Here is a 46,899-nt window from a genome sequence, read left to right on the forward strand (position 1 = left end):
CCTGAAAATATTGAGCAGGCTACCGTCATGGTGGAAGAATCTGTTGAGTTATACAATAAACGGCGGCCGCATATGGCTCTAAAATACAAAACGCCCGATGAAGTCCATCGGGCGTTTTTAACCTGAAATAGTGTCAACCTATATCAGGACAAGACACCGGGGTTTCTTTACGTCTCCCGTCTCACATCTTTCATCTCACATTCAGGCAAACGGATTCGCCTGGCGTGACCGCAACATGCTGTTTTTCAGCACTTCTTTGCGCTCGGTGTTGTCCATAGCCATCCAGCCACGAATCTCATCGGCAGTGCGAAAGCAGCCCACACAGACATCGTCATCGTCCAGCGCGCAGATGGAAATACAGGGCGAATTGATGGGTTTTTCGTCGTTACTCATGATGTGTGTTCTGGCCGGGACTGGGGGAAGTTTTTAATGGCCGGGTACTTTAACTGTATGTCCGCGCGAAGGGAACAGTTGAGAAATTCCACCAGCAACGCCAGGGTAAAACCCCAAATGGTGTACTCCTGATACTGATAGCACGGTAATGAATAGTCTTTCCCGTTGATATCAAAGTTGGCGCGGGTCAGGTTGTTGGTATCCAGCAGGTATTCCAGAGGCACTCGAAAGATCGCATCCAGCTCTGCCAGCTCAGGAGTTAGCTCAGCGTCTGCAGCAATACGCCCCACAAAGGGCGTCACCCTTACACCCAGACGGGTATCTCGCGGCGGCAGAGTAGCAAACAGCTCCACCTCTCCCGGCGGCAAGCCAATCTCTTCGTGACTCTCTCGCAGGGCGGTGTGCAGCAAACTGCTGTCTTGCGGCTCCCACATACCACCGGGCAAGGCCACCTCACCGGCATGATCATTCAGGTGCCCCGCCCGGCGGGTGAGCACCAGATGGGGCCGGGGCTCCATCGTCAATGCCAGCAAAACAGCCGCCTCGCGTTCACCGCGCTGTACGGGTAGAGGCTCCTGCAGAGGCAGGGGTTTGAGATTATCGGCAATGGTTGTCAGCATCGAATCCAATTCCGCGCAACGTGCTTTGATATACTTCGGCACAACTCATCGTATCTTTATGACGGCAGCACAACTATGAACTACTGCAGTAATTGTGGACAACCGGTCAGCCTGGCAATTCCCGAAGACGACGACCGCGAGCGCCATATTTGCAGGCACTGCGACACCATTCACTACCAGAACCCGCGCATTATTACCGGCTGCCTGCCGATTTATGACGACGGACACGAGCCACGAGTATTGCTGTGCAAACGAGCCATCGAGCCCCGCTACGGTAAGTGGACCCTGCCCGCCGGCTTTATGGAGAACGGCGAAACCGCCGAACAGGGCGCCGCCCGGGAGTGCTGGGAAGAAGCCCGCGCCAAAGTATCTATTGGTGATCTGTACAACATGACCAGCATTCCCAACGTTAACCAGGTGCACCTGTTCTTTATGGCAACGCTGGATAAGCCGGAGTTCGCCAGCGGCCCGGAAAGCCTGGAAGTGGAATTACTTAAAGAGGCCGACATTCCCTGGGACGAAATTTCTTTTACTGCAGTAAAAGTCACCTTGCAGAATTATTTTCGCGATCGAGCCAACGGCCAGTTCCCACTGCGCTCCGGCTGGGCCGGCCCCAACGAATGGGGCGAGTGGCATTGGAACAAACACTGACGAAACACCCCATGCACCAACAAACCATGACCCAGCAAACCATGACCCAGCAAACCATTAGTGCCCAACAATTCCAGCAACAGTTTAATTCAGCAAACGACACCCTGATCGACGTACGCGCCGCGGCGGAATATCGAGAAATACACCTGGTGGACGCCACCAATCTGCCGCTGGATCAGATTACCGGCGAACAAGCCGCTACGCACAACAGCGAACGCTGCTACCTGATCTGCAAGGCTGGTAAACGAGCCGCCATGGCGGCAGAGAAAATTGCCGCCAGCTACCCCGGGGAACTGATTGTGGTAGAGGGTGGCACAGACGCCTGCGTTGAGCTGGGCATGGATTGCCAGAGGGACAAAGGGGTTATGTCCCTTGAACGACAAGTACGCATTGCAGCGGGGGCGCTGGTGTTACTTGGCGTTGTACTCAGCCTGACAGTGCACAGTGGCTTTATCGCCCTGTCCGCCTTTGTGGGCGCCGGTTTGGTGTTTGCGGGAATTACCGATACCTGTGGTATGGGGTTGCTGCTGACCAAGATGCCCTGGAATCGTTAGCTAACGCTTCTTTTGCTGGCTTTGCGCAACATCTCTATAGCCGCCAACAGCTGGGCATGAATGTCCGAATTAGTGAGCGTATTGTTAGCAACGTCAAAATTATCCTGAAACTTCGGCACTGAAATCGCCGCCACCACTTCCGCGCGAAAGTGCGGTGCCGACGTTTCCGCATGGGCCAGCACATTTTTCGCCCCACCGGGCCCCGGAGACGTGGCTAACAACAGGGTGGGCTTATCCTGAAACACTTTGCGATCTCCCCGCGACGCCCAGTCAAACAGGTTCTTGAAAGCCGCCGTGTATGAGCCGTTGTGTTCTGCATGAGAAATCACCAGCGCATCCGCCTCTGCAATTTTGTCGAGAAAATCCCGCGCCAGCTGTGGGTGCCCCAATTCGGCCTCCCGTTCCGGGCTAAACAGTGGCAGCTCGTAGTCGTGGATATCCAATACTTCTACGGTAGCGCCCTCTATAAGATTGGCCGCATAAGTCGCCAGCACCCTGTTAATAGAGTGTTTGCTGTTGCTGGATGAAAACGCTAAGACCTTCATTACACTATCCTTCTTCTGCACTTAAATTACGTTCGGCGGGCAAGTCACTCAAATACTCCACAAACTCTACTTCAAAACCGTCAGGATCAACATAGTATATATTCTTGCGAAATGGCTCATCGGCACCATCTTTATCCACATCGAAGCCCGCATTTCTCATACGTTCAATCAACGCATCCAGATCATTGGTTTCAAAAGCAAAGTGCGCCAGCCCTACTTGATGCCCCTGCAGATTGCGGTTTTCCCCTTCACCAAACTCATTCAGCGCCAAATACTGATAATCATCGCCAAAATGCACCCACTTGCGCGGCTTGCCGTACCACTCACCACCGCCCTGAGTGCGTACCTGCCAGTGAGGAAACGCCGCCTTGTAAAACGCCATGGATTTTTCCAGGTTTTTAATCACTAAATTGATGTGCTCAATACGAATCATTGCTATGCCCTCTGTGATCATCGGTAAAGTGCGGCCACTATAAAACCTAAACTTAACTTGAGGTAAAGAGCTTTTTTGACTATTGTTTTGATTAAGAATTTTTATAACGAGACAACACCAATGAGCGATAGCAACTGGACAGTGGGCAAGGTGGCCAGGCGCTGCGGCGTAAAAGTCAGCGCCCTGCACTTTTACGAATCCAAAGGGCTGATACACAGCTACCGCAACAGCGGTAACCAACGCCGTTACAAAGCCGACGTCATACGCCGGGTGTCATTGATCAAAGCGGCCCAGAAAGTAGGTTTTACTCTGGAAGAAGTCAAACAAACCTTCGCCAAACTGCCCGACAACCGCACCCCCACCGCCAGCGATTGGAAAAAACTGTCTACCGCCTGGCGAGAAGACCTGAACAACCGCATTGCCTACCTGGAACGACTGAGGGATTTAATTACCGGCTGTATCGGCTGCGGTTGCTTGTCGATGAAGAACTGCCCGATTTATAACGAAGGGGATAGGTTAGGAAATGAGGGGAATGGGGCCGTGATTTTAGAGAAAAATAGTAAGTAAAAGCTCAGTTAGAGACAGGTGAAAACTCTACGGCACTCAACTCGCTTATGATCCCGGCATCTGATACTTCACGTATAGCTTTTTTTAGTAGCTTCTTGAGATTTGGCTTCAGATAAGGGATAACTTTTTCTATAGGCAAACTTTTAAGTTCTAGAAAAATAGCCAACGCGAAAATATTTTCAGCTTCAGATAGATAACCACTGCGATTATATTGCCATCCTTGCGAATCAACATCCGTATACTGCTGAAAATTAAACGCCGAATTTGCCATAAAAATACCAAACCCCAGAAATGTTGCCGCCATATCAGTAGCGAATTCCCAATTCTCCCAACCCCCAGGTGGCGGCTCTTGTGCAGTTGCTGTTAGATAATGCGCCAGCTCATGGGCGTAAGTAGCAACTAGCTGCGTAGGGTTGCTGACAATTGCAGGGTTATAGGTAATGACTACCTCTTCACTTTCATCAGCTTGAAATGTACCAAGTGGACCCGAATCAACGTCCTGGATAACAAGAGTTGGAGCAACTTTTGGATCCACATCTTCTTCTTGAGCTTGTAGCTTACACGGCCATTCGTCCATGCCTGCATAGTGCTTAACTACTTTAAACGTTTCTCTCGCAGCACCTTCTTCACTATCCACTTTAGATGGAAAATACTCTTTAGTGGGCAATACGAGCTTTGTACCCTCAAAAAAAGCCTGCCCACCAAAATTTTTCAGAAGCCAATTATAAGTGGCAACTTGGAACTCGGTATCATCAGTTGAAAGCAAAGGTTTTGATTTAAAGAGATTCAACATCATTTTTGTTTTAATTTCTTAAGCTACTACCCGGACACTCTGTGTAGTGACCTTGGTATGGCTTGATGTGACCGCTGCCAGCAAGGAAGCTGGCAACGAGCCTACATGGATGTATACACGGCGTGTCACAACAAGCCATACCAAGGTCACGAATACTGGAATAGAACACTATTGCAGAGGAAGCAGATATTCAAGGAAGAAAGCGCAACATCCTTGTTGCATAGGAGGTAAGCTGCAAAATTCAGGAGGTTGCCGCGTCGCTACGCTCCTCTCAATGACGGACTAATGAATCAAATCGTCCCATTCACAATCGGCTGGAACGCCGTTAGCGAATCCATCAACGCGGCATTACCCAAACCATTAGTAGGGAACAGGTTGGCAAAGTTGCCCTGCTCGCCGTGCAACGCCATGTAATTCAGAATTACTGTTTCCACCAACAGGTTGACGTTGTTGGCAGCTGGTGTGGCAGCGGTTTCTACTGAGGCGTCATTGCGCATAAAACCAATTTGCTGATGACGGGCTTGCTCTTCTGGAGTGGCACCTAGTAACTGCGGGCGGCCATTGGGGTTGTACACCATAAAGAACGAAGACGCGGTAGACTGGTTATCGCCGGTCCACTCCCCTTTACCACGACCATCCACAGAATTATCGATACGGCCATTACTGGCCACTGAACCGTCGCTCATTACGTACATCATTAGCGGCGTATTAGTGCGCGCAGCGTATTCCAGGCAGGCACCCATACAGCGGCCAGCGCGCAAATCGCGAATTTCACCCGTGGCGCGTTCGCCGGTGTGGTAATCGTAACCACCCATGGTAATGGTACCGGCGCCAGAAAAACCGTCGATAACCATTTTCATCACCGAGGCGGTTTTGCGGAATTCGCTTGAGCCGTCAAATTCAGCGGTAGAGAAAATACCGCCATTGTCACTGACAATTATCGGGCTGGGGGCGTTGCGGTCGTCGGGGTTCAATGTGTTCGGGTCACCAAAGCGCTCCGCCAGGTCGGCACTGCTCAGGTAGCCGCATTCGATCAGGTCTTTAATAACCGCATCGTTGGTCAGGCGGGTATCCACGGTACCCAGCTTGGCGTTACTGAGGCGATACACAGATTCCATTACTGCCACCGCATCAGACTGATTGAGCAAGCCAACCAGATCGCCAATATCTACCATACCGGTCACATCCGTGGGGCGATCTACTTTGGTGGGGCGAATGGTGGGGTCAATCATGGCCATGGGCGCCATGGAATTACCGCCGGAATCGCTGCTGCGAGAGCCAATCAAACTGAGGATGGAACCCTCAGCACCAGCCCGAGCGATGCCGTACATGGGGTTGTGGGGGTTATTGCCAGTGTCGTTTTCCGAGCGAGCGGGAATAATGGCGCCATTGATATTGGCCGCCGTCCCCGGCGACAGCTTTTCCAAAATACCGCGCAAGAAAGCACTGTCACTGTGAAACGCCAAACCGAGAGTGGTGTCAGTGTGGTCGCCATTACTGGTGCCGGATTCCGAAGAACCGGCGCCATTCACTTCCGCGACGCCGGGAATCATATCGCCGGGCAGGCCCAGTTTGTCGTAGCCGGCGGTGCTGAGAAAATCCATCTGGCCGCCCTGGCCACCGATCAATACGTTGGAACCGGCAATATTCACACCGCCCGCCAAATCAAAACAGATAAAAGGAATTTTGCCCGCACCCAAACCGGATGAACATCCGGCAGCGGACATGGCATCGATCAAATCCTGGGACAAGGCATGAGCCTTGCGGGGACTGGCAAACATACTCAATACCGAGCCGCCCAGCACTGTGCCGGCACCGGCGCAAAAGCCCTGGGCAAGAAAGTCACGGCGGGTTACCGGCCGCGAGTGGTCGGCGTGGTACAGGGGCTCGTCAAGGCCGAGGGCGCGGGGGGCTTGTTTTTTAATAATCATGTTTCCGTTCCACTCTCTTTATTGAATCAACATGGTGGCGCTGGCCAGTACCGCCGCACAGGTGGCTTTTACCACAGTGTCAGTACCAGTAGCCGGGTTGGCAGTCATGGTAGCAATCAGACTGTTGAGTTCTGTGCGCATGGCACCATCCGCAGGCTGGCTGGCCAAATTAGTGCCAACAATATTGTTTAACAATGGGGTGATAATCAGGTCACGCTCGCCTTGAGTATCCAGGGCTGTCGCCGCCGCTTCACCGAAGTTAAAGCCATTGAAATAGGTACCGCGCAGAGTCGTGTCTTCTACCAGTGCGTTGCAGTACTCAATAGCCAATTGCGTAACACCCATCTGGTGAGCGGACAGGAAGCCATTGATGCTCTCCACCGTAGGCAACTGCTGGCGCACGGTATTAAAGGTGTTTTGTACATCCGTCTGAGTGGCACTGACACCAGTGGCCGCTGCCATGGTGGCGTTGATCTCATCGAAGGTACGCAGGCCAATATCCGATTGTGCATCCAGGTCTGCCGGGTTCGCCGGGGTAGGTACGGCTGCTTCGGTAAACACATTGGTGTTGCTGCCCAAACGCTCAAAACTGAGGAAGAACTCATCGGCTTCCGGACCTTTTTCCAAGGCGATAATGGTGCCGCGATCGGACATCACCTGGCCGCTGGCCGTGTAATCGGTGCTATTGAGGGTAATGTCCATATTCTGGTACGCCTGCCCTACCGGTGCCTCGCGACCATTGATGCCGATGCGCATGCCCTGCACCGGAATATTATCCGGCGTAGCACTGCCATCCAGGCTGATAAAGTACGGCGCATTAAACAGGTAGCTGTAGCTGTCGAACTGGCTTACCTCCACCACAATGTAGGCATCAGGCACTGACACCAAATCACTGACACTGAACAGCAGCAGGTATTTGGCACCGACACCGGCATCAAAGTTGTCCTGAATCTGTTCGTCGGTAAGTACACGGTTGTGGACAGCCACCAGGCGGAATACCCCTTGCCACAAGCGCTGGTTGGAGGTTTCGTTGCCCAGCACAAAGGCAAAAGTATCGTCCCAGTCACTGAGGTTACCGCCGCCGGCACCATCGGCATCGCCGGTGTACTGTCCATTCACATAAATGCGACGGCCATTGACCGGATCGTAATTTACCACCACGTGTTGCAAGGTAGCCTGCAGGCGCTCGTCCGCATCGGCGGTAGACAAAGCGGGTTCGCCGTTGCCGTCAGTCGTGCTGCTGCGGTTAAGGAAGTTGTAATTGTAGAGGGTCTGCCCCAAGGTGAAGTTGCGAATATTGTTGCCACCGGAGTAGCTGACAATGCCCGCCGGGCCATCTTGGGTGACATTACCCGGCGCTACCCAGGCTTCAATACTGTATTCACCGGTACCGGAAGCGCCCGCAATCAGGTTGTGCAACTTGGCACTCGCTGCCGTCGTAGCCTGAGCCTTGCCGTCGTTAATGCGAATACCAAAACCGCCGACCCATTCCACGTTGCCACTGATGGTTAAATCCATGGCCGGGTCGACACCGCTGGTATCAAAGGCGGTAAAGCCGTTGCCGGTTTTGAATTCGTACTTGGCGATGGCATTGCTCTCGTGGCGGCCGCCAGTGTTGGCCAGAACACCATCAAACAGAGTCAGTGCTTTACTGATCACCAGGTCGGAATCCACGGTGGTAAGGGGGATACCATCAGCAAACGCCTGGATGGCATTTTCCATGGTGGTGGCGTTGTTGGAGCAGTCGTCCCAGCAGTTGTGGAATTCGTCACGCAGTCGAACTACCAAACGCGAGCGGGCCGGGTCGTCCAGGTCAATTTTGCTCTGTGCCGCCGCATAGGCCACATCAATGTCGGCAGCGGCAAAATACGGCTGCTGAGGTGTGCCGGCATCGTCGCTGTGACAGTTGGCGCAATACTGAGTGAGTACGCTGTGAACCCCAGAGAAGCCGCTGCTGTCGGCCGGGAAGGTTTTGCTGTCGCCTACATCTTTAATGGTTGGCGCGGTCAGAGAAACCACCGTGCCACTGCCACCAATACTGTCGTTGGCCCAGTCGGTGATGTAGCCCTGAATAATATCCGCACAGGCCTGATCACTGGCCAACCAGCAATTGTGGCCACCGGCCACCTGGGTCACCAACATGGAGTTACCCGGATTATTCAAATCCACCACAGCATTGACGGCGTTATAGGCGGTGTTGATGTCGTCAGTACGGACAAATGCGGGAGATTGCAAATCGTCACCGTGGCACTGGCCGCAACGGTTGTCTGCCACCAGGTTATCCCACACATGAATTCGAAAACTCTGCACGTCTGCGGTTTGCGGTGCCGGGCCGTTGTACACAACATTGCCGGTATTGCCGCCACCACCGGGATTGGGGTTGGGTAAGGCTGTTGTGGGGGAACCACTGCCGCCGCTACAGGCAGTGAGAGCCAGTAGCAAGCTGGGCAGTGCGATTAGCTTCAGCGCTTTGAATACAGGTCGCACGTCGCACGTCTGACGTCGCACGCTAAAACCAAGCTGCCCGTTTTGAGTTTTTGAATAACCTGTAAGTACAGAGTCACGCATTTCCAAGGTACTGAAAAAGATCTTTGTGGCACGTACTGCTTTTAGCGTGCGACGTGCGACGTCAGACGTGCGACCAAGTTTTTTAATAATCACGTCTTACTCCCCCTTACAGTACAACGCCACTTCCGCCCACACCCGTTTGAGGTTGTGACCGTTGGCAATAAATGAGTTGGTTATGGTGGTCACCTGGCCGCGGTCGTTGCTGTCGCCAGGTTCGCGCAGGCACACCGCGCGGAACACTTTGGTCACCTGATATTCCGCAAAGGCGCGGCTGTGGGCCAGTTCCATACCCAGAGACTTGGCGCCGTTACCACTGCCAGTCAAGGTGCTGTCCCAACCCAACAGGCTGTTAACGCCGGCGCGCCAGTAGTTGTCCCAGCCGTCGTCAGGGGTTACATAACCAAAGGGAAAGTTGGTGCTGTTGATGTGGTGCTTGGCAGTCACGCGGGTGCCGGTTGTTGGGTCGGTCTGACCCACATCGTTGTACACCATTTGGCCGTTAATGCCCGTCGGGTCGTTGTCCGCGTCATAGTTAAAGTTGTAATAGGCAAACGCCTGAGCCAGCGGATCCATTCCACTGTGGCAACCGACGCAGTTGTTAAGAAACAGGCGGCTGTCGCCACCGGGGCTGCGAGACACATCCTGACGAATACGGTCTGGCGAACGGCTGGTGTCCTGCAGTTGTTCGAGGTCTCGACCCAGATGGTTGAGCAGAGTAAAACGCAACATCGCCCGGTTGGTGCCGGCAATAAAGAACGCCTGAGCACCGGCGCGGGTGGTCATTACCCCGGCGGTAGCATCGCTGGGCAAACCGTTTACCGACGACTGGGTGCGTTGCACCAGTTCTGCCTGCAAATCCACACCCTGGTTTTCCAGAGCTTCATAGTGGTTGTTATTGCCGTTGGCGTAGGCGGGTAAGCCCAGCGCCGGGTCACCGATGTAAATGATGTCACCGTAGAGCACCTGACGGAAATCCAGTTCGTCCCGCACCAGACCAATGACGGTAGCGGTGTAGTCGTTGAGGGCGACAAACTGGCTTTGATCCCGATTGGTCCAACTGGCGGCAAAATTTTTCAGAGTAACCCGGTAAAATTCCGGGTTATTCGTCGCCATCAGAGCCGCGTCGATATCGTTGGCGGGGTTGGCATCCGCCAGTAATGCCTCCATATTACCGAGCACCAGTTCAGATGGTGGCACACCGGCAATACGGTCGTGAATGCGCTTGGCTTGTTCCCGCGGCCCTGCAAAAGCTGTGGTAGCCGCAAGGGCCATACTCAGAGAAAAACTGAGCAGGCTGACTGTGAGGAGTGGCTTTTTATTCATGTGCCTCGCCTTATGGTTATATCGTCGGCTGGGTTAATTCGGATTATTCGTTGTTGTTGATTGGCATACTATGTCTGCCCACTGTTGCGAACAGCGCAGGATTACCCCCCAACTTGAGACACCCTTCTCAGTTCTGCATAAAAGCCGGATCGTCGGCCATTCATCCCCATCAGCAACCATTAAACCGTGACAGAGCGCACGGCATTAATGCCAGTGGCGACGAAAAATAGCCGCACATAAAAATAAAACCAGAAACATAAAACTGTTGTACCCCATCGAGGAGCCAATCGACGTGACAAGCCACTCCCTGCTCAACACTTGCCCTTTTTTCATAAAAGGTAAAAAAGGGTTCGCAGCAGCCAGCATTCTATTATTGGCGGCCTGTGGTGGCGGTGGTGAAGGCGGCTCTGGCGGCGGCATTGGCAGCGGTCAAAGCCCCGACCCGGTGGTAGTGGATATCCCTATTTTTTTCGTGCAGCGTCCCTTGCCGGTAGACGATAACGGCAACAGAGAAGCTGATGATGTACTCGACCCGGCGGCATTTCGCCCTGGAGCCGAGCTGGTAATGCGCGACCGTGCTTCTCCCAGTGCCGCGGATACAATTATCACGGCAAGCGTGTTTGCCGAAGACGAACTCTATGACGTCAAGGATTTGGAACCTTCCTTCGACGGAGAAAAATTACTATTTTCCATGCGCGCGCCGGAAATCCCCAACGCCGATGACGACGAGCAACCCACCTGGAATATCTGGGAATACGACCGTGTTAACGATGTTCTGCGGCGCATTATCACTTCCGACACCAACGCTCGCGCTGGCCAGGATGTAGCGCCCCACTATCTGGCGGACGGCCGCATTGTGTTTTCCTCCACTCGCCAGCGCCAGGCCCGCTCTATTTTGCTGGACGAGGGCAAACCCCAGTACTCTGGCCTCACGGAAGATCGCGATACCGAAGCCTTTGTACTCCATGTGATGGAAGACGACGGCAGCAATATTCGCCAGATTACCTACAACCAGAGCCACGACCTGGATCCCACCGTACTGAGCACCGGTGAAGTGATGTTCAGCCGCTGGGACAACAGCGCTGGCAATAACAGCATCAGCCTGTACCAGATCAATCCGGATGGTCGCCAGCTGGATTTTATGTACGGTTATCACAGCCAGGACACCGGCACCAACAACAGCGAAGGCCGCTTTCTGCACCCCCGTGAACTGCCGGACAACCGGGTTCTGGTATCCCTGCGCCCCACGCAAAGCGATCGCCTGGGCGGCGATATGGTGGCGGTAAACATCGCCGATTTTACCGAAATTGACCAGTCGGAAATGTCCAACCCCAGCGCGCCCAACAGCGGTGATGGCCAACAATCACTGGCCTTTGCCACAGTCAATACCGACGGCACGCCCTCCCCTCACGGCCACTTCAGTTCCGTGTTTCCACTGCACGATGGCAGCAACCGCCTGCTGGTGAGTTGGGCTCAGTGCCGCCTGATTGACCCTGCGGACGGCACCACCATCATTCCCTGCACCGCCGCCAACCTGGCGCTGGCCAATGTGCAAGAGGCGCCGCCCCTGTACGGAATCTGGAGCTACAACCTGACCGACCAATCCCAGCAGCCCATCATCAATGGGGTTGAGGACACTATGTTCACCGAAGTTGTGGCCATGCAGCCGCGCACCCTGCCCGCCAATATCGAAGACGGTGTGCCCGGTGTGACCCTGGATAACGACCTGCTCAGTGAAAACGTCGGCGTGCTGCATATTCGCAGCGTCTACGACCTGGATGGCACCGACACTACTGCTAATGGCATCGCCGCTACCTCAGACCCATTGCAGGCGGACTTTGCCGCTCGCGACGCGCGTTTTTTGCGGGTGGTAAAAGCGGTGCCCATGCCGGACGAAGACGTGCTGGATTTTGACAACACCGCCTTTGGCCGCAGCCAAAACCAACTGATGAGGGAAGTATTGGGTTACACACCCATCCAACCGGACGGCTCCGTCAAAGTAAAAATTCCCGCCAACGTGCCTTTTATGATTTCCGTACTGGACGCCGATGGTCGCCGCATCAGCAACCAACCCATTGGTGGCCGCCACAACAACTGGTTGCAACTGCGCCCCGGTGAAGAACGGGAATGCAGCGGCTGCCACAGCGCCACCAGCGAGCTGCCCCACGGCCGCCCCAACGGTGAGGCGCCAAGCATTAACGACGGCGCTATGGTCACCGGTGTCGCCTTCCCCAACACCACCTCCACCCTGTTTCCCGACGCCGGTGAAACCATGGCGGAAACCCTGAGCCGCATCAACGGTGTCAGTGAACTGACCGTGGATTTGATTTTCAGCGATGTGTGGAGTGACCCCACCATCAGCACTCCCGATCCAGACATTCAGTACGAGTATGCGGATTTGGCCACGCCCCATCCCACCTCACTGGCCTGCCAGACCAACTGGACCAGCAATTGTCGCATCGTGGTGAACTACCCGATACACCTGCAACCCTTGTGGGATCGCGACCGCCAGGTTTTTGATACCGACGGCATTACCCTGCTGCAAGACAATACCTGCACCAGCTGCCACAACATTGTTGACGACAACAATATGCCCATGGAGCCTCTGGGGCAGCTTAATTTGGCAGGCACACCATCCACTGATGAGCCGGATCACCTGACGTCCTACCGCGAATTACTGTTCCCGGATAACGAACAGTTTCTTGACCCGGATACCAACACCCTGCAAGACGTGATGGTTCAGCGAACCGACGCCAACGGCAACCTGCTGTTTTTGCTGGATGCTGACGGCAATCAAGTTCTCGATGCCAATGGCGACCCAATTCCCATTCTCGACCCGGTAACCGTACCCGCCAGCATGTCGGTAAATGGCGCCTTGGCGAGCCCACGATTCTTCTCCCGCTTCGCCACTGGTGGCAGCCACGAAGGCTACCTGGACGACGCAGAACTCAAGTTACTGTCGGAATGGATCGATATTGGTGGACAGTATTACAACAACCCGTTTGATGTACCGCAGAACTAGAAAAAAATAATGATAATAAAAATGGCCAATACCATTTGGCACGCAGTACAAGGCTTTTTTGCAAAACCAGTCTCCCCCGCAGCTGGTTGGGTGCCCGCAATGGCAAACGCAGAGTCCCCCTCCTCCTCGCGTTTGCGTTGGGCACCTTTCCGGCTGCAACTTATTACGTCGCACGTCGCACGTCGCACGTCGCACGCTAAAACCAAGCACCCTGTAGGTCGGCCTTCAGGCCGACAAGAACGGTGCTACGTAGTAAACACTCTTGTCGTGCTAAAGCCCGACCTACAACGCTCCGAACCAAAGCGTGCGACGTCAGACGTGCGACGTGCGACCTTCTGCCAAGTACTGCTAACCATCAGCTTACTGACTATTCTGCCAGGCACCGCAACCGCCGACGAACCACTTATAGCCACCGTCGCCGACCCTTACCTGGAAATGCACTCCGGCCCCGGCCGCGGCTACCCGATCTTCCATGTGGTGGAAAAAGGCGAAACGGTGGAAATTCTGAAAAGCCGCACCGACTGGTTCAAAGTGCGGGTTCATCAGGACATTGAAGGCCGCGAGCGCATCGGTTGGGTGCACCGCAGCCAGATGGGACGCACCCTGTCGCCCAATGGAGAGCTTCTGGGGCTGCAATACGCGGATTTTGAGGACTTTAAAAACAGCCGCTGGGAAATGGGCATTGCCGCTGGCGACTTTGAAGGAGCGTCATCATTAAACGGCCACCTGGGCTACCGCCTCACGGAAAACCTCACCACCGAATTGCGTTTGACCCACGCCATCGGCAGTTTTTCCGACAACACTCTGGCCAGTATCAATATCCAGAACCAGCCATTCCCACAATGGCGGGTATCCCCCTATTTCAGCTTGGGCGCCGGTGTGATTCGCACCCAACCCAACGCCACCTTGGTGCAGGTGGAAGACCGCACCGACAGCGCTCTTAACGTGGGCATTGGCGCCCGCGCCTACATCACCCGGAACATGGTATTGCGAGCGGAATATCGCAGCCACGTCATCCTTACCAGCCGCGACCAAAACGAGGAGGTAAAAGAATGGACACTCGGAATCAGTATCTTTTATTAAAAACAGCCGCAGCGTTTTTCTGCCTGGCCATGTTGCCTATGGCGGCAGACGCCCAAGAGCAAAACGATGACCGTGGTCTCGACCAGATTGTGCTGCCAGACCTGGAGCGGCGCACCATTAAAGAATCCGACATCGACAGCGAAAACTTCGAAATCGGTGGCTTTGCCGGCTTTATGAATGTGGAAGATTTTGGCACCAACCCGGTGTACGGCATTCGCGCCGCCTACCACGCGACCGAGGACTTTTTCCTGGAAGCCACCTTAGGCACCACCGAACTGGGCACCACCAGCTTTGAAGACCTGAGCGGCAATGTGCAGATCCTGCCAGATGGTCAGCGCGACCTCACCTATTACAACCTGTCGGTGGGCTACAACCTGTTCCCCGGTGAAGTTTTCCTGGGCAAAGGCCACGCTTTTAACACCAATCTGTATTTGATCGCGGGCGCAGGCAACACCGACTTTGCCGACAGCAGCCATTTCACCTACAGCCTGGGCGTGGGCTACCGTTTCTACGCCACCGACTGGCTGAGCGTGCATCTGGATATGCGTGACCACGTGTTTAACAGCGATCTGTTGGGGGAAGACAAAACCCTAAACAATCTGGAATTCACTTTGGGATTGACAGCATTTTTCTAATAAATGTCATCTCCGCAACAGCGAGCATGACAAAAGAAAGGAGAAAAATAATGGATAAGTTAGCCAAAATTTTTATCAGCGCCATTATCGGCCTGGGTGTTATTGCTACCACGGTAAATGCCGCCGACCAATCTACAGACAAGGCACCGGACTTCACCCTAAAAAGCAACAGCGGCGATAACATGCGTCTGGCAGAACAGCGTGGCAACGTGGTAATGCTGAACTTCTGGGCGTCCTGGTGTGGCCCCTGCAAACAGGAAATGCCGCTGCTGGATGAGCTGCACAAACGCTACTCTCGCGCCGGCTTTACCATTATCGGCGTCAATGTGGAGCGCGACCCGGAAGACGCCAAGCGAGTTTTGCGTGATATCCCGGTGAGCTTCCCGGTGCTGTTCGACACCGAAAGTAGCGTCAGCAAAGCCTACGACGTCAGCGCCATGCCCACTACCGTGATGATCGACCGGGACGGCAAAATTCGCCATCTGCACAAAGGCTTTAAACCCGGTTACGAAAACGAATACCGCAAACAGATCAAACAGTTAATTCGCGAATAACGGAGGCGGTTATGACAAACCTGAAACGCACCGCAATTGCCCTGGCCACTCTCCTCACATTGGGTGGCTGCAGCAGCATCGAACCCTGGGTAAAACCCTATGAGCGCCAATACCTGGCCTCAGACATCATGCAATTTGACCGCGATCCGGTAGCGTCCGGCTACCTGCACCACGTGTTCCAGTCCCGCGAAGGCGCGCGCGGTGCGGAAGGCGGTTCGGGAGGTGGTTGTGGGTGTAATTGATTGGACGTCGCACGTCGCACGTCGCACGTCGCACGCTAAAACCACCATTCTTTGTAGGTCGGGCTTTAGCCCGTCAAGACTGTTAATGCATGGCAAATTATTTGACGGCCTAAAGGCCGACCTACAACGCACCGAACAAAAGCGTGCGACGTGCGACGTACGACGTGCGACCATCCAAACAGTGCTGTGCAGTTTGCTACTCGCTCTGCTCTCGTTCAGTGCCACCGCCGCTACGCTACCCGAAGACCGCCTCGATATTATGTACCACGCCTACAAAGGTGGTGGTGCCACCATTGATGGGCCGTCGGTACTGGTGCGCAAAAAGTTTGCCGACAAAATTTCCGTGCGCGGCAATTACTACACCGACTTTGTCAGCAGTGCCTCCATTGATGTGATCGCCACCGCCAGCGCCTACGAAGAAGAACGCACAGAATTCAGTGGCGGCATTGACTACCTGCACAATAAAACCACCATGAGCCTGAACGTGACGTCCAGTAGCGAAAATGACTACGACGCACAAACCGTGGGCTTTTCCATCAGCCAGGATTTCTTTGGTGACCTCACAACCCTGGCACTGGGCTATTCCGTGGGTAGCGATACGGTGCGTCGACGGGATGATGATGTTTTTGAAGAAGAAGTGGATCGGCAACAATTCAGCATCACGTTGACACAAATTATTACCCCCAAACTGGTGGCCAGCTTAGGTGTGGAAAGTATTGTCGATGAAGGTTTTTTAAATAACCCCTATCGCCAGTACCGTTTTTTGGACGCCACGGAAACACGCGGTTTTTCCTACGCACTGGAACAATATCCCGGCACCCGCAACAGCGACGCAGTGGCACTGCGCGGCCTTTATTACTTGCCTTGGCACGCTTCGGTAAAAGGCGAGTATCGTCGCTTTGCCGACAGCTGGGGCATTGAAGCGGACTCCGTAGAATTTGGCTACACCCACCCCTGGAAACACGGCCTGACTTTTGAAGCCAAACTGCGTCACTACAAACAGGATCAGGCGGATTTTTACAGCGATCTTTTTGCCTTCCAGGGCTCACAAAACTTTTTGGCACGCGACAAGGAACTGAGCACCTTTACGTCCAATACCATTGGCATTGGCGTCAGCTACGAACTGCCCAACAAACTCTGGGGGTTGGCAGAAAAGAGTACCGTTAACCTGTTCTGGGATCGCATCGCTTTCGACTACGACAACTTCCGTGACGTCACCGCTACCGGATTCAACCCCGGCGAAGAACCTCTGTACAGCTTTGATGCGGATGTGATTCGGTTGTTTTTGTCGGTTTGGTATTAAAAACCTGGCTACGAGCATCGCGCTGCGGGCTACGAGCAGATCGAGGTTATTGTCATCCTGAGCGCAGCGAAGGATCTCATCGGTTAAATTCGCAAAAAGATCCTTCGCTGCGCTCAGGATGACAATTACGCTGGGCCTGCCCGTAGCCAGCAGCTCGCAGCCCGAAGCTGATCAAATCGAATCCGCAGGCGGAGCCTGCCGCGGCTGGCTCCCCGGAAACACCAATTCCCCACTGGTAAAAGTACTGCCAAAAGTCTCGCTGGCGGAAGCCACCTGACGCAGGGCAGACAACAGCTGTTGTTCAGTCAGTGGCGACAGCGGGTGGATAAAGGCCGCATAGATAGTGCCATCTTCACCCAGCGCATAGCGGGCATCCAATACGGAGTGGAAGTTGGCCGCCATGGCCTGCACCACCATTTGCGGTTCTACGTTAGAGATATGGGCAATGGGGCTGACAATGCGCATACGATCCGCATTGGCGTCACTAACCACCAGCATATCCACCTCATCAAACACAAACTCGGCGGCGTTGCCGCTGCTTTTTACATTTTCACCGTAGTGTTCAATCAGACCATTGAGCTGCTGCTGGCTCATGCTTTGCGGAGTACTTTCTTCCGCAGCGTATGCAAACCCAGTTGCCAATATCAACGCCAGCCAAGCCCATAATCGATTATTCATGGTGTGCTCCTTTTTGCTATCCAGATTGTTATCTGGCTTTATGACAGCAATTATTGTTTTTTGACTCACACACTCTTTTAAACCGTAAAAGCCAGCACCTTGCTGATATGCGCCAACGGCAGCCCAGACTGCTGCTGCAAGTCGTTGAACACCTCTTGAACCCGATTCAGATCTCGTTTCGAGGTGGCACTAAAGCGATCGATCAAACCGTGGTTGACCAACGCTGCCGACACATCACCGGTGAGCATAAAGGTGTCTTTGCCCATATTGCGCAAAAAGCCGGGGCCACTGTTGCCACCAAGCCGTGAACCGCGTTTTTTCAATTCCAACCAAAGGCCAACCACATCATTACCAGGCCAGTCCGCCAACCAATTGCCAACGCCGCCGTGCTGACGCTGCAGTTCCAGAACAAAAGTGGCATTGTCTCGTACAGTTTTTATCTTCTGGAAGTTGCGCACAATGCGCTCGTCTTTGGCCAGTTGTTCCAGTTTTTCGTCGGCATAGTGGGCAATCACCAGCGGGTTAAAGCCATCGAAAGCCGCCTCAAAGCCCGGCCATTTGTTGTTGATCACCCGCCACACAAAACCGGCGCGAAACACGCAGCGGGTCATCATCGACAGATAGCGATCATCGGCTATCTCACGGAGTTCTGTATCGGCCAGTACCTGGGGCATTTGATCCAGCAGCTGCTGTTCGCCCCCGAGCTTTTTTACCGCGGCACAGTAGAGAGTTTCAAATTGGGTCATGGCCAATTGCGTCTCATCAATAAAAGAAAAGCTACTCTAACGGCAGGGCCAACCAAGCGGCAAATTCTGTTATTCTTGGCGCCTTGTTTTTAAGCACGGAACGTACCAAGGAATCTCCATGAAACTGCTGCCCGCTGCCCTACTCTCCTTTTCTGCCCTGCTGATCACTGCCTGTAGCGACCCCGCTGCCAACAATCCGGAACTGGCGTCGAAAAACGTCAACCAGCTACTGGACAAGCAGTACGACATTCGCCTGCAAATGAGCCCTATCGGCCTCACCGCTCAGGGTAAAACCGAGCGCTATCACGAATGGGACGATATCTCCGGCAAAGGGGAGGAGCGCCAACAGGCTTTGCGTTTGCAGCACCTCAACGAGCTTAACGCCGTCGAAACTGGCAACCTCAACAAGCAGACTCGCCTCAGCCTGCAGCTGGCAAAAGACGGTTTGCAACAGGAAATCGACAGCTATCGCTGGCGCCATCACGACTACCCGCTGTCACAAATGGGTGGTATTCACACTACTGTAGCCGATGTACTGATCAACCAGCATAAGATTGCCAACGCAGCAGACGCTGAAGCCTACATCTCCCGCCTGGGACGCACGCAAACTCTGTTCGACCAGATGGTTCAGCAGTTGCGTACCCGCCAGGCAAAAGGGGTGATGCCACCGGCTTTTGTGTTGCAACAGGTAGTGGATGCCAGCCTGAATGTGATTACCGGCGCGCCCTTTGACGATGGCCCCGACAGCCCGCTATTGGCCGATTTTCGCAACAAGGTAAACGCCCTGGATATCGATACCGCCAGCAAGGAAGACCTGATTGAACGTGCCAGCAATACCCTGAAAAACGTCACTTTCCGGGCCTACTCCAAACTGATCGCTTTTGTCAGTGCCATGCAACGCAGTGCTGACGAACGCGCCGGTATCTGGAAGCTGCCAGAGGGGGATGCCTATTACGCCCACCTGCTGAAGCTGTACACCACCACAGATATGAGTGCCGACGAAATTCATGAATTGGGGCTCGCGGAAGTAAAACGCATCCACAGTGAAATGGATAAAATCCGCCAGCAAGTGGGCTTTGAAGGGGATCTACAAGCCTTTTTCGAATTCTTCCGCACCGACCCGCAGTTCTTCTACCCCAACACAGATGTGGGCCGTGCGGGATTTCTCAAGCGCAGCGAAGACGCCATTGCGGCCATGAAGGAGCGCCTGCCGGAACAGTTCGGTATTCTGCCCAAAGCCGATCTGGTGGTAAAAGCCGTAGAGCCCTATCGTGAAGCCAGTGCCGGTATCGCCTTCTATGAACGCCCAGCGCTGGATGGCTCGCGCCCCGGCATCTACTACACCAATCTGTACGACATGAACGCCATGCCCAACTACCAGATTGATGCCACTGCCTTTCACGAAGCCGTGCCAGGCCATCATATGCAGATCGCTATCGCCCAAGAACTGACCGACCTCCCCGAATTCCGCAAATTTGGCGGCAATACCGCTTATGTCGAGGGTTGGGCTCTGTACACCGAGTTGCTGGCCAAAGAGATGGGTTTTTATCAGGATCCGTATTCAGATTTTGGCCGCCTCACCCTGGAACTGATGCGCGCCATCCGCCTAGTGGTAGATACCGGCATGCACAGCAAGCAATGGACCCGCGAGCAAGCCATTCAGTGGTTTCTGGACAATGGCCCCAACCCGAAGGAAGAAGTGGTCAAGGAGATCGAGCGCTATATGGTGATCCCCGGCCAGGCCACTTCCTACAAAATCGGCATGCTGAAAATTCTCGAACTGCGGGAAAACGCCAAGGCTGAGCTGGGAGACAAATTTGATATCCGCAGCTTCCACGATCTGATACTGGGCAACGGCCCGCTGCCGCTGACCGTGTTGGAACAGCAAGTTAATGAGTGGGTGGCGGAGCAGAAGGGGTAAATAAAGGCTACGGGCTGCACGCTACTGGCTACGGGCAGTCTGATGCTCGAGCTGCCCGCAGCCAGAAGCTCGAAGCTGTATTAAATCGCGTCTTTACCGGTTTCGCCGGTACGGATACGAATCACTTCATCCAGTGAGGAAATAAAGATTTTGCCGTCGCCAATTTTGCCGGTAGCGGCGGCTTTGGTGATGGCTTCCACCACTTGATCCACCAGATCCACATCCACTGCGATTTCCAGCTTCACCTTGGGCAGAAAGTCCACCACATACTCGGCACCACGATACAGTTCGGTATGCCCCTTTTGGCGACCAAAGCCCTTCACCTCGGTGACCGTGATGCCCTGTATTCCGATGTCTCCCAAAGACTCGCGCACATCGTCCAGTTTAAACGGCTTGATAATCGCGGTAATCAGTTTCACGGCTCTGTCCCTTGTTGGTAAGGCGTATGATGGAGGCGTAAACAATACCTCCGGCCAAGCGGTGTTACAATGGCACTCCCAGACTTTTTTGAATACTGACAGTGTTTGGATAAGCCATATGCAACCCAACGAGCTTTTTGAGCAGTTTAGCCGTCAGCTGAACAACAACCTCGGCCCCGGTGCCCGCGCCATTGGCGACGAACTGCAACAGCATATACGCACCGCCATGAATACCGCCATCGGCAAGCTCGACCTGGTCAGCCGGGAAGAATTCGACGCCCAGCAGGCGGTATTGCAGCGTACCCGTCAGCGCCTGGAAGAACTGGAAAAACAGGTGGCGGAACTGGAGTCACAGCTTAAATAGGGTAACGATATAAAGGAAAACAACCACTTCAAGGAGGAAGCATGTCACTGGCCATCGTCCACACCCGCGCCCGAACCGGTATTCAGGCACCATCCGTCAGCGTAGAAGTTCACCTTTCCAACGGCCTGCCCAGCCTCAACATCGTTGGCCTGCCGGAAACCGCCGTGCGAGAGAGCAAAGACCGGGTGCGCAGTGCCATCCTCAACGCCCATTTTGAATTCCCCGCCCGACGCATCACCATCAACCTGGCGCCTGCTGACTTGCCCAAAGAAGGCGGCCGCTTCGACCTGGCCATCGCCTTGGGCATACTCGCAGCCTCTGGCCAAGTGCCCGCGGATGCGTTGAAAGACTGTGAATTCTTAGGGGAATTGTCGCTATCCGGAGACTTGCGCCCCGTCACCGGCGTACTGCCCGCCAGCCTGGCCTGTGGCAGCGCCGGACGCCCGCTGATTCTACCAGCAGAAAATGCCGCTGAAGCAGCACTCAGCTCCTCCACAGATGTACTGCCTGCCAATCACCTGCTGGCAGTCTGTGCACACCTACACGGCAACCAACGGTTAACCCAAGCCCCTGCCACCACTGCTAGCAATCACACAGAAGCTGGACTCGATCTCAACGAAGTTATCGGCCAGCAACAAGCCAAACGGGCGCTGGAAATTGCTGCCGCAGGAGCACACAACCTGCTTTTTGCCGGGCCACCAGGCACCGGCAAAACCATGCTGGCCAGCCGCCTTCCCGGCATTCTGCCGCCTCTGAGCGAACAGGAAGCCCTGCAAACCGCTGCGATCTATTCTGTGGCCGGCCAAGGCATTCCCGACAACTTCTTCCGGCGCCCGTTTCGCTCTCCTCACCACACCGCCTCGGCAGTAGCGCTAGTGGGCGGGGGCAGCCAGCCACGTCCGGGGGAAATATCCCTAGCCCATCACGGCGTGCTGTTTCTGGATGAACTCCCCGAGTTCCCGCGCAAGGCACTGGAAGTCATGCGCGAACCCTTGGAACGAGGTGAAATTATGATTGCCCGCGCTAACCGCCAGGTGGCCTACCCGAGCCTGTTCCAGCTTGTAGCGGCTATGAATTTATGTCCTTGCGGCCATTTGGGAGACGACCGCTGCCAGTGCACCCCAGATCAAATCCGCCGCTACAAAGGCAAGATATCCGGGCCATTGCTGGATCGCATCGACTTACAAGTGCAAGTCAATGCACTGCCTCAGGGGCAACTGACCCAAGCCAAACCCAGCGGTGAAAGTAGCGCCACCATTCGACAGCGAGTAATTGCCGCCAGAAGCCTGCAGCTACAGCGCAACGGCAAGGCCAACGCTCAACTCAGCAATAAAGAGCTAAACAACTGCTGCCAACTGAATCAGCGGCAAAGGGATTGGCTGGATAGTGCTATCGAGCGCCTGAACCTCTCTGCCCGCGCCTATCACCGCATTTTAAAAGTGGCGCGCACCATTGCGGATTTGGAGGAGTCAAAAGAACTTAGTGACGCTCATTTGGCTGAGGCAGTGGGCTATCGCCTCAATACAGATTCAAGACTCTCTTAATAAAACCAAATATTCCTTGTTGCGCACTACGCAACAAATACATAAACTGGACGATGTATATGATTAAGAGCTTCAAACACAAAGGATTGGAAAAATTTTTTACCACTGGCAGCACCGCAGGCATTCAGCCAGCCCACGCCACCAAAATCAGCGACCGTTTGGCTTTCCTGAATGCTGCCACTTGCATCGAAGATATGAATAAACCCGGTTATCGCCTGCACCCACTCAAGGGCAACTTGAAACAACACTGGGCAATCACCGTATCGGGTAACTGGCGTATTACCTTTCGGTTTGAAAACGGAGATGCTTACGTAGTCAACTACGAGGATTATCACTGATGGCCTTCCAACAACATAAACCACCGCACCCTGGCGCATTGATTTACCGCACTTATATCGAACCGTTTACCGATATCACTGCCAACAAAATAGCCGATCAGCTCGGGGTTGCCCGCAGCACCTTTAGCCGTCTGTTAAATGGCAAAGCGGGCATTTCCCCTGAAATGGCGGTTCGCCTTTCTGTGGTGCTAGGCGGCTCCGCAGAAAGTTGGCTGACGTTGCAGGAAAGCTATGATTTGTGGAAAGCCAGACAAACAGTTGATACCGATAAGTTAACTGCTATCGATTTTAATCGAGTAGCCTAAATCAAAATTTCAAAACAAAAGCTGGATCAATCAATGGCTAAGAAAATGAGCATAGAAGGACAAGCCATTCTGGACGAGGTCAACACAATCAAATCTGGAAAGTTAGCCCCTGCCAGGAAATGGGCACCAGAGCAGATTTTGGTTATCAGAGTTCGAAAGTCACTGAAAAAATGCTAGTCGGAGCTTTGGAAGAAATTGCAGCTTAGTTTGTAATTCACCCAAACAACGCCTTCAAATCATCCAGAGATTTCTTACCCTTCTCACGATTTCTATCCGGGTCGTTATCCCCAAAGCCCTCCCGCTCGATATCCGCCTGGGGTAATTCGTCGAGGAAGCGGCTAGGAGTGGTCTCGATAATTTCACCGTACTGCTTACGCTTACCCGCCAGAGTCATGGTCAGGGTTTGCCGGGCGCGGGTGATGGCTACGTAGGCCAGGCGGCGTTCTTCTTCGATGTTGTCTTCGTCGATGCTGGTGCGGTGGGGCAGTAAATCTTCTTCCATACCGATGACAAACACGTGGGGAAATTCCAGCCCCTTGGAGGCATGCATGGTCATCAGTTGCACTTTGTCGTCAGCGTCCTCCTCTTCCTGACGATCGAGCATATCTCGCAGAATCAGTTTGCTGATGGCACTTTCCAGGGGGTTGGCGGATTCTTCTTCACGCTCCACCGCATTGGCCAGTTGCTCTACCAGAAACAGCACATTCTTGTAGCGGTTTTCCGCCACCTTGGCGTTGCTGGTGTTGTGGTGCAGCCAGCCTTCGTAATCGATATCGTCGATCATCTCCTTCACGGCCGCCACCGGGTCGTTGCTCTCGGCGTTGCGCTGTACGCTATCCAACCAGTGTTTAAAGCGCTGCAACCGCTCCAGGCTCTGAGCGGGCAGGCGCTCTTTCAGACCCAACTCGTCGATGGCATCGTGCATGGAGATATGACGTTCATTGGCATACTCCCCCAGTTTTTCCAGGGTAGAGGCGCCAATCTGGCGACGCGGCGTGTTGATAATGCGTAGAAAAGCATTGTCGTCGTCCGGGTTCACCAGCAGCCGCAGGTAGGCCATGATGTCTTTGATTTCGGTGCGGGCAAAAAACGAGGTACCGCCACTTAGGTGATAGGGAATGCCGGCCGCCTGCAGCTTTAATTCCAGAATACGCGACTGGAAATTGCCCCGGTAAAGCACGGCAAAGTCCTTGAAATGGCATTTGCGATGAATGCGCTGGGAAAGAATTTCGTTGGCCACCCGCTCGCATTCTGTTTCCTCATTGCCACAGCGAATCAGGCGCATGGGTTCGCCAAAGCCCAGCTCACTCCACAGGGTTTTTTCGTACACGTGGGGGTTGTTGGCTATCAGGCAGTTGGCGGCTTTGAGTATGCGTGCGGTGGAGCGGTAATTCTGTTCCAGTTTGATCAACTTCAGCGTGGGGTAATCCTCCCCCAGTTTTACCAGGTTTTCCGGGCGAGCACCGCGCCAAGCATAGATGGACTGATCGTCGTCCCCCACCACGGTAAGGCCACCGCGATCCCCCACCAGCTGTTGCACCAGCTCGTACTGAGCCATATTGGTGTCCTGGTATTCGTCCACCAGTAAATAGCGAATTTGCCGCTGCCACTTTTGCAGGATGTCCGGATGGTCGCGAAACAGCTGTGCGGGAATCAGAATCAGATCGTCAAAATCCACCGAGTTGTAAGCCCGCAACGCCTGAGTGTAACGCTGGTAAAGCATGGCCAGGGTTTGCTCACCGGAGCTCTGGGCTTTTGACATGGCCATTTGTGGGCACAGCAGATTGTTCTTCCAATCGGAAATCTGGTGCTGAACCAAATCCACATGATCACCATCCAGTTGCGATTCACGCAGCATCAAATCTTTGAGAAGTGCTTTGGTGTCTTCCTGATCGAGAATGGAAAAGCCATTTTTAAAGCCGAGAGTGCGGATTTCCCGGCGGATAATATTCAGCCCCAGATTGTGGAAAGTAGACACAGTCAGGCCGTGACTGGCCTTGCCCTGTACCAGCTTGCCCACCCGCTCTTTCATCTCCCGCGCCGCTTTATTGGTAAAGGTCACTGCAGCGATATGGCGGGCGCTGTAGTTACACTGCTCAATCAGGTAGGCGATCTTGCGGGTAATCACACTGGTTTTGCCGGAACCTGCCCCCGCCAGCACCAGCAGCGGGCCGTCGATGTAGTGCACGGCTTTGTGTTGTTGGGGGTTAAGTTGATTCACCAGGGGGCGTTCTCAGCGAAAAAGCAGGGGGCATTCTACATAAGGCGCAAGATATAATCCCGCTTATGAGTGACCGCTTTGAACTGCACCTGGATATTACCGACACCAGCGACCCGGTATCGCTGCTGGCCGGTGCCTGCGACCTCTCCAAACAGCGTATCAAACAGGTGATGCAGAAAGGCGCCGTATGGTTGACTCGCGGCAAGCAGACCAAGCGCCTGCGGCGGCACAGCAAACCGTTGCAGCCGGGGCAGCAGTTGCATATGTACTACGATGCCAAGGTGCTGGAACAGCAGCCTCCACAGCCCCTGCTGATTGTAGATGAAGGTGACTACAGCTTATGGCACAAGCCTCGCGGGGTACTGTCTCAGGGTTCAAAATGGAGTGACCATTGCACCATCAACCGCCTGGTGGAGCAGCAACTGCAACACCAACGTCCGGCGCAGATTATTCACCGCCTGGATCGTGCTGCCAGCGGCCTGATACTGATTGGCCACAGCCGCACCGCAACCGCCGCACTGGCAAAACTGTTTGAACAGCGCCAGCTGAACAAGCGCTACCGGGTGGTTGTCAGCGGCCAGTTTGCCGCGAATGAACAAACTATCTCAGATCCCATCGATGGCCGCCACGCCACCAGCCATGTACACCACCTGGCGTATAACCCAAGCAATGATCGTTCTCTGCTGGAAGTGAAAATAGAAACCGGCCGCAAGCACCAGATTCGCCGCCATCTGGCAGGCATCGGCTTTCCGGTGGTGGGAGATCGATTATATGGCGAGGGAGAGCCAGAACAGGATTTGCAGCTGACCGCTGCGCAGCTGGCCTTTACCTGCCCACTGAGCGGCGAGCCGCGCCACTATCAGCTACCAAAAGAGTTTCTACCGCATTTTTGATGGCTTTTACCTGAATCCGTGATTTCAGAGTGGATGCAGAGCGTAAAATATTGGTTTCACAGTGGAATTGAAAAATCTTAGCTTCACCCGTCGGTTAAGTGGGTATTTTTCAAACCGCTGTGGAATCAAGAGTTTGCGCTATGCGCTGCTCTGGAGTCACGGATTCAGGTTTTACCCATCTTTACAGTAGCACCACCCAACTTTACGTTGACCTTCTCCATAATGGCAACCATCAAACAGCAACACCCCCCTCGTTACTGTTTTGACTACCCCCTTGATAGAACACTTTTTAGTGTATTTTTTAGCCCCGCTCCCCCAGCGGGGCTTTTTTTTGGCTGTTCTATTTACCCGGCAGTATCAGTTACTCGACAGTGTCAGACATTCCCTGAACCGCGCCGGGATCTATTGCGACTCTGCCGATTTTTATTCTGGCCGTCGCCCTTGCGGTTATTACCGCCACCTTGGCTGCGGCGCTGGCCACGGGGCTGTGGCGCCGGTTTGGCGGCCAGCTCCTCTGGAGTTTCCTGACGGTAACCGGGCAATGCTTCGCTGGGAATCTTGCGCTTCAGCAGGCGCTCAATCCCTTTCAGCAATTTGTTTTCTTCCGCAGACACCAGAGAGATCGCCTGGCCTTCGGCACCGGCACGGCCAGTGCGACCAATGCGGTGAACGTAGTCCTCCGCCACATTGGGCAGTTCAAAATTGACCACGTGGGGCAGTTTGTCGATATCGATACCACGGGCAGCGATATCCGTGGCCACCAGTGTACGCACCTTGCTTTCCTTAAAACCCGCCAATGCCGCCGTGCGGGCGTTCTGGCTTTTGTTACCGTGGATGGCCGCTGCCGTAATACCATCGCTTTCCAGTTGCTTGGCCAGACGGTTGGCGCCGTGTTTGGTGCGGGTAAACACCAATACCTGTGACCAGTTGCCCTCGCCAATCAGCTGCGACAACAGCGCCCGCTTTTGCTTTTGCGCCACCGGGTAAACCAGCTGACTTACAGTTTCCGCGGCGGTATTGCGCCGCGCCACTTCCACTTCGGCGGGGTTGTTTAAAATGCCGTCTGCCAGCTGTTTGATTTCCCGGGAGTAGGTGGCGGAAAACAGCAGGTTCTGGCGTTTGCCCGGCAGCAATTTCAGCACCCGGCGAATATCGTGGATAAAACCCATGTCCAGCATGCGATCCGCTTCGTCCAGCACCAGTATCTCTACCCCGGATAAATCCAGCGTCTTCTGTCCAGCGTGATCCAGCAAGCGCCCCGGTGTGGCCACCAGAATATCCACACCCCGGCGCAGGCGTTGAATCTGCGGATTGATGTTTACACCGCCAAAAATCACCTGGCTGCGCAACGGCAACTCGGCACCGTAATTTTCCACACTCTCGCCCACTTGGGCGGCCAGCTCTCTGGTGGGGGTCAATACCAACGCACGGGGCTTCGCCCCCTTTACCGGCTGGCCAGTGGTACTTAGGCGCTGCAGCAGTGGCAAGGTAAAGCCGGCGGTTTTACCGGTGCCGGTTTGAGCGCCGGCAAGCACATCCCTGCCTTGCAATATCACCGGAATGGCCTGGGCCTGAATGGCGGTGGGTGTGGTGTAACCTTGGGCAGAAATCGCTTTCAGCAGCTCGGCCCGCAGGCCCAGTTGGTCGAAGGTCATAAGAATTCCTGGGGAACAGGTACCAGCTCACTAACAGCCGGCCGAGATAGTCTGATACAACGTAACAAGCAAGCGCCGACCGGAGGCGCCCTGAAGGCCGCGCACGATACAGGGTAGCGGCCGCAATTGATAGCAAAACATCCTTTCTATTCAGAATCTGCCACACAGGATACACTGGCGAAAAAGCCACCGGACACCATTATGTACCTGCATTTTGACCAGCTTTCCCCCAGCCAGCGTTACTTCACCATGACCCAGAGCATCCTGCCCCGCCCAATTGCCTGGGTGCTTTCTGACAATGGCGATGGCAGCCACAACCTAGCGCCCTTCTCCTACTTTAATGCCGTGTGTTCCGACCCGCCGCTGATCATGCTTTCCATTGGCCACAAGCCCGACGGCAGCCGTAAAGACACGTTGGTGAATATTCGCGAGCGGGAGCACTTTGTGGTGCATATCCCTCACAGCAAGCAAGCTGCGCAGGTGACCGAAAGTTCACGCACCTTGGAACACGGTGTTTCCGAGTTGGATAGCCTGGATATGGCCCTCACTGAGTTTGAGGGCTTTAACCTGCCACGCCTGGCGGAATGCCGTCTGGCCTTTGCCTGCCAGCGCTACCAGATTCAGGAATTGGGAAACGGCCCACAATTTTTGGTGCTGGGAGAAATCAAACAGCTTTACGCCAGCGACGACGTGGCTACAGTCAACGACAGTGGCCGACTGACGCTGGACGCCAACGCCATCGACCCGCTTGCCCGCCTGGGCAGTTCCGAATACGGCACACTGGGTAAGGTTATCGATGTGCCACGCCCCAAGTAGGAAGCACTTATGAACGAGTGGATAGACCTGGTAAAAATTGTCCCCGCCATCGTGTTCCCCGGCGCCGCGCTTATACAGCTGCTGGCACTCATCAAACAGCGCAGCGCCTCGGGGGTTAGCACCACCACCTGGTGGCTGTTTGCCCTGGCTAATATCTGCCTGTACCTCTACACCGGTAAATTTACCGAGCTGGCCGCAATCATTACCTTTCTGGGAACCGCTACCCTCAACGTCGCCGTTGCTATTACTGCCCATCACTTTAATCGACAAAAGTAACAGCCAAAAAAAAGCCCCACTGGGGGAGCGGGGCGAATGCTTGTCTTTAACAAGTAAGCTATCAAGGGGGTAGTCAAAACAGTAACGAGGGGGGTGTTGCTGTTTGATGGTTGCCATTATGGAGAAGGTCAACGTAAAGTTGGGTGGTGCAATTGAAAAGCTGTGTAAAGTTGGCAGGCTGTCTCTATCTTGTGTTACTGAATTGAATAAGGGATTTATTATGAAAAAGCTGTATTTATTGCCTATTGCCTGGGTATTTTCAGCGTTCAGTCTTGCGGATAGCAACCAAGCGCAGACAGAGGCAGCGCTTGCCTGGCTAGCGGTTGTAGATTCGGGGAAGTACGAGGAAAGTTGGCATCAGACCGCACCGTTTTTTCAATCAAAAGTATCATCCGAGCAATGGAAGAAAGCGGTAGATAACGTTCGCACACCTCTCGGCAAAAGTGTTTCACGAGAAATTATCAGCGCAACTGCTCACACCTCTCTACCCAATGCACCCAAAGGCGAATATGTCGTAGTAAAAATTGCTGCACGGTTTGAGAACAAAGAAACCGCCACAGAAACAATTACCGTCACCAAAACCCAAAGTGGCGACTGGCGCGTAGTTGGCTATTTTATAAAGTAGCCAAAACTAGCCAATCCGCTCCACCACATGCTCGGCAAAGCCGTAGCCACCTTCCGCATACAGGTTAAACGAAATACAACCCAGCTTGGTGAGTTCTTCCATATCGTCCGGGAAGCGAGCAATGGCAGCCAGTTGACCGCCGTAGCCCATGGATTTCAGCAATTGGCTGGCATCGTAATTTTCCGGGTGGTCTGGCAGGCAGAGCATGATTATTTTCAAATTCCCCAGGTCGATACATTCCCAAAAAGCTCGGTCGGTGGCGTCGCCGCAGGCAGCTCGATAACCAAGTTCTTTGAGCACTGGCAGGCGTTCCTGGGCAGAATCCACACCCAGTATCTGGTCACCATAAATTTCTTTCAGGTGATCATAGGCACCGCGCCCTACCCGGCCCATACCCATCACCAGCATGGTGGCATTACCCAGCTCCACTGGTTGCTCGAACGGAAGGCGTTTTTCTCGTTCAAACAGGTGTTCGCGATACCGTCTATAGAGTTTGTGAGAACGAGCGTTAAAGGGCACCGCGACAAAAAATGACAGCGCCATGGCGAGGGCAATAATTATCACCCAGTCGCTACTGATTACCCCATTATCTGCCGCCAGGAAAGCCACAAAAAGGCCAAATTCGCTGTGATTGTGAAGAGACAGAGACGCAAAAAACGATGTTCGCGCGCGCAGCCGGGTGGCTACAAAGCTCAAGTAATAAAGCACCGGCTTGGCCGCCGCCAATAAGGCAAGTGCTACGGCCAGCAAGCACATCTCCATAGAGGGCAGACCATTAAGGCCAATACTGACAAAGAAGCCCACCAGAAACAGCTCTTTGAGGTTCAGCAGAATTTTGCGCAATTCGCTGGTTTTGCTGCAACCACCCAGCAGCACACCAAAAATCAACGCGCCCAGATCGCCTTTGATATTGAAGTACTCAAATAAACCGTAGCCGCCAAAGGCCAGGCCGATACCGAACAGGGTAAGCAACTCCCCATGTCCGCAAAGAGCGAACAGGCGATGCAGTACGGGCCGTAGGGGAATCAGTAACAGCAACAGTAACGCCGGCCATTCGGGCAATTTGCCGGTGCTCAGGGCGAGGAATACCACCGCCACCAAATCCTGAACAATCAGAATGCCAATGGCGATTTTGGCATGCAGGGATGCCCCTTCACCGCGTTCATCAAATACCTTGACCGCGAACACCGTGCTGGAAAACGACAACGCAAACGCCACTGTCCACAGGGCGCCACCCTCCAGGGCCGACAGTGCCGGCACCAGCGCCAACAACAACATCAGCGCCAGTGCAAACAGCGGAATCACCACCACCATCACCCCGGCAGCCACACCCCACACCTGCACCGCCGCCAAGTCCCTCAGGTTCAGCTTCAAGCCAATGGTGAACAGCAACAATGTCACTCCGGCATTGGCAATCTGCTCAATCAGCGGGCCTGGTTCAATGGGCATCTGACTGATGGCAAAACCCGCCACCAGGTAGCCGAGCATTGGCGGGTAACCCAGTTGGCGAATCAGCAAACCGGCGGCCAGCGCCAGGATAATAATAATGGGGTCGATCATGGGTCGGCCTTAGTTTTCGTTATCTTTATTTATCGGCATGAGAGGGTAAGTTATTTAAAAATTAATACTGTCATCCTGAGCCGCGAAGCGGCGTGAGGATCTCAGAGTTTGAAAGTTGTGAGATCCTCACGGCCACTGCGTGGCCTCAGGATGACAAATCGGATTTAACACTGCCACGCTTTTAACCTGCGCGTACACCTCCATGCCAATTTTAAGCTCAAGGTCGTCGGCAGACTTCCGGGTGATATGAGAAAGCAACGGCGTGTCGCCAACAGCCAGTTTTACCACAACTTGGGATTCGCCCAGTGGTTGCAACGCCAGCACCTGTGCTCGCAGGCAGTTCAACACACTGGTGCGTTGTGGTGTTTGCAGGGCAATACTTACATCCCGGGCCTGAATACGCAGGCGTACACGTTGGCGGCCACCCAGTAGCCCGGCGACGTTCAGCTGGCCACCGGCAAAAGCCAGTTGGGACAATTGATATTCTATATCCTGGGACTCAACGTGGGCATCAATCACCACTTCCGCATCCGCACTTCGCGCTAACGGCAGATCGATCCGTGCCAGCAATTCGCTGGTGGCTCCGCTGGCAATTATACGGCCGCTATCCATGAGCAAAAGATGATCCGCCAGCCGAGCCACTTCGTCGGTGGAGTGACTGACGTAGAGAATGGGAATATTCAGCTCCCCAGGCAAACGCTCAAGGTAGGGCAAAATCTCTCGCTTGCTGGCACCATCCAGTGCCGTCAGGGGCTCGTCCATCAGCAGTAGTTGCGGGCTGGTAAGCAGAGCGCGGGCAATGGCAACTCGTTGGCGTTCACCGCCAGACAAATCTGCCACACTGCGAGTCAATAGCGGCTCTACCCCTAACAGCTCAACGGACTCATCAAACCGGACGCGCTGTTTATCCACAGAAGTACGGCGCAAACCAAATTCCAGATTACCCTGCACAGTCAGGTGCGGTAACAAACTCGGTTCTTGAAACACATAACCCAGCAGGCGCTTGTGGGTGTGCAGGCAAAAACCCGGCTTTTGCCAGTGGCTACCCGCTATCTGGCAATGGCCTTCGGCCTGTGGTTCCAGCCCGGCAACAGCACGTAACAAGGTGGTTTTGCCGCAACCGGAAGGGCCGAATAGTGCGCTGACTCCGTGGCTCGGAGCAACAAACTCCGCATCCAGCGCAAACTGGCCTTTACGCACAGCCAATTTGATATCCAGCGTCATTTCACCACTCCCACAGAGAGCGGTGAACGGCGGTTCACTGCGTACACCAGTGTCAGCACCAACAGGGAAAACAGCAACAAACCTGCCGCCAACCAGTGAGCTTGGGCGTATTCAAGTGCCTCCACCCGATCGTAAATGGCAATGGAAAGTACCTGGGTTTTGCCGGGGATATTGCCACCAATCATCAGCACCACGCCGAACTCCCCCAGAGTGTGGGCAAAGCCCAGCACAGCGGCAGCAATCACCCCAGGCCGCGCCATGGGCATGACCACAGACCAGAAACTGTCCCAGGGAGAAGCACGCAAAGTAGCCGCCACTTCCAATGGGCGCTGACCAATAGCAGTAAAGGCGTTTTGCAAGGGTTGCACCACAAACGGCAGGGAGTAAATGGCCGAACCAATCACCAGGCCAGGAAAACTGAACGCCAATTGCGCTCCCTCACCAAACAAAGAAACCAATGGGCCATTGGCGCCCAAAAGCAGCAACAGATAAAAACCCAATACCGTGGGAGGTAATACCAACGGCAGCGCCAGCAACGCTTCTATCAGAGGTTTACAACGCAAGCGGCTGCGAGCCAGCCACCAGGCCAATGGCGTTCCCACCACCAGCAACAAAACCGTGGTCACCGCGGCCAGTTTCAAGGTTAGCCAAATAGCCGCCAGGTCAGCAGGCGTGAGCCAATCCATCATGTATCTCCGGCAACTGGCAGGAGATAACCAAACTTGGCAATAACACTCTGCCCGGCAGGGCTTTTCAGATAACGAAGAAAAGCACTGGCAGCGGGATCATCGGATAACTGCACCGCCTGCTGTTCAATAGGGTCGTAAAGATCATTGGGCACTACCCAGTGGGAGCCGGGTATTTCGCCGTTGGCATTTTTCGCCAGAGTTTTCAGCTGAGATAAGGCCACAAAACCCAACTCCGCATTGCCACTGTGCACAAATTGAAAGGCCTGGTTGATATTTTCGCCCCTCAGTAACCGGCTGCTGTATTCACCTTGCAGAGCCGCTTTATTCTCCAACACCTGTTGCGCGGCACGACCATAGGGCGCCAATTTGGGGTTGGCAATGGCGAGGCGCTTGAACTCGCCAACATCCAGCACGCGGCCTTTGTCATCCACTGAATTTTCAGCGGCGCTCCACAATACCAATTGACCGATGGCATAACTGAAACGGCTGCCTTGCACCGCCCTGCCCTGCTGTTCCAACAGCTGTGGCCGACGACGGTCTGCCGCCAGAAAAATATCGAAAGGTGCGCCGTTTATAATCTGGGCGTAGTGTTTACCGGTAGAGCCAGCCACCAAATTTATACGGTGCACACCGCGCTGTTCAAAATCCGCCTGCAACGCTTTCGCCGCCGCCATAAAGTTGCTGGCTACGGCGACGTCAATTGCCTGAGAAAAACAACTGACCGAACTCAACAGGCCAAGCAAAAAAGTGCCAATACGAACCAATGAAGCCATTCCCAACCGCGTCTTTTAGAACAAGCATAACCGCTCTCAGGGGCAGATGAAATGCATAAAAAAACCCCGCTGATCTCAGCGGGGTTTTGAGTGCAGGATGTGTTCAGCAGTTAGACGCAGCAGCTTTCCAGGCTGGTGCGAATAGACGCTTTCAGTTGCTCCTGCAAAGCGACTGCGAATTCAGCTTCCAGAGTATCAAGCTCCAGAGCAACGCTGTTGTTCCAGTCAATGCTTTCTTGAATACTGGCATTGGTGTTTTCCAGCAGCTCAGTTTTCAATTCAGACTTCAGGTCATCCTGAGTCAGTACAAAACCAATGGTGGTGGTTTCAAAATCTGCCTTGCCATTTGCCAAAATGGTGTCGGCAAAAGCAGCGCCATTCAGGGCGAACAAAGCAACAACAGCGATCAGTAAATTTTTCATTAGGTGCACTCCAAGTAAGTCAATTTAAGTGGTGCGCATTGTTACTGATGTCAATGTAAACTTGGTTTATCAGCCTGTTAAGTTGGGTAAAAAAATGTCAGGTTTTTGCCGTTTGGCGGTGCTTTTTTACCGCTTATTTTCGATTTGTGATGCAGTTCAAATTATTCATCAAACCTTTGGAATTTCCGCCAGCGCGCCCTTCAGGTATTGCCAGAAACTGGCCACCGCCGGAATCGATACTTTTTCATCCGGCGAGTGGGCACCGCGAATGGTGGGGCCAAATGAAATCATGTCCCAGTTGGGGTAAATAGCTCCCAATATCCCGCACTCCAAACCGGCGTGAATCACACTGACTTTGGGTTCGTAGTCGAACAGTGCCTTGTGCCTTGCCACCATCATGGTGAGGAGCTCGGTATCCATTTTTGGTGTCCAGCCAGGATAAGCGCCAGCGGTGTGCACGTCGGCACCCGCCAGGCGAAAACCGCTGGCGACGGATTCGGCCAAATCGTCACGAGCCGTGTCGCTGGCGCTGCGGGTCAGGCATTGCACATAAATATTGTTGTCGTCGTTGAATACCACCGCCAGATTGTTGGAAGTTTCCACCACACCTGGCAGAGAGCTGATCATACGGGTGGCACCATTGGGACAGGCGTAAACCGCCTGAATAAAACCCACCAGGTGGTCTTTACTAATCTGTTTTTCTGGTAACTCTGCTGGCGTCAGTGTGATGGCAAAACTGTCTTCAACCCCAGCCAATTCAGTAGCTACTACAGCCGCAAATTCTTCAACCCAGGCGGTAAACGCATCCGCCTGATCAGCAGCAACTGTAATGCCGGTAAATGCCTCGCGGGGGATGGCGTTGCGCAAAGTGCCGCCATTAAACTGATAAACGCCGACACCAAAGCGTTCCACCGCAGTGCTCAGCAGGCGGTTGGTGATTTTATTAGCATTGCCGCGGCCATCGTTGATATTCAGGCCGGAGTGGCCACCCACCAGACCGCCCACATTGAGTTCGAAAGCCACGCTCTCGGCTGGCACTGGCTCGCTGACGTAGGGCAGCTTGATATTGACATCCACACCACCGGCACAGCCCACAAACAGCTCACCTTCATCTTCAGAGTCCAGGTTGAGGAGAATATCCCCTTGCAAAATGCCCGGCTGCAACCCCTGGGCACCGGTCATGCCCGCTTCTTCGTCGATGGTAAACAAGGCCTCAATAGGGCCATGGGCAATGTCAGTGGATTCCAGCACCGCCAGCATAGCGGCGCAGCCGATACCATTGTCCGCGCCCAGAGTGGTACCGTCAGCGGTTACCCAGTCGCCTTCAATGTAGGCGCTGATAGGATCCGTAGAAAAATTATGGCTGGATGCGGCATTCTTTTGCGGCACCATATCCAGGTGGCTCTGCAGAATGACCCCGCGACGATCTTCCATACCCGCTGTGGCCGGTTTGCGGACAATGACATTGCCTACTCCATCCACCTGGTTTTCAAGGTTATTGCGGGCGGCAAATTCCAGCACATAGTCCACCACTGCCTGCTCTTCCTTGGAAGGGCGTGGGCGATTGCACAATTCCTGAAAGTGGTTCCAGAGTTCGGTGGGCTGTAGTTGGGCGACGGGCTGGTTCAAGGGTTGGCTCCTGACAAAGTAAGGGAAAATTTAAAGGCGGCTATTTTACTGGTGATCGCCACAAGCTGGCGACGTCATATCACCGATAAACGTCAATCGTGGGCGTAAACTGAACAATACAAGATCAACAGCTGAATGGAATTGGTTCGCTCAGGCGAATTTCTTCCGCACTCAGAGTAGCCCGATAGGCCAACACTTCCACCCCGGCAGCAATGGCGTTGCGCAAGGTAGCACCGTACTCCGGGTCAATGTCATCAGCGGGCATCACCCGTTCAATACCGGTGTGCTGCACACAATAGAACAGCACCGCCCGTTGCCCCTGTTGAGCCATGGCGGCCAGTTCGCGCAGGTGCTTGCTGCCACGGGTGCTGACGGAATCCGGAAACAAACCCAGGCCCTCGCCCATATGCAGAGTGACGTTCTTCACCTCCACATAGCAGACTTGACCGGGGTACTCTGGATGATCACTAAGCAGCAGATCTATACGGCTGTTTTCTGCACCGTATTTCACTTCGCTGCGCAGCTGGCCATAGCCCTGTAACTCAGCCACAACACCCTGCTCAATGGCTTCGCGCACCAGGTGGTTGGGACGCCCGGTATTCACCCCGGCTTTGTGGCCACAGGGGGTGGTGGCGATCTCCCAGGTACAGGGGTATTTGCGCTTGGGGTTGTCGGAGCGGGAGAACCAACAGGGGCTGCCCTCCGACAGGCAGTTCTTCATGGAGCCGGTATTGGGACAATGTATAGTGATCTGGTCACCGTTTCCGTCGCCCTTTCCATCACACTCTCCATCACGAGAATGCAGTCGCACATCCGCCAGAAAACGCTTGTAGCGCTTGATCAGAGTGCCTTGTTCCAAGGGTGGTTTGAACTTCACAGGGTATTCTCTCAGTCAAAGGCAGTAGTTTAGCGGCCACAGAGGAAATAACACTTGAAAATTTGCGCCCATCAATCTATAAACGGCTGTTTTTCAACCATCGGGGAGAGGTAATGCCCACCACAGCCAAGAAAGCCGCACCGGCCAAGAAGAAGGCCGCACCAGTCGCCACGGCGATTTCACTGCACGGCTTTGAGCCCTACAAAGAGAAGAAGGGCGAGGAATACATGAACGAGAAGCAGCGCGACCACTTTAAAGGTCTGCTGCTGGCCTGGAAGCGCGAGTTGATGGAAGAGGTGGATCGCACCGTATCCCATATGAAGGACGAGGCCTCCAACTTCCCCGACCCGGCAGACCGCGCCACCCAGGAAGAAGAGTTCAGCCTGGAACTGCGCACCCGCGACCGCGAGCGCAAACTGATCAAGAAAATCGACAGCACCATTGAGCGCATCGACCAGGACGACTACGGTTTCTGCGACCAGTGCGGCATTGAAATCGGCATCCGCCGTTTGGAAGCCCGCCCCACCGCCAACCTCTGTGTTGATTGCAAGACGCTTGATGAGATCAAAGAGCGTCAAATCACCGGTGGTTGATTGCCACTTGATACACGGGGTGAACCCTCACCCCGTGTTTCTATTCCCATGCCTGCCTATATAGGCCGCTTTGCCCCCACCCCTTCCGGGCCGCTGCATTTCGGCTCTCTGGTGGCCGCTCTAGCCAGTTATCTTGACGCCAAACACCACAACGGCAGATGGCTGGTTCGCATCGACGATATTGACCCGCCCCGTGAAGTACCTGGCGCCGCCGACACCATTCTCAGGCAATTGGAAGCCCACGGCCTGACCTGGGACGGCGAAGTGCTCTACCAAAGCGCCCGTAACGACGCCTACCGGGCTGCTTTAGACAAAATGGACACTTACTCCTGTGATTGCAGCCGGCAAGCCATCAAAGTGATGGGCGGCCGCTACAACGGCCACTGTCGCCAGCGCCAATTACCACCGCCCGCTGATTACGCCCTGCGCGTAAAAGTCGCACAACCCACAGAAATCGTTTTCGACGACCGTATTCAAGGCCCGCAACGCTGGCCCGTAAAAACCAATGGCAACGACGACTTTATTGTCTGGCGCCGGGATGGCCTGGTGAGTTATCAATTGGCCTGCGCCGTAGACGACTTGTACCAAGGTATTACCCATGTTGTACGCGGCCAGGATTTGCTGGACTCCACCCCCAAGCAGCTCTACCTGATGCAGCAACTGGCAACCGGCAAAGCCATGCCCAACTATGCGCATATAAAATTAGTCATGGGGGAGGATGGGCAAAAGCTCAGCAAACAAAACCTGTCGCCGGCTATAGAAAAAGACGAAGCGGCAGAGAACTTGTATCGAGCCCTCTGCCACCTGGGGTTGCAACCCCCGGAGGAATATCAATCAGCCCCTGTTGAGGCGCTTATCCAATGGGGAGTAGCTAACTGGTCTTAGCCTTCAAACGCTTTGCGAGGCGCAGAAACTGAACCGGCGTCTTCGCCCTTGAGGTAAGCCAGCATGGTATCCGCATCGGACACTTCGAAGGGATCGGATTCGCAATTGTCCTCAAAACCCGCCTCCAGGAACATCTTCTCGATATTGCCGTCATTGACCAGCATGGAATAGCGCCAGGAGCGCATGCCAAAGCCGATGTTGGACTTGTCTACCAACATACCCATTTTGCGGGTGAACTCGCCGTTGCCGTCTGGCAGCAGGAAGATTTTTTCGTTGCCCTGCTCGCGGCCCCATTTGAACATCACAAAGGCGTCGTTTACCGACACACAGATAATCTCATCAACTCCTTGAGCCTGAAACTCCTCGTACAATTCCTCGTAGCGAGGCAGGTGATTGGAGGAGCAAGTGGGCGTAAATGCGCCAGGCAGGGAAAACACCACCACTTTCTTGCCGCCGAAAATATCCTGGGTGGTTTTGTCCTGCCAACGGAATGGGTTTGGCCCTTCCACAGACTCGTCGCGAACGCGGGTTTTAAAAGTGACGTTGGGCACTTGCTTGATGACAGACATGGGTAACTCCATTAAAGGTGGCAAATTTGAGTGGCCACTATACCGCAAGGAGTGTTACTGAAAACCCTATAGTCGCCATATGCAAATTCAATCGCCAAACTACTCTCAAACAAATCACACGTCGCTGTCATCCTGAGGAGGCGCAGCCGACGTGAGGATCTCACAAGTTGCAAACTCTGAGATCCTCACGGCCACTGCGTGGCCTCAGGATGACACCCCTGTGAATACAACCTCACACAGACTGCGCAAAAATTCTATAATGGCGGTTTTGCCTGCAGAGACCGCAAGCCAATGGAAACCATTCAGGTACGGGGCGCACGCACCCATAACCTCAAGAACATCGACCTCGACATCCCCCGGGACAAGCTAATTGTTATAACCGGCCTCTCCGGCTCCGGCAAGTCGTCGCTGGCGTTTGATACCTTGTATGCCGAGGGTCAGAGACGCTATGTGGAATCCCTGTCCACCTACGCCCGGCAATTCCTGTCGATGATGGAAAAGCCCGATGTGGATCATGTGGAGGGGCTCTCCCCCGCCATTTCAATCGAGCAAAAATCCACCTCCCACAACCCCCGCTCCACCGTGGGCACCATCACCGAAATTTACGACTACTTGCGCTTGCTGTTTGCCCGTGCCGGTGAGCCCCGCTGCCCGGATCACGATCTGGAGCTGAAGGCTCAAACCGTTAGCCAGATGGTGGATCAGGTACTGGCCCTGCCAGAAGGCACCAAGTTGATGTTGCTGGCACCGGTGGTACGGGCCCGTAAAGGCGAACACGTACACCTGTTTGAGCAGCTGCGTCAGCAGGGTTTTATTCGTGCCCGTATCGATGGCGTGGTGGTGGATCTGGACGATGCGCCCAAGCTGGAAAAAAACAAAAAGCACAATATCGAAGTGGTGGTTGACCGCCTTAAAGTACGGGACGATTTGCAACTGCGTATTGCCGAGTCTTTTGAAACCGCCCTGAATCTGGCGGAAGGCCTGGCTGCCATTAGCTACATGGATGGCGAAGCAGACGACCAACTGTTCTCGGCCAAATTCGCCTGCCCGGTGTGCGACTACAGCCTCACCGAATTGGAACCCCGGCTGTTCTCCTTCAACAATCCTGTGGGTGCCTGCCCCAGTTGCGACGGTCTGGGGGTGCGCCAGTTTTTTGATATAGACAGGGTGGTGCAACACCCGGAAGCCAGTATTTCCGAAGGCGCCATTCGCGGTTGGGATCGCCGCAACCTGTTTTACTACACCATGCTGGAATCCTTGGGGCAGCACTACGGCTTTGATATCGACACGCCTTTCAATAGCCTCAAACCCATTCACCAGAATGCCATTCTTTACGGCAGCGGCGATGATGAGATCGACTTCAGCTACGTGAACGATCGCGGCACCGTGTACAAGCGCACTCATGTTTTTGAAGGGGTGATCCCCAACATGGAGCGCCGCTACAGAGACACGGAATCCAATATGGTGCGCGAGGAACTGACCAAATACCTCAACACCCAACATTGCCCGGAGTGCGATGGCACCCGCCTGCGCCGGGAAGCGCGCAATGTGTTTGTGGACGGCAAAACCCTGTCCGACCTGACTGCCGTGCCGGTGGGCGAATCCTACGACTATTTTGAACACCTCGACCTGCCCGGCCGGCAGGGGGAAATTGCCGAGAAAATTATCAAGGAAATTCGCGAGCGCTTTCGCTTTCTGGTGGATGTGGGCCTCAACTATCTGACTCTTGATCGCAGTGCCGACACATTGTCCGGCGGCGAGGCACAGCGCATTCGCCTGGCCAGCCAGATCGGGGCTGGCCTTGTTGGCGTCATGTACGTGCTGGACGAACCTTCCATTGGCTTGCACCAGCGGGATAACGAGCGCCTGCTCAATACACTTACCCGTCTGCGCGATCTGGGCAACACCGTAATTGTGGTGGAACACGATGAAGACGCCATCCGCCAGGCCGACCATGTGATCGACATCGGCCCCGGCGCCGGTGTGCACGGCGGCGAAGTTGTGGCCGAAGGGACAATGACAGATATCGCTAAAGCACCGCGTTCGGAAACCGGCAAATTTATGTCTGGCGAACGCAAAATCGAAGTACCTGCCGAACGTACCCCTTTCGACAAAAAGAAAGTGCTGAAGCTCAACGGCGCCAGCGGCAACAACCTGCAAAAGGTAAATCTGGAAATACCTGTAGGGCTGTTTACCTGTGTCACCGGCGTATCCGGCTCCGGCAAATCCACTCTGATTAACGAAACCCTTTACCCCTTGGCGGCCACCGCGCTCAACAAAGCCACCACTCTCAAAGCCGCGCCGCACAAATCCGTCAAAGGGCTGGACCATTTCGACAAATGCATCGACATCGACCAAAGCCCTATTGGCCGCACACCGCGCTCCAACCCGGCCACCTACACCGGCATTTTCACCCCCATTCGCGAACTGTTTGCTGGCACTCAGGAAGCCCGCTCGCGAGGCTACAAACCGGGGCGCTTCAGTTTTAATGTGAAAGGTGGCCGCTGTGAAGCCTGTCAGGGGGATGGCGTCACCAAAGTTGAAATGCACTTTCTGCCGGACATCTACGTGCCCTGCGACGTGTGCAAAGGCAAACGCTACAACCGGGAAACCCTGGAGGTTGTATACAAGGGCAAGAACATCCATCAGGTGCTGGAAATGACCGTGGAAGACGCCCTGGAATTTTTTGAAGCGGTGCCAGTTATTGCCCGCAAACTGAAAACCCTGGTGGACGTGGGGCTGACCTATATCCGCCTGGGGCAATCCGCCACCACCCTGTCCGGCGGTGAGGCCCAGCGAGTCAAACTGGCCAAGGAACTCTCCAAGCGAGACACCGGCAAAACCCTGTACATACTGGACGAGCCCACCACCGGCCTGCACTTTCACGATATTCAGCAACTGCTGGATGTGCTGCATCGCCTGCGCGACCACGGCAACAGTGTGGTGGTGATTGAACACAATCTGGACGTGATTAAAACCGCCGACTGGGTGATCGACCTGGGCCCGGAAGGGGGAAGCGGCGGTGGCGAAATTATCGCTATGGGCACACCGGAGCAAGTTACCGATGTGCCCGGCTCACACACCGGGCGGTTTTTGGCGGGGATGTTGGGCTAACTTACCTTAGGTGTTTGGCAAGTTTTCGAGGCCAATGACTTGAGCGAGGCTTTGCAAAAACATGCCCACCCTCTCCTCCATCTGTGCGGCAGTACCAACAACCGTCACTTTTATGAACTGCCCCTTTTGGCCACGCATTAATGAGTAGCTCTTTATTTGACGACCATCCTTCATAGCAACCTTGTATGAGCGCTGCAAATAGTTGTTTGAAAAAAGAGTTTGATCACCTACTGTTTGAACCTCGCCATGTGCCGCCCAAGCGGACATCTCGTTTTCATTGAGGCGAAACTGTTGATTTATCTCGGCACTATCAGCACCGCCTGGAATTTCTGTTAGCCCGGCATCATAAATCCATAACTTGATCGATGTACCATGAATTCCGATATAAGATAGCTGGTAACCCCTACGGAGATCATCCGATTTGGCTTTACCTGCAAAGCGAAAATGCTGAGATAGCATTCGGGGAAACTGAAAGCCCGACTTATCATCACTATGTACTACTTTTGACCAACTCTTTGCTGCTTCTTCAACCCCCAAAGCCTCTGAGAGTACAATCATAAAACCTGAAACCCGCTCCTCCATTCTTGGCGATTTACCAGTAATTCGCACCTTTATGAACTTGCCATTCTGGCCCCGCATCAGGGTGTAATCTTTAATTCGAGCACCATCATCAGACTTCCCAATAATGGATATTTGAGAATAATCCGGCGACAATATAGGCGCCAAAATATTATTAGATATCTCTGAATATTTCCCCGCCCCCCTGATACCTGAAATAACGCTCTTTAGCTCGTCACTAACAGGCTTACTGTGCCCGTTCTGGATATCGCTCCGTTTTTTATCGTAGACATAAACAGTGATAGAGGTTCCTGTCAGATCAAAATAGCTAACGGTGTACCCCAGCCCTTCCTGTTCAAAAACATGCTTGTCATTAAAAAAGTAATAACCAGTCAATGCTCTAGTAAATTTAAAACCGTTTTCCTTGTCATCAAAGGCCACTTCACTGGGGGAAGTCGTTGCCAATTTGGCTTTATCAAGCATTTCTTTGCTAGGGAGTGAAAAGGCTTGCCCGGATAAAAACAGACACAAAACAAAGACCGTTAATTTATTCATCATATATTCCTTTCTCCGTGATGGTTGGCCTGTTACTCAAACAACTCGCAATCCAAAAACTTACCCTCAAAAATAAGTGATTTACCACTTACCAGTACCAATGTAGATTTGGTCTTCACCTTCCTATCATCTCATTAGCAAGGAGCCTTTTCTTATAAAAAAGACTCCTCGCCACAACGAATAATTAAGGCGCGCTATCCGCGGGTTTTCTGAACAACAGCGTCATGCGATTGGATTCGCCAATTGCTGTGTTGATTGCCGCCTGCTCCGGGTTGTCTTTGGTGCCGTGCAAGGTTGGCGGCAGGCGCCAGACAATGTCATCGCTGGTGGGCTGATCCTTTGGATTGCGATTGATATCCGACTCAGCCACCAGTTCCAGTCCGGCCCCTTCCAGAGTGGCAATCACATAGCTTTTCTTGAGGTAACCAGCCGCTCCGTCAGCCCAATCGTCCGCTGCATCTTCAGGGGCCATATGTTGTACAACACCAACAATGCCACCAGGCTTCAACGCTTTTAAGGTTTCTTCCAGCGCTGTTGTCTCAAACCCGCCTTGGCCTTCAAAGCGCGCCAGGTTATGCAGTGCGCGAATAAACAACACCGCATCGACACTGCCCTCCAACTGCGATGGCATGCTGCCAAACTGAAACGCATCGATCTTGGCAACCGGCGTATCGAACCAACCGGCCGCTCTCTCAGGCCAATCCGTCGTCCAGGTTTTCTTCGCTTCCAGAGCTTCTTCGCTGAAAAAGCCAAACAGCGGAAACAGCGCCTGGTCGTAATCTGCACCAATAACTGCGCCCTCTACGCCGAGGTATGGTGCGAGGATTTTGGTGTACCAACCACCGCCAGGCAGTGCCTCGACAACGGTCATGCCGGGCTCAATACCAAAAAATTCAAGGGTCTCTTTGGGGTTGCGATAAACGTAACGGGCTTTGGCCTCTTCGGGCTGGGCAGCAATGATTGCGCCCAATGAATTCTCAGTCGCAGGCTCTGAGGCATTGGCCGAAGCCTCTACGGGGGTTGCATCAGTGGCTTTATCTTTGCCTGGTGCTTCACTTTGGCCGCAAGCGGTTAATGCCAGCATTACAGCGGCACTGGCAGCAACCCAGGCCGGTGACGTATTTTCTCGGTACATACTTATCTCCAGAATTTAGAATTGCACTGATCTTATTGGGTTTTCATCAACTGCGCCAACCCTTCCCCCATCACCGAAGCACCGCCCAACGACCAACCGCCATCCACCGGCAACACCACGCCGTTGATATAACTGGCCTGCTCCGAGGCCACAAAGAGCGCGGCATTGGCCATATCCTCACAGCTGCCTTGACGTTTGAGAGGTACAGACTGGGTGACCGCCTCGCGAATTTCCGGCGTGGGCGCCAGCCGTTTCATCCCCTCGGTGCCAGCAATGGGGCCCGGCACCAGTGAATTAATCCGCACCCCATCCAGCCCCCACTCCATCGCCAAAGTACGGGTGACCATATCCACCCCCGCCTTGGCAGCGCACACATGGGCCTGCATCTGCATAGGCAAAAACGCCTGAGGCGCAGAAATATTAATCACCGCGGCACCGGGTTTGCGCAGTAGTTCATAAGCCGCGCGCAGAACATGAAAGGTGCCGTTCAAGTCGATATCTACCACCACCTTAAAAGCAGCGGACGACATCTCTTTACCGGCAGCAGGGAAATTACCAGCGGCGCCAGACAGCAACACATCGATATCTCCCAACTGCTCGTGAGCCTGTTGCAGTGCCTGCTTTATTTGCTTGTAGTCGCGCACATCGGCACTAAACCCCACTGCCTCAGCGCCCAGCTCCTGCAGCTTGGCAACCGCCCCGTCTACCTTTTCCTGATCACGGCTAAACACCGCCAATCGCGCCCCCGCTTCGGCAAAGCCTTTAGCGATGCCTAGGTTAATGCCGCTGGTGCCGCCGACGACGAACACGGTTTTGCCTTGGTAGTTAAAGGTAGTAGACATGACTTCTCCGCTAAACAGGTTAAGAATTTGTTCTGAGTATTAACCGCCACAAACACTTTGTATAGATCAGGAAGGAAACCAATATGACTGTACGGTCAAGCGCAAAATTAGTAAGCAATTCGGCTCTTTGCTTACATGCACACTATAAAATTCTCATATGTACGATTCGGTCCTAAAAAATGCAATAAGTAACAAATGGTTAGAGCTTGATATTGGAAAATATCGAGACCCTCGCTATGATTGTTATCGAGATCCCTCATATACACCCAAAGGGAATTTGGTGTCCTGAAAAAAACCTTTTGGTTGAGTCGGTTACCAGCAGATAAGAGACAATCTTATTAAGCAAAGCGCGCATGCGCGATATACAAATGTTATGCAAAGTAGATCCAAGGAATATGATATATGATTGATGAAAAAAAAAGAGAATTTTTAAAAGGAGTAGCTACATTTGTAGCAGGAAGCATTGCTGGCGGAATTGGTAGCAGTGTAGGTGGTGATATTTGGAAAGCTATATCAAACTCAAATGAGGTTGGGGAAGTTGAGAAAGAAGCATTAGAGGTTTTATTTGAATCGAATAATTTACCGGGAATTTACCCCGGCAGCGGGAATCCCTTAGGCCTAATTGACAATGGATTTAAAAAATTATCTACATTTCTTGAGTTTTCTAGCTCAAGTTTTTCTAGTTACATACAAAAAGCTCATAACCTGGAGTTAGAAATAGTAGAAAACAACTTACATCATGACTTCAATTACAATCCACATAAAAGTGCTCTTTTCCTAGGAGGACCAGTGGCAAATGATTATGTCAAAAAAATATTAGGCTATACAGATAAGCGCGTAATAAGAGATAAAGATGTAGTAAATTTGCCAATTCCAGATGAGTCGAATAAAAGAGTGAGGTGGGTACAATTACATGGTGAAACAGATTATGGAATTTATAATGGGAAGAAAGAGTTGGCCAAAAGATATGACAATGGAAAATTAGTTGAGAGAGCCATTTACAAACTTTACGATAAAAACGAAAAATTTACATTTAGGCCTTTATTAAGCTATGAAGGTTTTTTAGAGCGAGAGTGGATGACAATTGTTAAATTAAATGAACTTAATAGCACGAAGGTTATAATCGGAGGAATGCATGGCCATAGTATTGAAGCCTTCTCAAGAAATATAACAATAAACCTTGAAAACATTCGAAGTCTGTCTTCAAAGTTTGATCAATTCCAAGTAATCGTCCCGGTTGATTTATCTCATGTAAAAAATTTGTCGGGAAGATTTCATACTATAGGCCAACTTGAATGGCGAGAAGCAAAAATACAAGAATTGTGTGTATAACAAGCGACTGTGATTAAAAATCAACCCCTGCACACACTTAATTTGTTAATCAGTTAGCTGTATTTCCACACCTGATTGTCACGCACCATCGCATTCAAGATTGTCATCATTTTTCGCATGCAGG

Annotated in this window: 47 protein-coding genes; 23 read left to right on the plus strand and 24 right to left on the minus strand. The window is 53.5% G+C overall.

Annotation, left to right across the window (positions count from 1 at the left end):
- A partial coding sequence (locus QSV34_RS12460) for an integrase core domain-containing protein (RefSeq protein ID WP_289152576.1) occupies positions 1-126 on the plus strand: 126 nt, incomplete at its 5' end.
- Positions 127-201: 75 nt separating this feature from the next.
- On the opposite strand, the gene QSV34_RS12465 is transcribed toward QSV34_RS12460, so the two are convergent.
- Positions 202-393: a DUF1289 domain-containing protein gene (locus tag QSV34_RS12465; RefSeq protein ID WP_289155174.1), complete on the minus strand. Its 192-nt coding sequence runs from the start codon at positions 391-393 to the stop codon at positions 202-204.
- The gene (locus QSV34_RS12470; RefSeq protein WP_289155175.1) at positions 390-1,013 is read right to left on the minus strand and encodes a CoA pyrophosphatase; all 624 of its coding nucleotides are present in this window, start codon (positions 1,011-1,013) and stop codon (positions 390-392) included. Before QSV34_RS12470 ends, QSV34_RS12465 begins: the two co-directional genes overlap by 4 nt.
- Before the next feature lie 75 nt (positions 1,014-1,088).
- Between QSV34_RS12470 and QSV34_RS12475 the strand changes: the two genes are divergently transcribed.
- Together QSV34_RS12475 and QSV34_RS12480 are read left to right on the plus strand one after the other, a co-directional pair.
- The gene (locus QSV34_RS12475) at positions 1,089-1,664 is read left to right on the plus strand and encodes an NUDIX hydrolase (RefSeq protein WP_289155177.1); all 576 of its coding nucleotides are present in this window, start codon (positions 1,089-1,091) and stop codon (positions 1,662-1,664) included.
- A gap of 11 nt (positions 1,665-1,675) precedes the next feature.
- A complete protein-coding gene (locus QSV34_RS12480) occupies positions 1,676-2,218 on the plus strand; it encodes a rhodanese-like domain-containing protein (protein ID WP_289155179.1) in 543 nt (180 codons plus the stop codon).
- Here QSV34_RS12480 and QSV34_RS12485 read toward each other — a convergent pair.
- On the minus strand, positions 2,215-2,763 hold the full coding sequence (locus QSV34_RS12485; RefSeq protein WP_289155181.1) for an NADPH-dependent FMN reductase: 549 nt from the start codon (positions 2,761-2,763) through the stop codon (positions 2,215-2,217). The genes QSV34_RS12480 and QSV34_RS12485 overlap by 4 nt on opposite strands.
- Positions 2,764-2,767: 4 nt before the next feature.
- Entirely contained in the window at positions 2,768-3,196 is a 429-nt protein-coding gene (locus QSV34_RS12490; protein ID WP_289155183.1) for a VOC family protein, read from the minus strand.
- A 120-nt stretch (positions 3,197-3,316) separates the two neighbouring features.
- Here QSV34_RS12490 and soxR point away from each other — a divergent pair, with 120 nt between their 5' ends.
- Complete coding sequence (soxR, locus tag QSV34_RS12495) at positions 3,317-3,763, plus strand: redox-sensitive transcriptional activator SoxR (RefSeq protein WP_289155185.1); 447 nt, start codon at positions 3,317-3,319, stop codon at positions 3,761-3,763.
- Between the two features lie 4 nt (positions 3,764-3,767).
- Here the strand turns inward: soxR and QSV34_RS12500 are convergent, their stop codons facing one another.
- The 4 genes from QSV34_RS12500 to QSV34_RS12515 form a co-directional block, all read right to left on the minus strand.
- The gene (locus QSV34_RS12500; protein WP_289155187.1) at positions 3,768-4,559 is read right to left on the minus strand and encodes a hypothetical protein; all 792 of its coding nucleotides are present in this window, start codon (positions 4,557-4,559) and stop codon (positions 3,768-3,770) included.
- A 287-nt stretch (positions 4,560-4,846) separates the two neighbouring features.
- The gene (locus QSV34_RS12505; protein WP_289155189.1) at positions 4,847-6,487 is read right to left on the minus strand and encodes a general secretion pathway protein GspF; all 1,641 of its coding nucleotides are present in this window, start codon (positions 6,485-6,487) and stop codon (positions 4,847-4,849) included.
- 18 nt (positions 6,488-6,505) lie between these two features.
- Positions 6,506-8,995, minus strand: coding sequence for a LamG domain-containing protein (locus QSV34_RS12510; protein WP_289155191.1), 2,490 nt, complete (start codon positions 8,993-8,995; stop codon positions 6,506-6,508).
- 156 nt (positions 8,996-9,151) lie between these two features.
- A complete protein-coding gene (locus QSV34_RS12515) occupies positions 9,152-10,378 on the minus strand; it encodes a hypothetical protein (protein ID WP_502929019.1) in 1,227 nt (408 codons plus the stop codon).
- A gap of 292 nt (positions 10,379-10,670) precedes the next feature.
- Between QSV34_RS12515 and QSV34_RS12520 the strand changes: the two genes are divergently transcribed.
- From QSV34_RS12520 to QSV34_RS12545, 6 genes are all read left to right on the plus strand, one after another.
- On the plus strand, positions 10,671-13,400 hold the full coding sequence (locus QSV34_RS12520; protein ID WP_289155193.1) for an HzsA-related protein: 2,730 nt from the start codon (positions 10,671-10,673) through the stop codon (positions 13,398-13,400).
- Positions 13,401-13,718: 318 nt separating this feature from the next.
- Positions 13,719-14,483 (plus strand): outer membrane beta-barrel protein, encoded by a 765-nt coding sequence (locus tag QSV34_RS12525; RefSeq protein ID WP_289155195.1) that lies wholly within the window; start codon positions 13,719-13,721, stop codon positions 14,481-14,483.
- Entirely contained in the window at positions 14,453-15,118 is a 666-nt protein-coding gene (locus QSV34_RS12530; RefSeq protein ID WP_289155197.1) for an outer membrane beta-barrel domain-containing protein, read from the plus strand. Before QSV34_RS12525 ends, QSV34_RS12530 begins: the two co-directional genes overlap by 31 nt.
- Before the next feature lie 50 nt (positions 15,119-15,168).
- A complete protein-coding gene (locus QSV34_RS12535; RefSeq protein ID WP_289155199.1) occupies positions 15,169-15,672 on the plus strand; it encodes a TlpA disulfide reductase family protein in 504 nt (167 codons plus the stop codon).
- Between the two features lie 11 nt (positions 15,673-15,683).
- A complete protein-coding gene (locus tag QSV34_RS12540) occupies positions 15,684-15,914 on the plus strand; it encodes a DUF4266 domain-containing protein (RefSeq protein WP_289155213.1) in 231 nt (76 codons plus the stop codon).
- A gap of 193 nt (positions 15,915-16,107) precedes the next feature.
- A complete protein-coding gene (locus QSV34_RS12545; protein WP_289155215.1) occupies positions 16,108-17,217 on the plus strand; it encodes a DUF3570 domain-containing protein in 1,110 nt (369 codons plus the stop codon).
- A 171-nt stretch (positions 17,218-17,388) separates the two neighbouring features.
- Here the strand turns inward: QSV34_RS12545 and QSV34_RS12550 are convergent, their stop codons facing one another.
- Positions 17,389-17,895 carry a type III secretion system chaperone gene (locus tag QSV34_RS12550; RefSeq protein WP_289155217.1) on the minus strand — a complete coding sequence of 169 codons (507 nt, stop codon included), beginning with the start codon at positions 17,893-17,895 and terminating at the stop codon, positions 17,389-17,391.
- 77 nt (positions 17,896-17,972) lie between these two features.
- Positions 17,973-18,641, minus strand: coding sequence for a DNA-3-methyladenine glycosylase I (locus QSV34_RS12555; protein WP_289155219.1), 669 nt, complete (start codon positions 18,639-18,641; stop codon positions 17,973-17,975).
- A gap of 118 nt (positions 18,642-18,759) precedes the next feature.
- Here QSV34_RS12555 and QSV34_RS12560 point away from each other — a divergent pair, with 118 nt between their 5' ends.
- Entirely contained in the window at positions 18,760-20,562 is a 1,803-nt protein-coding gene (locus tag QSV34_RS12560) for a DUF885 domain-containing protein (RefSeq protein WP_289155221.1), read from the plus strand.
- An 80-nt stretch (positions 20,563-20,642) separates the two neighbouring features.
- Here QSV34_RS12560 and QSV34_RS12565 read toward each other — a convergent pair whose 3' ends face one another.
- Positions 20,643-20,981, minus strand: a complete 339-nt coding sequence (locus tag QSV34_RS12565; RefSeq protein WP_289155223.1) for a P-II family nitrogen regulator — start codon at positions 20,979-20,981, stop codon at positions 20,643-20,645.
- A 118-nt stretch (positions 20,982-21,099) separates the two neighbouring features.
- Between QSV34_RS12565 and QSV34_RS12570 the strand changes: the two genes are divergently transcribed.
- Genes QSV34_RS12570 through QSV34_RS12585 form a run of 4 tightly spaced genes read left to right on the plus strand, consistent with a single transcriptional unit; the run spans position 21,100 to position 23,532 of the window.
- Entirely contained in the window at positions 21,100-21,345 is a 246-nt protein-coding gene (locus tag QSV34_RS12570; RefSeq protein ID WP_289155225.1) for an accessory factor UbiK family protein, read from the plus strand.
- A 41-nt stretch (positions 21,346-21,386) separates the two neighbouring features.
- Complete coding sequence (locus tag QSV34_RS12575) at positions 21,387-22,889, plus strand: YifB family Mg chelatase-like AAA ATPase (protein WP_289155227.1); 1,503 nt, start codon at positions 21,387-21,389, stop codon at positions 22,887-22,889.
- A gap of 59 nt (positions 22,890-22,948) precedes the next feature.
- Positions 22,949-23,227: a type II toxin-antitoxin system RelE/ParE family toxin gene (locus QSV34_RS12580; protein ID WP_289155229.1), complete on the plus strand. Its 279-nt coding sequence runs from the start codon at positions 22,949-22,951 to the stop codon at positions 23,225-23,227.
- Positions 23,227-23,532, plus strand: a complete 306-nt coding sequence (locus QSV34_RS12585; protein WP_289155231.1) for a HigA family addiction module antitoxin — start codon at positions 23,227-23,229, stop codon at positions 23,530-23,532. Before QSV34_RS12580 ends, QSV34_RS12585 begins: the two co-directional genes overlap by 1 nt.
- Positions 23,533-23,746: 214 nt before the next feature.
- Here QSV34_RS12585 and rep read toward each other — a convergent pair whose 3' ends face one another.
- Entirely contained in the window at positions 23,747-25,753 is a 2,007-nt protein-coding gene (gene rep / locus QSV34_RS12590) for a DNA helicase Rep (protein WP_289155233.1), read from the minus strand.
- Between the two features lie 65 nt (positions 25,754-25,818).
- On the opposite strand from rep, the gene QSV34_RS12595 reads away from it, so the two are divergent.
- Entirely contained in the window at positions 25,819-26,646 is an 828-nt protein-coding gene (locus tag QSV34_RS12595; RefSeq protein WP_289155235.1) for an RluA family pseudouridine synthase, read from the plus strand.
- Between the two features lie 374 nt (positions 26,647-27,020).
- Here QSV34_RS12595 and QSV34_RS12600 read toward each other — a convergent pair whose 3' ends face one another.
- Positions 27,021-28,301 (minus strand): DEAD/DEAH box helicase, encoded by a 1,281-nt coding sequence (locus QSV34_RS12600; RefSeq protein WP_289155237.1) that lies wholly within the window; start codon positions 28,299-28,301, stop codon positions 27,021-27,023.
- 126 nt (positions 28,302-28,427) lie between these two features.
- Between QSV34_RS12600 and QSV34_RS12605 the strand changes: the two genes are divergently transcribed.
- The 3 genes from QSV34_RS12605 (at position 28,428) to QSV34_RS12615 (ending at position 30,018) form a co-directional block, all read left to right on the plus strand.
- Positions 28,428-29,117: a flavin reductase family protein gene (locus tag QSV34_RS12605; protein WP_289155239.1), complete on the plus strand. Its 690-nt coding sequence runs from the start codon at positions 28,428-28,430 to the stop codon at positions 29,115-29,117.
- A gap of 9 nt (positions 29,118-29,126) precedes the next feature.
- Positions 29,127-29,393 carry a hypothetical protein gene (locus QSV34_RS12610; protein WP_289155241.1) on the plus strand — a complete coding sequence of 89 codons (267 nt, stop codon included), beginning with the start codon at positions 29,127-29,129 and terminating at the stop codon, positions 29,391-29,393.
- A gap of 106 nt (positions 29,394-29,499) precedes the next feature.
- On the plus strand, positions 29,500-30,018 hold the full coding sequence (locus QSV34_RS12615; protein WP_289155272.1) for a DUF4019 domain-containing protein: 519 nt from the start codon (positions 29,500-29,502) through the stop codon (positions 30,016-30,018).
- Between the two features lie 6 nt (positions 30,019-30,024).
- On the opposite strand, the gene QSV34_RS12620 is transcribed toward QSV34_RS12615, so the two are convergent.
- The 7 genes from QSV34_RS12620 to sfsA form a co-directional block, all read right to left on the minus strand.
- Entirely contained in the window at positions 30,025-31,578 is a 1,554-nt protein-coding gene (locus QSV34_RS12620) for a cation:proton antiporter domain-containing protein (protein WP_289155243.1), read from the minus strand.
- Between the two features lie 126 nt (positions 31,579-31,704).
- Positions 31,705-32,802 carry a molybdenum ABC transporter ATP-binding protein gene (gene modC, locus QSV34_RS12625; RefSeq protein ID WP_289155245.1) on the minus strand — a complete coding sequence of 366 codons (1,098 nt, stop codon included), beginning with the start codon at positions 32,800-32,802 and terminating at the stop codon, positions 31,705-31,707.
- A complete protein-coding gene (gene modB, locus QSV34_RS12630; RefSeq protein ID WP_289155247.1) occupies positions 32,799-33,488 on the minus strand; it encodes a molybdate ABC transporter permease subunit in 690 nt (229 codons plus the stop codon). The genes modC and modB overlap by 4 nt, the downstream gene beginning before the upstream one ends.
- Positions 33,488-34,264 (minus strand): molybdate ABC transporter substrate-binding protein, encoded by a 777-nt coding sequence (gene modA, locus QSV34_RS12635; protein WP_289155249.1) that lies wholly within the window; start codon positions 34,262-34,264, stop codon positions 33,488-33,490. Before modA ends, modB begins: the two co-directional genes overlap by 1 nt.
- Before the next feature lie 110 nt (positions 34,265-34,374).
- Positions 34,375-34,686 carry a hypothetical protein gene (locus tag QSV34_RS12640; protein ID WP_289155251.1) on the minus strand — a complete coding sequence of 104 codons (312 nt, stop codon included), beginning with the start codon at positions 34,684-34,686 and terminating at the stop codon, positions 34,375-34,377.
- 168 nt (positions 34,687-34,854) lie between these two features.
- Positions 34,855-36,315, minus strand: a complete 1,461-nt coding sequence (locus QSV34_RS12645; protein WP_289155253.1) for an aminoacyl-histidine dipeptidase — start codon at positions 36,313-36,315, stop codon at positions 34,855-34,857.
- 124 nt (positions 36,316-36,439) lie between these two features.
- The gene (gene sfsA, locus QSV34_RS12650; RefSeq protein ID WP_289155255.1) at positions 36,440-37,192 is read right to left on the minus strand and encodes a DNA/RNA nuclease SfsA; all 753 of its coding nucleotides are present in this window, start codon (positions 37,190-37,192) and stop codon (positions 36,440-36,442) included.
- Between the two features lie 113 nt (positions 37,193-37,305).
- Here sfsA and dksA point away from each other — a divergent pair, with 113 nt between their 5' ends.
- Both dksA and gluQRS read left to right on the plus strand, forming a co-directional pair.
- Positions 37,306-37,785 (plus strand): RNA polymerase-binding protein DksA, encoded by a 480-nt coding sequence (gene dksA / locus QSV34_RS12655; RefSeq protein ID WP_289155256.1) that lies wholly within the window; start codon positions 37,306-37,308, stop codon positions 37,783-37,785.
- A complete protein-coding gene (gene gluQRS / locus QSV34_RS12660; protein ID WP_289155258.1) occupies positions 37,786-38,670 on the plus strand; it encodes a tRNA glutamyl-Q(34) synthetase GluQRS in 885 nt (294 codons plus the stop codon).
- On the opposite strand, the gene QSV34_RS12665 is transcribed toward gluQRS, so the two are convergent.
- Positions 38,667-39,239, minus strand: a complete 573-nt coding sequence (locus tag QSV34_RS12665) for a peroxiredoxin (RefSeq protein ID WP_289155260.1) — start codon at positions 39,237-39,239, stop codon at positions 38,667-38,669. The two genes, gluQRS and QSV34_RS12665, sit on opposite strands and share 4 nt — an antisense overlap.
- A 291-nt stretch (positions 39,240-39,530) precedes the next feature.
- On the opposite strand from QSV34_RS12665, the gene uvrA reads away from it, so the two are divergent.
- Positions 39,531-42,353 (plus strand): excinuclease ABC subunit UvrA, encoded by a 2,823-nt coding sequence (gene uvrA, locus QSV34_RS12670; RefSeq protein WP_289155262.1) that lies wholly within the window; start codon positions 39,531-39,533, stop codon positions 42,351-42,353.
- Between the two features lie 6 nt (positions 42,354-42,359).
- Here the strand turns inward: uvrA and QSV34_RS12675 are convergent, their stop codons facing one another.
- The 3 genes from QSV34_RS12675 to QSV34_RS12685 all read right to left on the minus strand — a co-directional run bounded on the left by QSV34_RS12675 (position 42,360) and on the right by QSV34_RS12685 (position 45,443).
- Complete coding sequence (locus QSV34_RS12675) at positions 42,360-43,466, minus strand: hypothetical protein (RefSeq protein ID WP_289155263.1); 1,107 nt, start codon at positions 43,464-43,466, stop codon at positions 42,360-42,362.
- Positions 43,467-43,650: 184 nt separating this feature from the next.
- Positions 43,651-44,601, minus strand: coding sequence for a class I SAM-dependent methyltransferase (locus tag QSV34_RS12680; RefSeq protein ID WP_289155264.1), 951 nt, complete (start codon positions 44,599-44,601; stop codon positions 43,651-43,653).
- Positions 44,602-44,633: 32 nt separating this feature from the next.
- Entirely contained in the window at positions 44,634-45,443 is an 810-nt protein-coding gene (locus tag QSV34_RS12685; RefSeq protein WP_289155266.1) for an SDR family oxidoreductase, read from the minus strand.
- Positions 45,444-45,845: 402 nt separating this feature from the next.
- On the opposite strand from QSV34_RS12685, the gene QSV34_RS12690 reads away from it, so the two are divergent.
- Positions 45,846-46,775 (plus strand): hypothetical protein, encoded by a 930-nt coding sequence (locus QSV34_RS12690; RefSeq protein WP_289155268.1) that lies wholly within the window; start codon positions 45,846-45,848, stop codon positions 46,773-46,775.
- Positions 46,776-46,899 lie beyond the last annotated feature (124 nt).

The organism is Porticoccus sp. W117 (assembly GCF_030341905.1).
GTDB lineage: Bacteria > Pseudomonadota > Gammaproteobacteria > Pseudomonadales > Porticoccaceae > SCSIO-12696.

Excerpts from the sequence above, each read along its gene's own strand:
- QSV34_RS12465 (WP_289155174.1), bottom strand. The coding sequence starts at position 393 with ATGAGTAACGACGAAAAACCCATCAATTCGCCCTGTATTTCCATCTGC.
- QSV34_RS12470 (WP_289155175.1), bottom strand. The coding sequence starts at position 1,013 with ATGCTGACAACCATTGCCGATAATCTCAAACCCCTGCCTCTGCAGGAG.
- QSV34_RS12475 (WP_289155177.1), top strand. The coding sequence starts at position 1,089 with ATGAACTACTGCAGTAATTGTGGACAACCGGTCAGCCTGGCAATTCCC.
- QSV34_RS12480 (WP_289155179.1), top strand. The coding sequence starts at position 1,676 with ATGCACCAACAAACCATGACCCAGCAAACCATGACCCAGCAAACCATT.
- QSV34_RS12485 (WP_289155181.1), bottom strand. The coding sequence starts at position 2,763 with ATGAAGGTCTTAGCGTTTTCATCCAGCAACAGCAAACACTCTATTAAC.
- QSV34_RS12490 (WP_289155183.1), bottom strand. The coding sequence starts at position 3,196 with ATGATTCGTATTGAGCACATCAATTTAGTGATTAAAAACCTGGAAAAA.
- soxR (WP_289155185.1), top strand. The coding sequence starts at position 3,317 with ATGAGCGATAGCAACTGGACAGTGGGCAAGGTGGCCAGGCGCTGCGGC.
- QSV34_RS12500 (WP_289155187.1), bottom strand. The coding sequence starts at position 4,559 with ATGATGTTGAATCTCTTTAAATCAAAACCTTTGCTTTCAACTGATGAT.
- QSV34_RS12505 (WP_289155189.1), bottom strand. The coding sequence starts at position 6,487 with ATGATTATTAAAAAACAAGCCCCCCGCGCCCTCGGCCTTGACGAGCCC.
- QSV34_RS12515 (WP_502929019.1), bottom strand. The coding sequence starts at position 10,378 with ATGAATAAAAAGCCACTCCTCACAGTCAGCCTGCTCAGTTTTTCTCTG.
- QSV34_RS12530 (WP_289155197.1), top strand. The coding sequence starts at position 14,453 with ATGGACACTCGGAATCAGTATCTTTTATTAAAAACAGCCGCAGCGTTT.
- QSV34_RS12535 (WP_289155199.1), top strand. The coding sequence starts at position 15,169 with ATGGATAAGTTAGCCAAAATTTTTATCAGCGCCATTATCGGCCTGGGT.
- QSV34_RS12540 (WP_289155213.1), top strand. The coding sequence starts at position 15,684 with ATGACAAACCTGAAACGCACCGCAATTGCCCTGGCCACTCTCCTCACA.
- QSV34_RS12550 (WP_289155217.1), bottom strand. The coding sequence starts at position 17,895 with ATGAATAATCGATTATGGGCTTGGCTGGCGTTGATATTGGCAACTGGG.
- QSV34_RS12555 (WP_289155219.1), bottom strand. The coding sequence starts at position 18,641 with ATGACCCAATTTGAAACTCTCTACTGTGCCGCGGTAAAAAAGCTCGGG.
- QSV34_RS12560 (WP_289155221.1), top strand. The coding sequence starts at position 18,760 with ATGAAACTGCTGCCCGCTGCCCTACTCTCCTTTTCTGCCCTGCTGATC.
- QSV34_RS12570 (WP_289155225.1), top strand. The coding sequence starts at position 21,100 with ATGCAACCCAACGAGCTTTTTGAGCAGTTTAGCCGTCAGCTGAACAAC.
- QSV34_RS12575 (WP_289155227.1), top strand. The coding sequence starts at position 21,387 with ATGTCACTGGCCATCGTCCACACCCGCGCCCGAACCGGTATTCAGGCA.
- QSV34_RS12580 (WP_289155229.1), top strand. The coding sequence starts at position 22,949 with ATGATTAAGAGCTTCAAACACAAAGGATTGGAAAAATTTTTTACCACT.
- QSV34_RS12585 (WP_289155231.1), top strand. The coding sequence starts at position 23,227 with ATGGCCTTCCAACAACATAAACCACCGCACCCTGGCGCATTGATTTAC.
- QSV34_RS12595 (WP_289155235.1), top strand. The coding sequence starts at position 25,819 with ATGAGTGACCGCTTTGAACTGCACCTGGATATTACCGACACCAGCGAC.
- QSV34_RS12600 (WP_289155237.1), bottom strand. The coding sequence starts at position 28,301 with ATGACCTTCGACCAACTGGGCCTGCGGGCCGAGCTGCTGAAAGCGATT.
- QSV34_RS12610 (WP_289155241.1), top strand. The coding sequence starts at position 29,127 with ATGAACGAGTGGATAGACCTGGTAAAAATTGTCCCCGCCATCGTGTTC.
- QSV34_RS12615 (WP_289155272.1), top strand. The coding sequence starts at position 29,500 with ATGGTTGCCATTATGGAGAAGGTCAACGTAAAGTTGGGTGGTGCAATT.
- QSV34_RS12620 (WP_289155243.1), bottom strand. The coding sequence starts at position 31,578 with ATGATCGACCCCATTATTATTATCCTGGCGCTGGCCGCCGGTTTGCTG.
- modC (WP_289155245.1), bottom strand. The coding sequence starts at position 32,802 with ATGACGCTGGATATCAAATTGGCTGTGCGTAAAGGCCAGTTTGCGCTG.
- modB (WP_289155247.1), bottom strand. The coding sequence starts at position 33,488 with ATGGATTGGCTCACGCCTGCTGACCTGGCGGCTATTTGGCTAACCTTG.
- modA (WP_289155249.1), bottom strand. The coding sequence starts at position 34,264 with ATGGCTTCATTGGTTCGTATTGGCACTTTTTTGCTTGGCCTGTTGAGT.
- QSV34_RS12640 (WP_289155251.1), bottom strand. The coding sequence starts at position 34,686 with ATGAAAAATTTACTGATCGCTGTTGTTGCTTTGTTCGCCCTGAATGGC.
- dksA (WP_289155256.1), top strand. The coding sequence starts at position 37,306 with ATGCCCACCACAGCCAAGAAAGCCGCACCGGCCAAGAAGAAGGCCGCA.
- QSV34_RS12665 (WP_289155260.1), bottom strand. The coding sequence starts at position 39,239 with ATGTCTGTCATCAAGCAAGTGCCCAACGTCACTTTTAAAACCCGCGTT.
- uvrA (WP_289155262.1), top strand. The coding sequence starts at position 39,531 with ATGGAAACCATTCAGGTACGGGGCGCACGCACCCATAACCTCAAGAAC.
- QSV34_RS12675 (WP_289155263.1), bottom strand. The coding sequence starts at position 43,466 with ATGAATAAATTAACGGTCTTTGTTTTGTGTCTGTTTTTATCCGGGCAA.
- QSV34_RS12680 (WP_289155264.1), bottom strand. The coding sequence starts at position 44,601 with ATGTACCGAGAAAATACGTCACCGGCCTGGGTTGCTGCCAGTGCCGCT.
- QSV34_RS12685 (WP_289155266.1), bottom strand. The coding sequence starts at position 45,443 with ATGTCTACTACCTTTAACTACCAAGGCAAAACCGTGTTCGTCGTCGGC.
- QSV34_RS12690 (WP_289155268.1), top strand. The coding sequence starts at position 45,846 with ATGATTGATGAAAAAAAAAGAGAATTTTTAAAAGGAGTAGCTACATTT.